This window comes from Lentibacter sp., assembly GCF_029254145.1.
Taxonomy (GTDB): domain Bacteria; phylum Pseudomonadota; class Alphaproteobacteria; order Rhodobacterales; family Rhodobacteraceae; genus Lentibacter.
In genome coordinates, this window is the sequence record NZ_JAQWYD010000082.1 from 1 (window position 1) to 56,737 (window position 56,737).

General features: G+C 56.1%; 52 protein-coding genes, 1 pseudogene and 1 riboswitch (1 of these 54 cut by a window edge). Of the genes and pseudogenes, 32 read left to right on the plus strand and 21 right to left on the minus strand.

The features are described 5' to 3' along the window. The 5 genes from rpsT to gyrB form a co-directional block, all read left to right on the plus strand. A partial coding sequence (gene rpsT / locus P8O11_RS09420; protein WP_300293848.1) for a 30S ribosomal protein S20 occupies window positions 1–254 on the plus strand: 254 nt, incomplete at its 5' end. A gap of 421 nt (window positions 255–675) precedes the next feature. Beyond that, entirely contained in the window at window positions 676–2,049 is a 1,374-nt protein-coding gene (gene dnaA / locus P8O11_RS09425) for a chromosomal replication initiator protein DnaA (protein WP_300293849.1), read from the plus strand. A 121-nt stretch (window positions 2,050–2,170) separates the two neighbouring features. Then, window positions 2,171–3,289 (plus strand): DNA polymerase III subunit beta, encoded by a 1,119-nt coding sequence (gene dnaN, locus P8O11_RS09430; protein ID WP_300293850.1) that lies wholly within the window; start codon window positions 2,171–2,173, stop codon window positions 3,287–3,289. A 21-nt stretch (window positions 3,290–3,310) separates the two neighbouring features. Beyond that, entirely contained in the window at window positions 3,311–4,414 is a 1,104-nt protein-coding gene (gene recF, locus P8O11_RS09435) for a DNA replication/repair protein RecF (protein WP_300293851.1), read from the plus strand. 466 nt (window positions 4,415–4,880) lie between these two features. Next, window positions 4,881–7,298 (plus strand): DNA topoisomerase (ATP-hydrolyzing) subunit B, encoded by a 2,418-nt coding sequence (gene gyrB / locus P8O11_RS09440; RefSeq protein ID WP_300293852.1) that lies wholly within the window; start codon window positions 4,881–4,883, stop codon window positions 7,296–7,298. A 61-nt stretch (window positions 7,299–7,359) separates the two neighbouring features. Here gyrB and P8O11_RS09445 read toward each other — a convergent pair whose 3' ends face one another. Continuing rightward, window positions 7,360–7,698, minus strand: a complete 339-nt coding sequence (locus P8O11_RS09445) for a DUF2794 domain-containing protein (RefSeq protein WP_089886845.1) — start codon at window positions 7,696–7,698, stop codon at window positions 7,360–7,362. Between the two features lie 312 nt (window positions 7,699–8,010). Next, the gene (tgt, locus tag P8O11_RS09450; protein WP_300293853.1) at window positions 8,011–9,141 is read right to left on the minus strand and encodes a tRNA guanosine(34) transglycosylase Tgt; all 1,131 of its coding nucleotides are present in this window, start codon (window positions 9,139–9,141) and stop codon (window positions 8,011–8,013) included. Window positions 9,142–9,304: 163 nt separating this feature from the next. On the opposite strand from tgt, the gene rimK reads away from it, so the two are divergent. Together rimK and P8O11_RS09460 are read left to right on the plus strand one after the other, a co-directional pair. Continuing rightward, window positions 9,305–10,711, plus strand: a complete 1,407-nt coding sequence (rimK, locus tag P8O11_RS09455; RefSeq protein WP_300293854.1) for a 30S ribosomal protein S6--L-glutamate ligase — start codon at window positions 9,305–9,307, stop codon at window positions 10,709–10,711. An 89-nt stretch (window positions 10,712–10,800) separates the two neighbouring features. After that, entirely contained in the window at window positions 10,801–11,241 is a 441-nt protein-coding gene (locus P8O11_RS09460; RefSeq protein ID WP_300293855.1) for a cytochrome c, read from the plus strand. Here the strand turns inward: P8O11_RS09460 and P8O11_RS09465 are convergent, their stop codons facing one another. Continuing rightward, window positions 11,242–11,553, minus strand: coding sequence for an I78 family peptidase inhibitor (locus P8O11_RS09465; protein ID WP_300293856.1), 312 nt, complete (start codon window positions 11,551–11,553; stop codon window positions 11,242–11,244). 144 nt (window positions 11,554–11,697) lie between these two features. Between P8O11_RS09465 and P8O11_RS09470 the strand changes: the two genes are divergently transcribed. Both P8O11_RS09470 and P8O11_RS09475 read left to right on the plus strand, forming a co-directional pair. Beyond that, on the plus strand, window positions 11,698–12,831 hold the full coding sequence (locus P8O11_RS09470) for an S-(hydroxymethyl)glutathione dehydrogenase/class III alcohol dehydrogenase (protein ID WP_300293857.1): 1,134 nt from the start codon (window positions 11,698–11,700) through the stop codon (window positions 12,829–12,831). A 213-nt stretch (window positions 12,832–13,044) separates the two neighbouring features. After that, a complete protein-coding gene (locus P8O11_RS09475; protein WP_143037395.1) occupies window positions 13,045–13,248 on the plus strand; it encodes a hypothetical protein in 204 nt (67 codons plus the stop codon). Window positions 13,249–13,410: 162 nt separating this feature from the next. Here P8O11_RS09475 and P8O11_RS09480 read toward each other — a convergent pair whose 3' ends face one another. Next, a complete protein-coding gene (locus P8O11_RS09480; RefSeq protein ID WP_300293858.1) occupies window positions 13,411–14,658 on the minus strand; it encodes a Hint domain-containing protein in 1,248 nt (415 codons plus the stop codon). A 374-nt stretch (window positions 14,659–15,032) separates the two neighbouring features. On the opposite strand from P8O11_RS09480, the gene P8O11_RS09485 reads away from it, so the two are divergent. Beyond that, window positions 15,033–15,302 (plus strand): hypothetical protein, encoded by a 270-nt coding sequence (locus P8O11_RS09485; protein WP_300293859.1) that lies wholly within the window; start codon window positions 15,033–15,035, stop codon window positions 15,300–15,302. 8 nt (window positions 15,303–15,310) lie between these two features. Next, entirely contained in the window at window positions 15,311–15,955 is a 645-nt protein-coding gene (locus P8O11_RS09490) for a DUF1523 family protein (RefSeq protein WP_300293860.1), read from the plus strand. Between the two features lie 10 nt (window positions 15,956–15,965). Here P8O11_RS09490 and P8O11_RS09495 read toward each other — a convergent pair whose 3' ends face one another. Both P8O11_RS09495 and P8O11_RS09500 read right to left on the minus strand, forming a co-directional pair. Then, on the minus strand, window positions 15,966–16,715 hold the full coding sequence (locus P8O11_RS09495) for a sulfite exporter TauE/SafE family protein (RefSeq protein WP_300293861.1): 750 nt from the start codon (window positions 16,713–16,715) through the stop codon (window positions 15,966–15,968). After that, complete coding sequence (locus P8O11_RS09500; protein WP_300293862.1) at window positions 16,712–17,845, minus strand: citrate/2-methylcitrate synthase; 1,134 nt, start codon at window positions 17,843–17,845, stop codon at window positions 16,712–16,714. Before P8O11_RS09500 ends, P8O11_RS09495 begins: the two co-directional genes overlap by 4 nt. A 36-nt stretch (window positions 17,846–17,881) precedes the next feature. Between P8O11_RS09500 and P8O11_RS09505 the strand changes: the two genes are divergently transcribed. After that, on the plus strand, window positions 17,882–18,733 hold the full coding sequence (locus P8O11_RS09505) for a phosphate acyltransferase (RefSeq protein WP_300293863.1): 852 nt from the start codon (window positions 17,882–17,884) through the stop codon (window positions 18,731–18,733). 1 nt (window position 18,734) lies between these two features. Here the strand turns inward: P8O11_RS09505 and P8O11_RS09510 are convergent, their stop codons facing one another. From P8O11_RS09510 to P8O11_RS09530, 5 genes are all read right to left on the minus strand, one after another. Then, complete coding sequence (locus P8O11_RS09510) at window positions 18,735–19,799, minus strand: acetate kinase (RefSeq protein ID WP_300293864.1); 1,065 nt, start codon at window positions 19,797–19,799, stop codon at window positions 18,735–18,737. Further along, window positions 19,800–20,747, minus strand: a complete 948-nt coding sequence (locus P8O11_RS09515) for a phosphate acyltransferase (RefSeq protein WP_300293865.1) — start codon at window positions 20,745–20,747, stop codon at window positions 19,800–19,802. 76 nt (window positions 20,748–20,823) lie between these two features. Continuing rightward, entirely contained in the window at window positions 20,824–22,599 is a 1,776-nt protein-coding gene (gene xsc, locus P8O11_RS09520; protein WP_300293866.1) for a sulfoacetaldehyde acetyltransferase, read from the minus strand. 122 nt (window positions 22,600–22,721) lie between these two features. Continuing rightward, window positions 22,722–24,185, minus strand: a complete 1,464-nt coding sequence (locus P8O11_RS09525; RefSeq protein ID WP_300293867.1) for a PLP-dependent aminotransferase family protein — start codon at window positions 24,183–24,185, stop codon at window positions 22,722–22,724. 60 nt (window positions 24,186–24,245) lie between these two features. After that, window positions 24,246–25,166, minus strand: coding sequence for a threonine/serine dehydratase (locus P8O11_RS09530; protein ID WP_300293868.1), 921 nt, complete (start codon window positions 25,164–25,166; stop codon window positions 24,246–24,248). Between the two features lie 78 nt (window positions 25,167–25,244). Between P8O11_RS09530 and P8O11_RS09535 the strand changes: the two genes are divergently transcribed. Then, complete coding sequence (locus P8O11_RS09535) at window positions 25,245–26,087, plus strand: TIGR00730 family Rossman fold protein (protein ID WP_300293869.1); 843 nt, start codon at window positions 25,245–25,247, stop codon at window positions 26,085–26,087. Between the two features lie 46 nt (window positions 26,088–26,133). Here P8O11_RS09535 and P8O11_RS09540 read toward each other — a convergent pair whose 3' ends face one another. Continuing rightward, window positions 26,134–26,580 (minus strand): 6,7-dimethyl-8-ribityllumazine synthase, encoded by a 447-nt coding sequence (locus tag P8O11_RS09540; protein WP_300293870.1) that lies wholly within the window; start codon window positions 26,578–26,580, stop codon window positions 26,134–26,136. Window positions 26,581–26,660: 80 nt separating this feature from the next. Next, a riboswitch (FMN riboswitch) is annotated at window positions 26,661–26,825 on the minus strand. Window positions 26,826–26,885: 60 nt separating this feature from the next. Continuing rightward, window positions 26,886–27,884 carry an asparaginase gene (locus P8O11_RS09545; protein WP_300293871.1) on the minus strand — a complete coding sequence of 333 codons (999 nt, stop codon included), beginning with the start codon at window positions 27,882–27,884 and terminating at the stop codon, window positions 26,886–26,888. A gap of 190 nt (window positions 27,885–28,074) precedes the next feature. Here P8O11_RS09545 and P8O11_RS09550 point away from each other — a divergent pair, with 190 nt between their 5' ends. Continuing rightward, entirely contained in the window at window positions 28,075–28,581 is a 507-nt protein-coding gene (locus tag P8O11_RS09550; RefSeq protein WP_300293919.1) for an invasion associated locus B family protein, read from the plus strand. 54 nt (window positions 28,582–28,635) lie between these two features. Here the strand turns inward: P8O11_RS09550 and P8O11_RS09555 are convergent, their stop codons facing one another. The 4 genes from P8O11_RS09555 to P8O11_RS09570 all read right to left on the minus strand — a co-directional run bounded on the left by P8O11_RS09555 (window position 28,636) and on the right by P8O11_RS09570 (window position 33,163). After that, window positions 28,636–29,877, minus strand: coding sequence for a glycerate kinase (locus tag P8O11_RS09555; protein WP_300293872.1), 1,242 nt, complete (start codon window positions 29,875–29,877; stop codon window positions 28,636–28,638). A gap of 89 nt (window positions 29,878–29,966) precedes the next feature. Further along, complete coding sequence (locus P8O11_RS09560; protein WP_300293873.1) at window positions 29,967–31,235, minus strand: ABC transporter permease; 1,269 nt, start codon at window positions 31,233–31,235, stop codon at window positions 29,967–29,969. Continuing rightward, window positions 31,232–32,041, minus strand: a complete 810-nt coding sequence (locus P8O11_RS09565; RefSeq protein ID WP_089886888.1) for an ABC transporter ATP-binding protein — start codon at window positions 32,039–32,041, stop codon at window positions 31,232–31,234. The genes P8O11_RS09560 and P8O11_RS09565 overlap by 4 nt, the downstream gene beginning before the upstream one ends. A 123-nt stretch (window positions 32,042–32,164) precedes the next feature. Beyond that, window positions 32,165–33,163 (minus strand): ABC transporter substrate-binding protein, encoded by a 999-nt coding sequence (locus P8O11_RS09570; protein WP_300293874.1) that lies wholly within the window; start codon window positions 33,161–33,163, stop codon window positions 32,165–32,167. Between the two features lie 400 nt (window positions 33,164–33,563). Between P8O11_RS09570 and P8O11_RS09575 the strand changes: the two genes are divergently transcribed. Both P8O11_RS09575 and P8O11_RS09580 read left to right on the plus strand, forming a co-directional pair. Next, on the plus strand, window positions 33,564–34,952 hold the full coding sequence (locus tag P8O11_RS09575; protein ID WP_300293875.1) for an aminotransferase class III-fold pyridoxal phosphate-dependent enzyme: 1,389 nt from the start codon (window positions 33,564–33,566) through the stop codon (window positions 34,950–34,952). After that, on the plus strand, window positions 34,945–35,634 hold the full coding sequence (locus tag P8O11_RS09580) for a GNAT family protein (RefSeq protein ID WP_300293876.1): 690 nt from the start codon (window positions 34,945–34,947) through the stop codon (window positions 35,632–35,634). Before P8O11_RS09575 ends, P8O11_RS09580 begins: the two co-directional genes overlap by 8 nt. A gap of 103 nt (window positions 35,635–35,737) precedes the next feature. On the opposite strand, the gene ilvD is transcribed toward P8O11_RS09580, so the two are convergent. After that, a complete protein-coding gene (ilvD, locus tag P8O11_RS09585) occupies window positions 35,738–37,567 on the minus strand; it encodes a dihydroxy-acid dehydratase (RefSeq protein WP_300293877.1) in 1,830 nt (609 codons plus the stop codon). A gap of 276 nt (window positions 37,568–37,843) precedes the next feature. On the opposite strand from ilvD, the gene dapD reads away from it, so the two are divergent. Next, window positions 37,844–38,671: a 2,3,4,5-tetrahydropyridine-2,6-dicarboxylate N-succinyltransferase gene (gene dapD / locus P8O11_RS09590; protein ID WP_300293878.1), complete on the plus strand. Its 828-nt coding sequence runs from the start codon at window positions 37,844–37,846 to the stop codon at window positions 38,669–38,671. Between the two features lie 352 nt (window positions 38,672–39,023). Here dapD and P8O11_RS09595 read toward each other — a convergent pair whose 3' ends face one another. Then, a complete protein-coding gene (locus P8O11_RS09595) occupies window positions 39,024–40,043 on the minus strand; it encodes a transporter substrate-binding domain-containing protein (RefSeq protein WP_300293879.1) in 1,020 nt (339 codons plus the stop codon). 220 nt (window positions 40,044–40,263) lie between these two features. On the opposite strand from P8O11_RS09595, the gene P8O11_RS09600 reads away from it, so the two are divergent. Further along, the gene (locus P8O11_RS09600; protein WP_089886899.1) at window positions 40,264–40,647 is read left to right on the plus strand and encodes a hypothetical protein; all 384 of its coding nucleotides are present in this window, start codon (window positions 40,264–40,266) and stop codon (window positions 40,645–40,647) included. Window position 40,648: 1 nt separating this feature from the next. Continuing rightward, window positions 40,649–41,665: a glyceraldehyde 3-phosphate dehydrogenase NAD-binding domain-containing protein gene (locus P8O11_RS09605; protein WP_300293880.1), complete on the plus strand. Its 1,017-nt coding sequence runs from the start codon at window positions 40,649–40,651 to the stop codon at window positions 41,663–41,665. Here the strand turns inward: P8O11_RS09605 and P8O11_RS09610 are convergent. Beyond that, a complete protein-coding gene (locus P8O11_RS09610) occupies window positions 41,662–42,090 on the minus strand; it encodes a cytochrome c (protein WP_300293882.1) in 429 nt (142 codons plus the stop codon). The two genes, P8O11_RS09605 and P8O11_RS09610, sit on opposite strands and share 4 nt — an antisense overlap. 77 nt (window positions 42,091–42,167) lie before the next feature. On the opposite strand from P8O11_RS09610, the gene cueR reads away from it, so the two are divergent. Further along, window positions 42,168–42,551, plus strand: a complete 384-nt coding sequence (cueR, locus tag P8O11_RS09615) for a Cu(I)-responsive transcriptional regulator (protein ID WP_300293883.1) — start codon at window positions 42,168–42,170, stop codon at window positions 42,549–42,551. On the opposite strand, the gene P8O11_RS09620 is transcribed toward cueR, so the two are convergent. Beyond that, entirely contained in the window at window positions 42,548–43,453 is a 906-nt protein-coding gene (locus P8O11_RS09620) for a LysR family transcriptional regulator (protein ID WP_300293884.1), read from the minus strand. The two genes, cueR and P8O11_RS09620, sit on opposite strands and share 4 nt — an antisense overlap. Window positions 43,454–43,603: 150 nt before the next feature. Between P8O11_RS09620 and xdhA the strand changes: the two genes are divergently transcribed. The 12 genes and pseudogenes from xdhA to P8O11_RS09680 all read left to right on the plus strand — a co-directional run. Beyond that, entirely contained in the window at window positions 43,604–45,064 is a 1,461-nt protein-coding gene (gene xdhA / locus P8O11_RS09625; RefSeq protein ID WP_300293885.1) for a xanthine dehydrogenase small subunit, read from the plus strand. After that, complete coding sequence (gene xdhB / locus P8O11_RS09630) at window positions 45,065–47,359, plus strand: xanthine dehydrogenase molybdopterin binding subunit (protein WP_300293886.1); 2,295 nt, start codon at window positions 45,065–45,067, stop codon at window positions 47,357–47,359. Beyond that, entirely contained in the window at window positions 47,356–48,156 is an 801-nt protein-coding gene (gene xdhC / locus P8O11_RS09635) for a xanthine dehydrogenase accessory protein XdhC (RefSeq protein ID WP_300293887.1), read from the plus strand. Before xdhB ends, xdhC begins: the two co-directional genes overlap by 4 nt. After that, a complete protein-coding gene (gene guaD, locus P8O11_RS09640; protein ID WP_300293888.1) occupies window positions 48,149–49,444 on the plus strand; it encodes a guanine deaminase in 1,296 nt (431 codons plus the stop codon). The genes xdhC and guaD overlap by 8 nt, the downstream gene beginning before the upstream one ends. Window positions 49,445–49,447: 3 nt before the next feature. Continuing rightward, complete coding sequence (locus P8O11_RS09645; RefSeq protein WP_300293890.1) at window positions 49,448–50,224, plus strand: TIM barrel protein; 777 nt, start codon at window positions 49,448–49,450, stop codon at window positions 50,222–50,224. Next, window positions 50,199–51,905 carry an adenine deaminase gene (ade, locus tag P8O11_RS09650; protein WP_300293891.1) on the plus strand — a complete coding sequence of 569 codons (1,707 nt, stop codon included), beginning with the start codon at window positions 50,199–50,201 and terminating at the stop codon, window positions 51,903–51,905. Before P8O11_RS09645 ends, ade begins: the two co-directional genes overlap by 26 nt. Before the next feature lie 110 nt (window positions 51,906–52,015). Further along, window positions 52,016–52,360 (plus strand): ATP-dependent Clp protease adapter ClpS, encoded by a 345-nt coding sequence (gene clpS / locus P8O11_RS09655; RefSeq protein WP_300293892.1) that lies wholly within the window; start codon window positions 52,016–52,018, stop codon window positions 52,358–52,360. 31 nt (window positions 52,361–52,391) lie between these two features. After that, window positions 52,392–53,384 (plus strand): class I SAM-dependent methyltransferase, encoded by a 993-nt coding sequence (locus tag P8O11_RS09660; protein ID WP_367186866.1) that lies wholly within the window; start codon window positions 52,392–52,394, stop codon window positions 53,382–53,384. Window positions 53,385–53,441: 57 nt separating this feature from the next. Next, the gene (locus P8O11_RS09665; RefSeq protein ID WP_300293893.1) at window positions 53,442–54,245 is read left to right on the plus strand and encodes an SDR family NAD(P)-dependent oxidoreductase; all 804 of its coding nucleotides are present in this window, start codon (window positions 53,442–53,444) and stop codon (window positions 54,243–54,245) included. 29 nt (window positions 54,246–54,274) lie between these two features. Beyond that, window positions 54,275–55,153 (plus strand): oxygen-dependent coproporphyrinogen oxidase, encoded by an 879-nt coding sequence (gene hemF / locus P8O11_RS09670; protein WP_300293894.1) that lies wholly within the window; start codon window positions 54,275–54,277, stop codon window positions 55,151–55,153. Beyond that, window positions 55,150–55,902, plus strand: a complete 753-nt coding sequence (locus tag P8O11_RS09675) for an SDR family NAD(P)-dependent oxidoreductase (protein ID WP_300293895.1) — start codon at window positions 55,150–55,152, stop codon at window positions 55,900–55,902. Before hemF ends, P8O11_RS09675 begins: the two co-directional genes overlap by 4 nt. 186 nt (window positions 55,903–56,088) lie before the next feature. Then, window positions 56,089–56,737: pseudogene (locus P8O11_RS09680) on the plus strand (cytochrome-c peroxidase); it runs 376 nt beyond the window's last position.

A 56,737-nucleotide genomic window follows, 5' to 3' on the forward strand; every position in this document is an offset into this window, starting at 1 on the left:
CGCCCCAAGCAAAAAAACGCGCCCGTCAGAACGAAGCACGCTTCGCTGTGAACAAAGCGCGCCGTTCACGGATCCGCACATACCTTCGCAAAGTTGAAGAAGCGATTGCTTCTGGTGACAAAGAAGCGGCAGCTGCTGCTCTTCGTGCAGCACAACCTGAGCTGATGCGCGGCGTTACAAAAGGCGTTTTTCATAAGAACACAGCATCGCGCAAAATGTCACGCCTGACATCACGCGTCAAAGCGCTCGCTTAAATTTAAGCGCTCTTTTTATGCTAAAACGGCGCTCCTTCTGGGGTGCCGTTTTTCGTTTTTCCTAATGTTTTCAGTTCGACGAAAAAGCTTGTGAGATTCTTTTTCACTGAATCGAGAGTCAAGAGTGAAGATAAGTTGCTAGGCCGCCCAGCATGTTGCTAATTTCGATCCAGCGATTCACCTCGCTTTGGGGGGACAGACCGAATTTCCGTCTTGGTATGGGAGCCAAGAATTTAAACTCCGGTCATATGTCCAAAGGTAAAAATGGCGCCTTGAACTCGGACCAGCTTCAGCTGGAGCTTAGAGTATTGGCTGCATTTTAGGTGAACGCTCGTTCAGGAGTCCTGCTGCAGGGGCCCGAATGATATTTTATTTGTAGATGCGCGCTAGATTTTAGTGCTTGGGACGAAACGGGACAAATATGACTGATGAACAGTGGGGCATGTTGCAAGGCAACCTTTTGAAAGCCGTTGGCAAAAATAACTATTCAAGCTGGATTGAGCCGCTTGATTTTGATGATGTCCGCGATGGCGTTGCCACGTTCAATGTTCCCACGACCTTCCTCGGAAACTACGTTAAACAAAACTTTGGCGACCAGATCCTGTATCAGATGATGGGTATGGGATTAAACGTGTCTCGTGTGCACTTTACTGTTCCTGTTGGCCAATCGCCTGCTGTGTCCAATCCGGCAGAAGGCGCCGCGGCTGCAGAAGGCGCTTTTGTTGAAGCGACCCCTCAAAAGCGCGAGGCTCCTTTTGCTGCCGCGCCACTGGATTCAAAATTTACGTTCGCAAACTTTGTCGTGGGCAAGCCCAACGAGCTCGCCCACGCGGCAGCGAAGCGCGTAGCTGAAGGTGGTCCAGTGACGTTTAACCCCCTGTTTCTGTATGGTGGTGTTGGGCTTGGTAAAACGCACTTGATGCATGCGATTGCATGGGAGCTTCAAACCTCCCGACCTGATCTAAATGTGGTCTATCTGTCTGCTGAGCAATTCATGTATCGCTTTGTACAGGCACTGCGCGACCGTAAAATGATGGACTTCAAAGAGCTGTTTCGCTCGGTTGATGTGCTTATGGTTGATGACGTGCAGTTCATCGCGGGCAAAGACAGTACCCAGGAAGAGTTTTTCCATACGTTCAACGCGTTGGTCGACCAACGTAAGCAGATCATTATTTCTGCAGATCGCGCTCCTGGAGAAATCAAGGATCTCGAAGAGCGGATAAAAAGCCGTTTGCAGTGTGGTCTTGTGGTGGATTTGCACCCGACCGATTACGAACTGCGGCTTGGTATCCTCCAGTCAAAAGTAGAAGTGCAGCAAGCGCAATACCCCGAACTGTCTCTTGACGCGGGTGTACTTGAGTTCCTTGCACATCGTATCAGTACAAATGTGCGCGTTCTTGAGGGGGCGCTGACACGGTTGTTTGCGTTTGCCTCTCTTGTTGGCCGACCTATCACTCTCGAGTTGGTGCAAGATTGCTTGGCGGACGTACTGCGGAATTCTGAGCGCAAGATTTCGGTTGAAGAGATTCAACGTAAAGTTTCCGAGCACTACAATATACGCTTGAGCGATATGATCGGGCCTAAGCGCGTGCGCACTTATGCGCGCCCTCGCCAAGTTGCCATGTATTTGTGCAAACAGCTGACAAGCCGCTCACTTCCCGAGATTGGCCGCTGTTTTGGGGGCCGCGATCATACGACCATAATGTATGGGGTGCGCAAGATTGAGGATATGCGTGCTCAGGATGGGCAGCTTGCAGAAGACATCGAGATTCTGCGCCGCATATTGGAAGCTTAAGCAAGAGCAGTGGCCTAGGTGCTTGACGCCTTTGGCTTTCCAGTGGACAACACAAGAAAGAACTTGTGTTGACTGGGGGATGGGCTAATTTGTTCGTCCCGCCAGCACAGAGGAGCTAGGGATGAAGTTTAGCATAGAGCGCGCCGCACTTTTGAAAGCTGTGGCACAAGCACAGTCGGTCGTAGAGCGCCGCAATACGATCCCTATTCTGGCGAATGTGCTGATTGAGGCGCAAGACAGTGATGTACGCTTCCGCGCCACAGACCTCGATATAGAAGTGGTCGATCGCGCCGATGCACAAGTTGAGCGGGCGGGAGCGACAACTGTGTCAGCCGTACTTCTCCATGAGATTGTTCGGAAATTGCCCGATGGATCGCTTGTGACGCTCACGGACGATGGCGCCAAGGGTCGTCTCACAGTTGAGGCGGGCCGGTCTAATTTCTCTTTGGCAACATTGCCTAAAGAAGATTTCCCTGTGATGGCAACATCGGAATACAGCTCGAACTTTTCTGCGCCGGCAGTCGTGCTGCGTCGGCTTTTTGACAAGTCCAAATTTGCGATTTCCACTGAGGAAACACGCTATTATCTCAACGGCGTGTATATGCACATCTCAGATTCTGATGGTGGCAAGGTATTGCGCTGCGTGGCAACAGACGGCCACCGTCTTGCACGTATTGATGCAGAGCTGCCTTCTGGTGCAGCGGAGATGCCTGGTGTGATTGTGCCGCGTAAGACGGTTGGTGAGTTGCGCAAGCTTCTGGACGATGACGAGGCCAAAATCGCTGTATCTGTCAGTGAAACAAAGATCCGCTTTGCAACGCCAGATATTACGCTGACATCAAAAGTTATTGATGGGACATTCCCAGATTACACGCGCGTGATCCCACAGGGTAATACCCGCAAGCTTGAAGTGGATGCTGCCGAGTTTGCCAAGGCTGTTGATCGTGTGGCCACAGTTTCATCAGAGCGCTCGCGCGCTGTGAAGCTTACGCTTGCTGAAGACAAGTTGATTTTGTCGGTAAACGCGCCTGACAGTGGTGCCGCCGAAGAAGAGCTGGCTGTGGCCTATGGCGACGAGCACCTCGAAATTGGCTTTAACGCCAAGTATTTGCTCGAAATTGCAAATCAGGTAGATCGTGAAAACGCGGTATTTTTGTTTAACTCTTCGGGTGATCCAACTTTGATGCGCGAAGGCAATGATACATCGGCTGTCTATGTCGTGATGCCAATGCGCGTTTGAGTTGTGGCGGGGTAAGCACTCATGGCTTCGCTTGCCCTGACCAAACTTAAGCTCTCACATTTCCGCTCTCATAAGGCTGCGCAGCTTGAAATAGATGCGCGGCCTTTGGCTATTTTTGGGGCCAACGGGGCTGGAAAAACCAATATCCTTGAAGCCGTTTCCCTTTTTTCTCCAGGGAGAGGCATGCGGCGTGCCTCAGCTAGAGATATGGCAAAGCGGCCCGAGGATATAGGCTGGAAGCTTTCTGGGCTTATAGAGCAGGATGGCCGAACCTTTGAAGTCGAAACCAGCTCTGAAGACGGGGCGGCGCGGTCTGTCCGAATTGATGATAAGGCCGCTGCTCAGACAGCACTTGGGCGGATCGCACGAGTTGTGTGGCTGATCCCGTCTATGGACCGGCTTTGGATAGAGGGAGCAGACGGACGCCGCCGTTTCCTTGACCGTATGAGCATGAGTTTTTTCCCTGATCATTCAGATCTATCGCTTGAATTCGAAAAGGCCATGCGTGAGCGAAACAGGCTGTTGAAGGCTGAGGTCCGTGATACGCACTGGTATGCGGCTCTTGAGGCGAAGATGGCAAAGAGTGGTGCGGGCATTCACGCCAATAGGGTTGCGACGCTCGAACGCCTTAGAGCCGCACAAGACGGCGCAGAGACGGCCTTTCCTTCAGCGGATCTTGAGTTGGTTCAGAGCGAAGGCGCCATGCCTGGAACGGTCGCTGATCTTGAGGAAGCTTTGAGCGAAAGCCGCTTTCGGGACATGGCCGCTGGCCGTGCTTTGGTTGGGCCGCATCGCTCTGATCTATATGGTGTTTTTGCAGCCAAGGGTGTGCCTGCAAAGGACTGTTCGACGGGAGAACAAAAAGCGCTTTTGATTTCTCTTATTCTAGCAAACGCCCGCGCGCTCAAGGCGGATGTAGGGGCACCTCCTATCGTTCTTTTGGACGAGGTCGCGGCGCATCTTGATGCGAACCGACGGGCCGCGTTGTATGATGAAATCTGCGCTTTGGGAGCGCAGGCCTGGATGACTGGCACAGGACCAGAGCTTTTTACTGAGTTGGGTGACCGAGCTCAGCATATCGAAGTGAAGGACGCTGACGGAAGCTCAAGGCTGGTTGCGTGCTGAGCGCTTTTTCTGACTAATTTTGTAGGCCCATTGACCACAAATGACGAGAAGTCCAATGGCGAAGACAGGCTCGAAGAGATAAGCGACATATGCGTAGTGCCCTTGGCCCAGCAAGAAGGCAAAGACAGCAACGTTCGCTGCACAGAGGAGTAACCCTTCTAGTGGCGACCAAAGGACATCATCGGCTGGCCTCTTGGGCTTGAAGGAGGAGGTATCTGGGGCGTGCGTTGTTTTGGTGCGCTGTTTTTTCATACCCTTACCGTCGCAAGAGACTGCGTCAAAGAGCGGAAAATACTATGACCAAATTACGGCTTTTGGAGCTGATTTGCCCCAAGCTATCGGTACTTTAGCCCGCTTTGTGCTGTTCTGATCTAAGTGGCCATGATGGCTCAAAATATAGCGGTTGCGCGTGACATTCCCCACCATAAACAGTATAAAATGACAAAATCGCAAAGGAAGCGTGTAAATGTCAGAGAACGAGCAGAAACCCGAAGAGTATGGCGCCGATTCCATCAAGGTTCTCAAGGGGTTGGAGGCCGTCCGTAAGCGCCCTGGGATGTATATCGGTGACACCGATGATGGCTCAGGTCTGCACCATATGGTCTATGAGGTGGTTGATAATGGCATCGACGAAGCGCTGGCTGGTCATGCGGACTATGTGAACGTCAAAATCCATGCGGATTCGTCGGTTTCCGTGCGAGATAACGGTCGTGGCGTTCCTGTTGGCATTCACGAGGAAGAGGGCGTTTCGGCGGCGGAAGTCATCATGACCCAGCTCCATGCGGGCGGTAAGTTTGACAGCAACTCCTATAAGGTTTCAGGCGGCCTTCACGGTGTAGGCGTTTCGGTTGTGAATGCACTCTCGGTCTGGCTTGAGTTGCGCGTTTGGCGTGATGGCAAAGAGCATTACGCGAAGTTTTCGCATGGCGACACTGTTGAGCACTTACGTGTTGTTGGTGATGCCAATGGCGAGACCGGCACGGAAGTGCGCTTTCTTGCGTCTACTGAAACGTTTTCAAATCTTGATTTTGAATTTGCAGTTTTGGAAAAACGCTTGCGCGAACTGGCGTTTCTAAACAGTGGTGTGCGTATTATCTTGGAAGACGAGCGTCCTGCTGAGTCACTCAAGACAGAGCTCTACTATGACGGCGGCGTAAAAGAATTCGTTAAGTACCTTGACCGCTCAAAGAGTTCGGTCATGGAAGAGCCGATCTACATCATGGGTGAAAAGGACGATATCGTCGTCGAGGTCGGCATGTGGTGGAATGATAGCTACCACGAGAACGTTCTTCCTTTCACAAACAACATTCCGCAGCGCGACGGCGGCACGCATATGGCGGGCTTCAGGGGCGCGCTGACGCGGACGATCAACAACTATGCCCAATCATCGGGTATAGCTAAGAAAGAAAAAATTAACTTTACGGGCGATGATGCGCGCGAGGGGCTGACTTGTGTGCTTTCCGTCAAGGTTCCCGATCCCAAATTCTCAAGTCAGACCAAAGATAAATTGGTGAGCTCTGAAGTGCGCCCAGTTGTCGAAAGTCTGGTGGGCGACAAACTTGCCGAATGGTTTGAAGAAAACCCTCAACAAGCCAAAACAATTGTTGGCAAGATTGTTGAAGCAGCTCATGCCCGTGAGGCGGCGCGCAAGGCGCGAGAATTGACGCGGCGCAAGACGGCAATGGACGTGAATTTCCTCGCTGGAAAACTCAAGGATTGCTCGGAGAAAGACCCAAGCAAAACAGAGCTTTTCATCGTGGAAGGGGACTCCGCTGGCGGTTCTGCCCAAACTGGGCGCGACCGTGGCACACAAGCTATTTTGCCGCTTAAAGGCAAGATTCTCAACGTGGAGCGCGCGCGCTTTGACCGCATGCTTGGAAGCCAAGAGATTGGTAACCTTGTGATGGCGCTTGGAACGGGGATTGGACGCGATGAATTCAATATTGAAAAGTTGCGCTATCACAAGATCGTTTTGATGACGGATGCGGACGTGGACGGCGCGCATATTCGTACGCTTTTGTTGACGTTCTTCTATCGTCAGATGCCTGAGTTGATCGAGGGCGGGTATCTCTACATTGCCCAGCCGCCGCTTTACAAAGTGGCGCGTGGGAAGTCTGAAGTCTACCTCAAGGACCAGAATGCGCTTGATGATTACCTCGTGCAGCAAGGTGTTGACGGGGCAGTCTTGAAGCTAGGTGACGGGGCCGAAATGGCCGGTCAGGATCTGATCCGTGTTGTAGATGAAGCGCGCCAGCTGCGGCGTGTTTTGGATGCGTTTCCAACGCATTACCCACGTCATATCCTTGAGCAAGCTGCGATTGCGGGGGCATTTATTCCCGGTGCAATTGAAGGCGATTTGCAGGGTGTGGCCGATATGGTTGCGAAGCGACTGGACCTTATTGCGTTGGAATATGAGAAGGGTTGGCACGGTCGTATCACGCAGGATCATGGCATCCGACTGGCGCGTATTTTGCGTGGTGTCGAAGAAGTCCGCACGTTGGATGGGCCGATGCTGCGCTCTGGAGAGGCACGGCGCACGGGCACGCTGACCCAGAGCTTACAAGAGGTCTACGGCAAGCCTGCGAAGCTTGAGCGCAAGGATCGAACCCAGATGATTTATGGGCCTTTGGACCTTCTGAAAGCGATCCTTGAAGAGGGCGAACGCGGGCTGTCCCTACAGCGTTACAAAGGCCTTGGCGAGATGAACCCGAGCCAACTTTGGGAAACGACTTTGGACCCTGATGCGCGCACGTTCTTGCAAGTGAAAGTCGAGGATATGGCAGAAGCGGATGACCTGTTTACCAAGCTGATGGGAGATGTTGTGGAGCCGCGCCGCGAGTTTATCCAGCAGAATGCTCTAAGCGTCGAAAACCTAGACTTTTAAGCAGTTTAGGTAAAGATAGAGGCCCGAATTCCGAGTGGAATTCGGGCCTTTTTTATACGCCTCAGTCGCTGACAGCGCGGATGAGTTTGCGCTCCAGAACGCGCAGGACTGCTTTGAGATCATGGCCGCGTTTGAGCACCTGACCGTTGAGTCCAATGACTGAATATTGTCCCTGTTTGAGCCGCAGTTTGGGGTGCTTTTCGATGCGGTAAAGTGGGTTTTCGGCTGTCCGACGAAAGACCGAAAACACGGCGTAATCCTTGAGGCAGGAGATACCATAATCGCGCCATTCGCCTGCCGCCACCATGCGGCCATAGAGGCCGAGGATAAGCGAGAGCTCGGTACGGTGAAAGGCGACTTGCGAGCCGATTGGAAAGGGCGTGTGGGATGCCATGTTCATGCCACTAGCGTGGCCGCGTTTTTCGCGTGAATCAAGCCCTGCTTTGAAAAGGTTAATGGGGGTGATTCTAGGGGGGTGAAAAGCGTGCACAATGCGTGCACAACCCGTGCACCGGCAAAACGGGATTTCGGGGTGTTAATGTGGCGTGCGGTGCGCTGGCTTTCTGAACCAAGGGTTAAGGTCTCTAAAGACAGGTTAACGGGGCCCGTTGATGCGGGGTGTGTTTCGAAGTGCGCTGCGCGCCCTTCGACCCGCTGGGGGGCAGCCCCCAGACCCCCGAGATATTTTAGGAAAGGGGAAGCAGAGGGTAGATTAGAGGGGGTCGATGTCGCCTTGGGCGCGGGTGCTGTGAAAGTCTCGCTCGAATTTGGTGAAGCGATCTTCAGCGATCGCCGCACGCATCCCTGCCATGAGGTCTTGGTAGTAATGGAGATTGTGCCATGTGAGCAGCATCGAGGAGATGATTTCCTGAGAGCGGAAGACATGGTGCAGATAGGCGCGGCTGTAATTCTTGCACGCGGGGCAACCGCAGTTTTCGTCGAGCGGGCGCGGGTCGTCCTGATGGCGGGCGTTTTTGATGTTGAGCACGCCGAGACGGGTGAAGACCTGACCGGTACGGCCCGAGCGGGAGGGGAGGACGCAGTCCATCATATCGATACCGCGCGCGACAGCGCCGACGATATCATCGGGTTTGCCGACGCCCATCAGGTAGCGTGGTTTGTCTGTGGGGAGTTGGTCTGGCGTGAACTCGAGGGTGTTGAACATGGCCTCCTGACCTTCACCGACTGCGAGGCCACCTACAGCGTAGCCTTCAAAGCCTATGTCCTGAAGGGCCTCAGCGGATTGGGCGCGCAGGTCTTCCTCGAGGCCGCCTTGCTGGATGCCGAACAGGGCGTAACCGGGACGCTCACCAAAAGCTGTGCGTGAGCGCTTGGCCCAGCGCATGGACAGCTCCATGGATTTGGCAATGTCATCTCTTGTTGCGGGCAATGCGGGGCACTCGTCAAAGCACATGACAATGTCAGATCCGAGAAGGCGCTGGATTTCCATACTGCGCTCGGGGCTGAGCATGTGCTTGGAGCCGTCGATGTGGCTTTTGAACGCCACGCCTTCTTCCGTAAGCTTGCGCAGGTCTGCAAGCGACATGACCTGAAAGCCCCCCGAGTCTGTGAGAATCGGGCGGTCCCAATTCATGAATTTATGCAAACCGCCCAGAGCGGCGATGCGTTCGGCGGTGGGGCGCAGCATAAGATGATAGGTGTTGCCAAGGAGGATGTCGGCACCTGTGGCGCGCACGCTTTCGGGCATCATCGCTTTGACTGTTGCGGCAGTCCCGACTGGCATAAATGCTGGCGTGCGGATATCGCCCCGCGGTGTGCTGATTGTTCCAGTGCGGGCTTTGCCCGAAGTGGCGGCGAGGGAGAAGGAGAATTCTTGTGTCATAGTTTTGTGTCTTGGCGGAAATAGAGCTGATTGCCAAGAGAGAAGCCGATGACGTTAGGGGCTAGCCCTGTGAGAAAAACTATGCGAAATGCCGCGAGTTGGTCTGAGAGCCTTATTGCTATAGGCTCGGCATCAGCCGTTTTCAAACATTGGATTGCAGCGCATGAGTCTTGATAAGAGTAGTTCTATTTTGTCGTTCGGATGGGAAGAGTGGGTGGCTTTACCCCAGCTCGGCTTGCCGGCGATTCAGGCTAAAGTAGATACAGGGGCGAAAACCTCGGCACTTCATGCCTATGATATTGAAGTGTTCGGTGCTTCATCCAAGCCCAAGGTGCGTTTTATGGTGCACCCGGTTCCGGGACGTGAAGACATTGTGTTTGCCTGTTCTGCCGAGATCAAGGATCGTCGCGAAGTGACCTCCTCCAATGGGGAGAGTGAGAACCGCTATGTTATCGAGACAAACCTGCTGGTGAACGGTCACCGTTGGCCCATTGAGATTACGCTGAGCAACCGTGCAACCATGAGCAACCGTATGTTGCTTGGGCGGCAGGCGCTTAAGGACCATATCAGTATCGTAGCGACGGAGCGGTTTCTGCAGCCTGAGCTGAGCTATGATGTGTATCACAGCAAGCGGGTGCGCGAGACAGCTCCAGAACGGGCGCTGCGCGTGGCTGTTTTGAGCCGTGAGGATAATTATTCGACTCGCCGTCTTGTGGAAGAGGGTGAGAAGCGGGGGCATGTTGTCGAAGTGATCGACACAACGCGTTGTTATATGGCGCTGAATGCGCTTGCGCCTGAGGTGCATTATGACGGCAAGCGGCTGGCCCGCTATGATGCAGTTATCCCACGGATCGGAGCCTCTATCACCTCATATGGTACGGCTGTTGTGCGCCAGTTTGAAACTATCGGGACATTTTGTGTGAACTCTTCACAGGGGATTACGGCAAGCCGCGATAAGCTTCATGCGCATCAGCTTATGGCGCGACATAAGATCGGGATGCCGAACACGGCTTTTGCCGCGAGTCCGAAGGACACCAACTCGATTGTCGGGCTTGTGGGGACCGCGCCTCTGATTGTGAAACTTTTGGAGAGCACGCAGGGCAAGGGCGTTGTCTTGGCGGAAACCAAGAAGGCGGCTGAGTCGGTTATTGATGCGTTTCGCGGGCTGAAAGCGAATTTTCTTGTTCAGAACTTTGTGAAAGAAGCTGCGGGTGAGGATATCCGTTGTTTTGTGATTGGTGGTAAGGTTGTGGCCTCGATGCGGCGCACGGGTGCGGAGGGTGACTTTCGCTCCAATTTGCACAGGGGTGGCACTGCGGAGGCTGTGAAAATCAGCAAGGCAGAACGCGATGTGGTGCTAAAGGCGACAAAGGCTTTTGGACTTCATATGGCGGGTGTTGATCTTTTGCGCGCGAGTGACGGTCCGAAGGTTCTTGAGGTGAATTCCTCACCAGGGCTAGAAGGGATCGAAGGCGCGAGCGGCAAGAATATTGCTGGGACGCTTTATGAGATGATCGAGGCGCGGGTGCGGCCTGCGCCAGTGCGCAAACGCGGGAAAGCGAAGGCGTGAAAGTGCGCCTTTCTTGCGCTTCACATTAGCGTGTCTTGATCGGTTTGGCGTTCCGTGGCGTAATATAAGCAACCAACAGGAGAGTACTGATGAAAAGATTTTTTGTGACACTGGCGCTCAGCGCAACGATCGCGGGCACGGGCTTTGCCATGACCGAAGGTGTGGAAAACGAGGCCGTGAAGGCGCGGATGATGCTGATGGATGGCGTTAAGATTGCCACGGGCACTTTGGGCGCGATGGCCAAGGGCGAGATGGCGTTTGACGTCGACAAGGCGGGCGAGGCGCGGCAGGCGCTGATTGATCACGCTGCCAAAATACCTGCGGCGTTTGAGGCGCAAGAAATGGACCCTAAATCAACTGCGCTTCCTGCGATCTGGGCAAACTGGGCTGATTTTGAGATGAAGGCACAGGCGATGGGCGCTGCAGCCGAAGAGCTTGATACAAGTGATCTTGGCTGGGTTCAGGCAGGCATGGGCGACCTTGGTGGCACATGTGCAGCCTGCCACAAGGCCTATCGCATCAAGAAGTGATCAGCCGCAGCTAAATCCAGTGATCCGGTCTGAGGCATCGATTTTAACATTGAGGCGCTCGGGCTGGTAATCTGTGGTGACTGCAGTTTTGGGGCCAACGATGCGTACGGGACGCTGTGCGGTATCAAATTCGACCTCGGCCACCCGCATCCCAGCCATGAAGGTCAGATCGCCAGCCCCGCATGTGTCGGCGAGGGCGGCACGCGTGGTTGCTGGGATGAGTGGATCTTTTTGTTCAAGCATGCCGTTCATTTGGCAGGCTGTCAAAAGAGTGGTTGCAGCAAGTGCCGCGGTGATACGTGAAACATACATTATTAAAACTCCCCAATCTCTAAGGATTGGTAGCAAGACGCAGGCTTGGATATCAGGGGAATATGAGTGCCCTGTTTCCCCCTAAGTCTTGCAAGTCTGTGCTGTTTGCCGCAGGCTTTGGACGAGATATTTGGGAGACACATCATGCGAACACGTGCAGCCGTCGCGCTTGCAGCAGGCAAGCCACTTGAGATTATGGAAGTCGAACTTGAGGGCCCCAAGAGGGGCGAAGTCCTCATCGAGATCAAGGCCACAGGCGTGTGCCACACCGATGAGTTTACCCGCTCGGGTGACGACCCCGAGGGGCTCTTTCCCAGTATTCTTGGCCATGAGGGCGCGGGCATCGTTCTTGAAGTCGGCGAGGGCGTCACAACGCTTGTGCCTGGCGATCATGTGATCCCGCTCTATACGCCTGAGTGCCGTGAATGCCATGCGTGTCTCTCTGGAAAGACGAACCTCTGTACTGCCATTCGTGGGACGCAGGGCCAAGGGCTGATGCCGGATGGAACCACGCGTTTCAAGATGCTCGATGGGACGCCGATCTTCCACTATATGGGCTGTTCGACCTTTGCCAATCATACTGTCATGCCCGAAATTGCACTTGCCAAGGTGCGCAAGGACGCACCGTTTGAGAGTATCTGCTACATTGGCTGTGGCGTGACCACAGGTATCGGTGCGGTGATCAACACAGCGGGTGTCGAGATCGGGTCGACTGCGGCTGTTTTTGGTCTTGGCGGCATTGGTCTCAACGTGATCCAGGGGCTGCGTATGGCGGGGGCTGACAAGATCATTGGGGTTGATCTCAATGACGACAAGGAAGCCATGGCACGCAAATTCGGTATGACTGATTTTGTGAATCCGTCAAAACTTGAGGGTCAGACGGTGACCGAGGCGATTGTTGAATTGACCAAAACCGAGAAAGACGCTTTCGGCGGTGTGGACTATTCCTTTGATGCTACAGGCAACGTGAAAGTTATGCGGGATGCGCTGGAATGCTCCCACCGTGGTTGGGGCGTTTCGGTGATCATCGGCGTTGCGCCTGCTGGGGCCGAGATCAGCACACGACCGTTTCAGCTTGTGACAGGCCGCGTCTGGAAAGGGACAGCCTTTGGCGGGGCAAAGGGACGTACCGATGTGCCCAAAATTGTCGATTGGTATATGGATGGCAAAGTGGAGATCGACGAGATGATCACTCACAAAATGCCACTTGAAGAGATCAACAAAGCCTTTGATCTCATGCACTCAGGCGAGAGCATCCGAAGCGTGGTTGTATACTAACTATACAGCTCTGCTGCTTTCCAAAGGTCAGACGCCTGAGCGCCTTATGGAGACTGGCAAGGCATGGATCGACTGTCTGCAGCACCAAAGGGTGCTGCAGATTGTTTTAGTCAACAAGCTGGAAGCGGATAGGATGCGGCGGTTTGAAAAGAGTGTCGAAAAGCATGACAAAACCGCTTACGCAGGATGAGCCAACACGGGAGACGCCAAGGTATGATTAGAAAAGCAGTGGTATTCACCATCGGGATTTGTGTGGCTTTCGCCGTAATCCTTAGCCTTGGCGATCTTATTGGCTTTGAAGCTTGGGCGCGGTTCGATGCGCTGGGCCTATCGGCTGTGCCTGTGGGAATCGGTCTTCTGATCTTCTCGGCTGTTGGTGGAGTGGCCTATCTTTTGGACAAGAAGAAAGACGAATAGTCCGATAGCTGAACATGTTCTGCGTATGGATGAGATCGTCTTGTATTGGCTTAGACGCTGAGCGACATGGGCCACCCAGCGGCGATAAGCGGTGTTTGGAGCATGTGCTGGTTAGCGAAAAGCTATCTCCAGATGGCGCGCGGGCTAGAGCCCCGAAGCATCTTACGCAAAGACCGCCTTCGCGTTTTTCAGATGCCGCGCCACGAGTGCAGTTTGAAGCTTGCCCGATGGGATGTGCGCGGCGGAAGTGGCTTTGTAGTCAAAGCGGGCGAGATTGGGGAACAGTTGCATCAGCTCGGCGCGGGCCTTGGCGGGAACGGATTTAAGCGCTTCGGGGCCTGTGAAGAGGCTCTCTGACGCGGCGCCTTCGGCAAAGATGATCTCGTGTTGATCAAACAGGATGTGGAAATACTCGACGTCTTCCACGCTTTCATCAACGTAGATGCCAGGCAAAGCTGTGAGCTTGATGGCGGATACGAGAGCGTCGCGGGCGCCAAACATGCGCTCGGCAACGCGGGAGCGCAAGAGCATACGATGCTGACGCGAAACCAAGAGATCACGCGTGGGTAAGCCATTGCCAAGGGCGCCTGCTGTGATGCGCACGGGGCGCAGCGTTGGATTTTCTTTCAGGTCGGAAGCGCTGATCTTGGAGGCGCTGATCCAGCGGATACGCTCTATGCGACCATCGTGGATTTGGACCGCGCTGCCGATCCGGAGGTCTTCGATGGCGCGCTGACCGAGGAGGGTTTCGATCATCGTTCCTGCGGCAAAGCACATCACCGTTTGCTGTGTATTGGTAAAGAGCGTGAAGATATCGGCGGGGCTGATTGCGGGGTTGTTTTGGCCTGTATAGTAATCGATTGGCATTGTGGAATAGAACACGTTGCCTGAGCCGACGGGGTAGGTGAAGGCGACAATGTGGGTCGGGTCGCTGGTTGTGAGCAAGGCTGTTGCGCCAGGTGGGAGCGAAGAAAGCTCGACATAGCCGTGGTTTGAGTAGTTGCCACCATCAAATGTGCTGTCATCAATCACGCCGTTTGCGCCATTGGTGAAGGACGTGGGGGCGCCTGCGGCGACGTTAACATCTGTTCCGCTGGCAAAGTTGCGTACCGCTGTGATTGTTGAGCCTGTTCCTGGTAGGATTGTTTGGGCATTGGTCACGGCGCGGTCAAAAATAATGAGGTTCATGCCGCTGTTGACCGCAGCAGAAATGGCTCCGAGGTTGGCCATATACTCTGCACCGAAGCTACTGTTGGACGGGTTAACCACATAGAGGCTGTCCAGTGAGGCCAGCTGCGTCGCATTGGGAATGGTCACGTTCACGGCGGTGTCGCCGTTGTTCGTGATCTCATCGACCTGCGACGCTTGGCCTTGGCCTGCCGTCATTGAATAGTAGCCAACCGTGCCCATTTCTCTCGCTCCTCATCGCGCGAGGCCAAATTGACGGAGCGGAAAGGCGTTTATTGGACCCATTTTAGAAACAGTTGAGTTAAATTTAGGGCAATATTGTGTGCATCTTTTGCGACAGTCCGTGGCTTGAGCGCAGTTTTGTTTCCTTATTGAGCCCAATTTTTTCGTTGATGCGTATGGGGCTGCCCGGATTGTATCGCCAGTGGAAAACGGGCAGACTGGGCTGAGGATGAGTGCCTGTGAAGGGTATATTTGAGCGCTGTGAAAGCGGTTTGAGGATAAGCTGAGAGCTCATTTCAGCCGAGCTGTGCGAAACACCAATGAAGAAGTGCGCGTTTTGAGGTGATTTATCCCGAAACGCTTTAGGAGGTAGGATGCAGTTTGTTAGGTTTGCGGTTGTCGGGTTTGTTCTGCTGACAGTTATTTATGTCCTTATCTCGATTTACTCGCGGTCTGTCAGGCGGGAACGTCTTGAAGATGACTGGGTTGAGCTTGACGAAGAGGCGCGGGCTGGCCAGAGCCGTGACGACTTTGTCGATGCTGGTATGGCAGCGTATCAGAGTGGCTTCAGGCGGAAGTTGATCTTGCTGGTTTATGTGATACCCACCATTGCGGTGGTGACGCTGATTTATGTGATCAATTGAGAGGGCGTATGATGCGTAATGTGAGACGAATTTTTCGAGTGGTCTTGTTCGTGATTGCTGGGCTCTATCTGCATTATACGTTGCCGCAGCATGATGTGGCGAAAGTGACAGGCATCTCGGACCGTCTGGAACGTCTGTCGAGCTTTCAGCAGATCTTTTACAATCAGGTGGATCTGGGCTCAGCGGAAGGCGATATGCGCGACCTGCGGCTGATCAATACTGTAAAGGTTGATACTTGGTTTTTGGGGCTGTGGCGCGGTGGTGAGCGTGTGATGGTTTATCGCAACGAGGACACGGGCGTTTATCCGCCCTACTTCAAATTTGATAGCTCGGACCTTGAAGCCGAAGCTTCGGCACTGGCAGGTAAGGAGCAGTGGGTGTCGATCACGCATTATGGCTGGCGTATGCGTTTCTTGTCTATCTATCCCAATGCGATTTCGATCAAGCCTGTGAGTGGGCCTGAGTACCGCCCGTTTCCTTGGTTTAATCTCTTCTTCTTTGCCTTCTTGATTGTTGGCTTTTTCTTTGTGCGTGCGATGTTGCGACAGTTTGTGGAGCGCACTGTGGATCCGACGATGGACGCTCTGGAAGACGGCTATGATATGCGCAAGAGCCGCGTTCAGAAGTGGCTTGATAGCTGGCGCAGCAAGTAGGGCTGGCGCTCTATAGCAGCGTTTTGAGAAGGCCAAAAACGGCGAGGCCAATCAGCAACGTCAGGCAGAAGGGGCGATAGTGACGCTCATATTCGGGCTTGAAGAAGGCGCGCCCCAGCAGGACTCCTGCGAGCATTGGCGGAGCGAAGGCGGCGAAGCGAGTGAGTGCCAAGGGCGTGATCATTCCGTACAGGAGCTGCCACAGGAACGTCAGCGCGCCCCCTATAAAGATGATTACGATCAGGGTTCCGCGCATGTTTTTGGGCGGCATTTGCAGCGCAAGTGTGTAGAGTGCAATCACGAGGCCACCGATACTGGCGAGGCCTGTGACGAAGCCTGAGAAGATTCCTGTGATGAACGTTGGCACTGGGGATGTTGTGAGGGGCAGGCGGACGCGCGCGAGCTGTAGCAGCGCGAGAGTGACGATCAGGCACAGGGCGATGATCTTTGAGAGTTCGGGATCAATCGTTGTGGTGAGATAGAGGCCTGAGGGCACGCCTATAAGCGCCCCTGACTGCAACGTGATGGCCATGCGTTTGTTGGCCTCGGAAAAGCCGCCGCGCATCAGCAGGGCGGCAGAGGCGAGCTCGAGCATGGTGCAAATAGGGATCAGTTCCACTGGGGGAATTGTACTGGCCAGCGCTGCCATTGTGAGCGCAGAGAGCGCAAAGCCCGCAAACCCGCGCACGACGCCTGCGACGAAAACGGCGGCAAGTGCGAAGGCCAGTTGGGCGCTTGTTAGGTCTAGAAGTTCTGTCACCTGTCACTCATGTCTACATAATCGCGCAGTTCGGGGCCGTTGTAGAGTGTGAGCGGGCGAATGAGAATATTGCCGCGCTGTTGCTCTATGCATTGAATAACCCACCCGGGCATGCGGCCTATCGCGAAAATAGGCACGTAGAGGTCCATCGGGATGCCGTGAAGTTGGTATATGACGCCTGAATAAAAGTCGACATTCACATTTAGGCCGTGACGCGAATAGGGCTTCATAGCCTCGACCACACCTTGCAGAATTTCGTACCAAACTGGAGCGCCCATTTCTTCGCCGAGCTTGCGAACGCCCTCGCGCATGTGGCGCGCGCGGGGGTCCTCGGCGCAGTAGACGCGGTGGCCAAATCCTGTGACGGCTTCGCGGGCGGCACGTTTGGCTTTGACGTAGGCGGCGGCCTTGTCTGGCGCGCCGATTTCTTGCACCATTTTCATCACATCTTCAGCAGCGCCGCCGTGGGCGGGGCCAGCGAGTGTGGCGAGGGCTGTGACCATGGCGCCGTGCAGGTTGGCCTCGGTTCCTACGGTCACGCGGGCGGCAAAGGCCGACGCGTTTGCGCCGTGTTCAGCGTGGAGGATGAAGTCCACATCTGCGAGGCGTGCGGCATCCTCAGACGGGCGTTCTCCTTTGAGCATATAGAGCCAGTTGGCGGCGTGGCTGAGTGAGGGGTCTGCGGGCACAGGCGCGCGGCCATTTCGGATATGTTCATGCGCCGCGATGATCATTGGGACTTGAGCGGTCAGGCGTATGCCGTTTTCGATAAAGGCGCCTTCACCCACGTTTTGACTCTGTGGTTCAAGCGCTGCGAGGGCTGAGACAGCTGTGCGCAAGACATCCATCGGGTGACCTGTCTTGGTGCTTTCGATGATGTCGTAGATTGCAGGTGGGAGGCTACGTGCGGTTTTGAGACGGGCGTCAAAATCGGCCAGCTCGATTGTACTGGGAAGCTCGCCGAAGATGAGCAGGTAGCAGACTTCTTCAAAGGTGGAGCGCGTGGCGAGATCGTGGATCGAGTAGCCGCGATAGGACAGTTCGCCTTTGGCACCGTCGATGTGAGACACGCCTGAACGTTCGAAGTAGATGCCTTTGAGGCCGCGGTTTATCTTGACGTCTGTGCTCATTGCTGGCTCCTTTGAGGAAAGTATACAGAGGCATACATGGAATTTTTGAAAAAAATTTATGGCGTGGCGCGGGAAAGGCCTAAACGAGTTGTTTTTCCGGAGGCGGATGAGCCGCGAATTGCCGAGGCGATGGCGCGGCTTGGGGCGGAGGGAATTTGTGAGCCGCTCGCTTTGGGTGATGTTACGGAAGCGCAGGTGCAGGCGCTTGTCATGGCGCGGGGCATGAAAGAAGTGATGGCGCGGCGTTTGCTCAAGAAGCCGCTATACCGTGCGGCAGCCATGGTGGCCGCAGGCGAGGCGGACGCCATGGTTGCGGGGGCCGACAGCCCGACACGGCGGGTGATTGAGGCGGCGGCGATGGCCATTGGACCAGCTGAGGGCGTGACTTTGCCCTCGTCTTTCTTTGTGATGCTGTTTCCTGACGGGCGTGAGATGATCTTCGCAGATTGTGCTTTGAACCTTGAGCCAAGTGCTGAGGAACTGGCGGATATTGCGCGCGCCTCACACGCGAGCGCCAAGGCGCTTTTGGGGCATTCTGAGGTTGCTATGCTGTCGTTTTCGACTGGCACGAGCGGCGCAGGGGAAAGTGTGGAGCGGGTGCGCACGGCGGCGGAACTTGCGGGGTTTGTTGGGCCTGTCCAGGGCGACGCAGCTTTAAACCCAAAGGTTGCTACCAAGAAGGGTATGGGGGCGGGGAATGCGAATGTGTTGATTTTCCCAAGTTTGGACGCGGGCAATATTGCGTATAAACTTGCGCAGGAGCTTGCGGGCGCACAAGCGCTTGGGCCGATCTTGCAGGGCTTTGCAAAGCCTGTCGGAGATCTGAGCCGTGGTGCGACCGTTGAAGATATTGTTGCCGTGAGCGCTATTGTTGTGGCGCAGGCGTAGCTCATGTCGCTTGGAGGAGGGAGGTCGCGTCGATCGCGATCTGACGCTCCTCATCGGCGGGGATAATATGAACGGGGAGGTCGCCGAGCCACGCAAGCTTTGCCATGATGCGTTCTCGGATGGGCGCGGAGTTTTCGCCGATGCCGCCCGTGAAGGCGATGGCGTCGACACCTTCAAGGGCCGCGATGAGACCGCCTGCTTGGTGCACCACAGAATAGACGAAATGCTCTACCGCGAATGCGGCGTCTGCTGAGGGGTCGGAGAGGAGCGCGCGCATGTCTGCTGTTATGCCCGAAAGGCCAAGCAGGCCGCTCTGTTTGTTGAGAAGCTCTGTAGCCGCGTCAAAGCCGAGCTCCTGCGCAATGCGTAGCACGGCCATGCCATCAATATCGCCTGTGCGGGTGGCCATTGTCGGGCCAGAGAGCGGCGAATAGCCCATTGACGTCGCGATGGAGCGCCCATCCTTGATCGCGCAGAGGCTGACGCCTGCGCCAAGATGCAGCGCGAGGAGGCGGTGGGGCAGTTTGTCGCCGAACTGTCGGACCATGCCTGCGTAACTGAGACCATGAAAACCATAGCGACGTATGCCTGCATCACGCTGTGCGCGCGGGAGGGCGTAGGCGGTGGCAACATCGGGTTGGGCGGCGTGAAAAGCGGTGTCAAAGCTTGCGAACTGGGCCAGATTTGGCAGTTTGGCGGTCACGGCAGCTATGCCTGCTAGGGCGGGGGGATTGTGCAGAGGCGCAAGAGGGACCATCGCCTTGATCTGTGCCAATGCTTCGGGTGTGATACGCATTGGTGCGGTGAGGCGGCGGCCGCCATGCACGACGCGGTGCGCAGCGCCCGTGATGTCTGACAGGGCAATGCCCCGCGCCCTGAGGCCCTTGAGCAGACAGTCGAGCGCTTCCCCGTGATTGCTTGTAGTTACATCCGTTTTGGTCTCGCCCAGTGCCATGCGACCTTGGCCGCCGACACCTGAGACATTGCCATCGACGACCAAATCAAGCGCCGCATTGAAGACCGCGAGTTTGAGCGAGGAAGAGCCTGTGTTGAGAACAAGGAGCATCTAGAGAGCTTTCTTTACCTGATGGGCCGAGATGGCGCCGAGGGCCGCGGAGGCAAGACGCGCGGCGGCTTCTTGAGAGCGGGATGTGAGCAGGATCGGAACACGCGCGCCGACGACAAGCCCGCCCGCGCAGCAGCCCATGCCAAGCACCATAAACTTGAAGAGGGCGTTTCCAGTCGTGATGTTGGGGGTGATGATGATGTCTGCATCACCAGCGACCGTGCTTTTGTAGCCTTTGATCTCGGCGGCCTGCTTGGACAAGATGAGGTCCATCGCGATGGGGCCAGCGACATCGGCTTGGGGCTGGTTTGCTTTTGCCCATTCGGCAATGCTTGCGCTTTCCATTGTGTTGGTGATGGAGGGCGTCGCGTCTTCTGAGGGGGCCAGAAGCGCGGCTTTTGGGCGGGTGATCCCAAGTGTCTGTGCGAGTGCAACGGCATGGGCGAGGCAGGCTTGGCGTGTCTCGATGCTAGGGTCTACGTTGAGCGCCGCATCGGTCAGAAGCAGGGGGCGATCGCTGTGGGGCGTGGTGATATGGAAAAGGTGGGTGCAGCGGGTATTCTTGTCGCGAAGGCCTGCTTTTGTGGGCAGGAGGCTTTTGAGAAAAGTCGAGGTATGGACCTGCCCTTTCATTATGGCGTCTACCTCACCTTCGCGGGCGAGTTCGGCGGCCTTTTCGCTGGCTTGGGCATGGGGCGCGTGGACAATCCGCAGATTGGAGATGTCATATTCGATCGCTGCGGCGGCAGCACGTATCTTTGCTGTGTCGCCTATTAAGATTGGCTCTGCGAGGCCAGCTTCAGCCGCTTCGCGAATGCCGAGAAGTGGTGTGACAGCGCCCGCATTGACCAGAGCGACGCGGGGTGTCGGCAGGTTCCGCGCTTGTGTGAGAAGGCGCTGGGGCGCGGTTGGCAAGGTTGTAGAGAGGAAGGGATATGGCGCTGTCATGGGTTTTCTTTCTTGTGATGTGCTCGCCGCCAGTATGGGGCGAGCACATCACAAACCTGTGGCAGTTGCCACCGCATTAGGCCTTCTGAGGCACCATATCCGCGGCAGAAATACCTGCAACGGCGACTGGTTTTTTCATAGCGTCGCGGCGGAAGGGCTCGCCGAGCTCTTGGTTGATCATCGCTTCAATCAGGGTTGTGATACCATTTTTCTGATCTGCACAGGCTTGGGCGAGCGCGGCTGTCAGCTCGTCCATTGTCCGCGCGACAACACCTTTGAGGCCACAGGCTGTGGCGATGCCGGCATAGCTCACTTGAGTGTCCAGTTCTGTGCCGACAAAGTTGTCGTCAAACCAGAGTGTCGAGTTTCTCTTTTCTGCGCCCCACTGGTAGTTGCGGAAGACAACTTGCGTTACCGCAGGCCACTCGCCACGGCCAATGGCTGTAAGCTCGTTCACCGCGATGCCGAAAGCGCCATCGCCTGAAAAGCCGACGACAGGCACATCGGGGCAGCCAATTTTGGCGCCGACGACTGCGGGGAGGCCGTAGCCGCAGGGACCGAAGAGACCAGGCGCGAGATACTTGCGACCCTCGTTGAAGCTTGGGTATGCGTTGCCGATCGCGCAGTTGTTGCCGATATCGGAGCTGATGATAGCATCTGCTGGCAGGGCAGACTGAATTGCACGCCAAGCCATGCGGGGGCTCATCCAGTCAGGCTTGTCAGAGCGTGCGCGCTTGTTCCAGTCGGTACCTTCGTCGTCGTCTTCGTGATCCATGCTGGAGAGCTGCTGCGCCCAGCGGGATTTGGTCTCGGCTATGCGGGCTTTGCGCGCGTCGCGGCCTTCGTCGCCTGCTGTCCCTGAGAGCTGGCCGAGGATGCCATCTGCAACCATGGCCGCGTCACCGACGATGCCCACTGTGACTTTCTTTGTGAGGCCAATGCGGTCGGGGTTAATATCGACCTGAATGATTTTGGCGTTAGCGGGCCAGTATTCCATCCCGTAGCCCGGCAGGGTGGAGAACGGGTTGAGGCGGGTGCCAAGGCAGAGGACCACATCGGCCTCTTTGATCAGCTCCATGCCTGCTTTGGAGCCGTTGTAGCCCAAAGGGCCGGCGAAGAGCGGGTGGCTGCCAGGGAAAGCGTCATTGTGCTGATAGCCAACACATACAGGCGCATCGAGGCGCTCGGCGAGAGCTTGGCTGGCTGCGATACCACCTGCGGATAGGACGACGCCTGCGCCGTTGAGGATCACTGGGTTCTTGGCGGTGCTGAGGAGCGCGGCGGCTTCTGCAACAGAGTTTGTACCGCCTGGTGAGCGCTCAAATTCGATTGGATCTGCGATTTCCACGTCAATCACTTGTGTCCAGAAGTCACGTGGAATGTTGAGCTGGGCGGGGCCCGAGAGGCGCTTGGCCTGCGCTATCACACGTGTGAGCACTTCGACGACGCGGGAGGCATCGCGGACTTCTTCTTGATAGGCGACCATATCTTCAAAGAGTTTCATCTGCTCGACTTCTTGAAAACCACCTTGGCCAATGGTCTTGTTGGCGGCCTGAGGCGTGACGAGGAGAAGGGGGGTATGGTTCCAGTAGGCTGTTTTGACAGCGGTGACGAAGTTTGTGATGCCAGGGCCGTTTTGGGCAATCATCATCGACATTTTGCCGGTGGCGCGGGTGTAGCCGTCGCTCATCATGCCAGCCGAGCCTTCATGGGCGCAGTCCCAGAATGTGATGCCTGCTTTTGGGAAGAGATCGGAGATCGGCATCATGGCCGAGCCAATAATACCAAAGGCGTGTTCGATACCGTGGCGCTGGAGGACCTTTACGAAGGCTTCTTCTGTCGTCATTTTCATTTGCGTTTTCTCCGAAAGGATCGCGGGATTGAGCGAGAATCAGACAGCGGAAGCGGCCTGATGATTGAGATTGAAATTACGGGTGTGGGAGCCATCGGGTTAGGGCCAGCCTTGGGGCGCGCTTAGGGCCAGTTTCGCAATGCCTCGCCGATGATGCGGACGCCTTCTGGGATTTTGGAGGCGGGGATCGAGCTATAGCCCAAGCGATAGTAATTTTGCGGCGCGCTGCCGCTTTCGAAGAATGGCGCGCCTGGTTCGATCAGGACGGAGCGTGTCTGGAGTTGCGCGGCAAGCTCTGTTGTGTTCACGCCTTCGGGGGCGCGCATCCAGAAGGCAGATCCGCCTGTGCCGCTTTGACCTGCCAGTTCCAGGCCATGCAGGTCCATGGCTTCGCTCATGACGCTGCGTCGCTCAGACAAAACGCCTGACATACGGCGGATCAGGGCGTCGTAATGGCCGAGGCGGAGGAAGTAGGCGGCAGTGCGCTGGATGTGCCCTGGAACATGGCGCAGGACAGAAGCGCGCAGGGCGCGGGCCTCGCGGATAAACGGGCGCGAGCCGACGAGATAGCCCAAACGCAGGCCGGGAAAAAGCGATTTGGAGAAGCTGCCCACATAGACGACACGGCCATCGCCATCGAGCGATTTTAATGCAGGTGACGGCGCGCCCGCAAAGGACATTTCAAATTCATAGTCGTCCTCGACGATCACGGCATTGATCTCACGAGCCTTGTTCAGAAGCGCGCTGCGGCGGGCGAGAGGCATGGTTGCTGTGGTTGGGCACTGGTGGCTTGGGGTGGCGAAGATAACATCTGTTTCGGGCGGAATATCTTGATGAATGAGGCCTTCACCGTCAACGCCTACAGGGGCGAGGTGACAGCGGGACTGATTGAGGATCGTGCGCAGAGAAGGGTAGCAGGGCTCTTCAAAAGCTGCTGTACGACGCTGGGTGAGCAGGACTTGTGTGGCCAGCCAGAGCGCATTTTGTGCGCCCATCGTGACGAGGATTTCTTCTGGTTCCGCAAGGATGCCTCGGCGCGGTAGGGTGTGACGGGCTATGAACTCGATCAGCTCGGGATCGTCCTGATCATAGTAGTCCGATGTCAGGGGCTCGAAGTCTTTTTGGCCTAAAGCCTGAAGGGCGCAGAGCCGCCAGTTGGCGTGATCAAAGAGTGTTGGATCGGTCTGACCGTAGATGAAAGGGTAGCGAAAGCGTGCCCAGTCACGTGGCTTTGTGTGAGGCGTGCCGCCCGAAAAGCGTTGGCCGATGGCACGAGACCAGTCGAGCGCCTCTTCGGCCTCCGGACGGGGCGGGAAGCTGAGCGGTTCGGGGGCATTGTCGGATACAAAATAGCCTGATCTGCCCTTGGAGCTGAGGTAGTCATTGGCCAGAAGCTCTGTGTAGGCCAGCGTGACCGTTATGCGCGAGACGCGCAAATGCTGTGCCAGTTTGCGCGTCGAGGGGAGCTTCTCACCCTGACGCAAACGGCCCGAGAGGATACCCTCTGCGACCATCTGTTGAATCTGGGCTTGCAGCGTGCCTTGCGCGTCTGGATTAAGAAAGAAGGTTTCTACCGAAATGGCCATGCGAGGTAGCTTAGGCTGGACTGAAGTGCTTGGCAATCTGGACTTACATCAACTGCATATTTAGGCGAGAGGGTCGGGGGCGATGTTTGCGCCACAGAGCAGCACTGCGACTCGCTCGCTTTTGGCAGGCGTATAGGCTCCGCTCGTGAGCGCAGCGAGGGCGGCTGCGCCCGCTGGCTCGACCAGCAGGCGGCGCTCCTGCCAGAGCGCTTTTTGTGCGGCGGTGATGGCTTCATCAGTGACAAGCACGCTTTCGCAGCTGTGCTCTGTCGCGAGATCATAGCAGATTTGGCCAATTTTTCGTGCGCCGAGTGCGTTGGCTGCGACGCCCGAGACCTGCACATCACAGGGCATACCCGTGGCCAGCGCCGCATTGAGGGCACAAGAGGTGACAGGTTCGACTGCCACTACTTTGCGCGCGCCTGCAAGCCAGCCAAGCGCTCCGCCGATCAAGCCGCCGCCGCCGACAGCTATGAGCACCGTGTCAGCTTGAAGACCTTGTTCGTCCCACTCGGCGAGGCAGGTGCCTTGGCCTGCGACAGTTGCAGGCGCATCATAAGCGTGAATTTGCATCGCACCTGATGCGGCCTCATACTCGGCAGCGGCGTCTGCGGCGTTGGCGTATTCACCCTTGACCACAGTAAGCTGCGCGCCAGTTCGCTCGATGAGCGCGATTTTTGAAGGCCCTGCCATTTCGGGCACAAAGATATGTGCGCTGTGGCCGAGCTTTTGTGCGGCGAAGGCCACGGCTGCGCCGTGATTTCCACCAGATGCTGCAACGATGCCCGCTTGTGGAACGGGGCCAGAGAGAAGGGTATTAAATGCACCGCGTGCTTTGAATGTACCAGTGTGCTGGAGCTGTTCGAGCTTCATTTCGATGCTGTATGATAGACCGAAACCTTCGGTGAGCATGACAGGCGTGCGCTGAACATAGGGCGCGATGCGCGTAGCGGCGGCGCTGATTTGGGCTTTCCATGACATTGATCACGTCTCCGTAACTGGCCTTTAAGGCGCGGAGCCTATAGGTCTTGGGCATAGGTGCAAGTAGGGAATGAGTATATGAATGAAGAGCGCATGAGCCCGTTTCGGGACGCCCACACAGACCGAGACACAGCCGAACAGATTTCCGACACGCCACAGACCCGCGCGCCAGCATATAGGCTGGCGTTTGCGGATGAGGATTTTATGTGTCGTGACGAGCTGCGCCCTGTGCGGCTGCAGCTTGAACTTCTCAAACCAGAGATGATTTTGAATGAGAAGGGCATTGAAAGCACGATCGTTTTGTTCGGTGGCGCGCGGATTCCCGAGCCAGACAAGAAGGGCTCTGCACGAACCAAAACGCTTGCGGACCTCAGCCGCTTTTATGACGAGGCGCGCACATTTGCGCGGCTGATGACGGCAAAGTCGATGGAAAGCTACGGGCGCGAAAATGTGATCGTGACGGGCGGTGGACCGGGGGTCATGGAAGCGGGGAACCGTGGCGCTGTGGACGCTGGAGGCCACTCTATCGGGCTCAATATCGTGCTGCCGCATGAACAAGCGCCAAATGAATATGTCACGCCGGGGCTTTGCTTTAACTTCCATTATTTTGCCATTCGCAAGATGCATTTCCTGATGCGTGCAAATGCGGTTTGTGTGTTTCCGGGGGGCTTTGGTACGCTCGATGAGATGTTTGAAAGCCTCACGCTTATTCAGACAGGTCGGATGAAGCGAATTCCGTTTCTGCTCTTTGGGCGCGATTTCTGGCAGAGCATATTAAACTGGGACGCGCTCGCAGAGGCGGGGACGATCTCGCCAGAGGATTTGGATCTGTTCCGATTTGTGGATACGGCAGAAGAGGCTATGAAAATCATCGAAAATTGGGCGCCTGCGAGTGCGCGCGAGGATATTCCGGGGCGCTAAACCTTTTGAGAGAAGGGCCGCTGTTTGTGCGACCCTTCTCGGGCACTCAAGCTGTGAGGCTTTCGCGGGTCTTGCTGATCATCAGCGCGGCTTGTGCAGCTTCGCGGCCTTTTTGTACAAAGTGCTCGGCATAAATTGCGATGTGGTGATCGGTGTCTTGAAACTGATGCGGCGTGAGTGAAACGCTGAGAATGGGCACGCCCGTGTCAAGGCCCACACGCATAAGACCATCAACGACAGCCTGCGCAACGAAATCGTGGCGGTAAATTCCGCCGTCGACGACAAGCGCTGCAGCGGCAATGGCGACGTAGCTTCCCGTGGTGGCGAGGTCGCGGGCCATGAGCGGCATTTCGAACGCGCCTGGAACATCAAAGACATCAACGCGCTCTGGCGGGATGATCTGTGTGAAACCATCAAGTGCGCGATTCACTATATCTGCGTGCCAGCCTGCCTTGATGAAGGCGTAGCGGGGCACTGTCTGTTGAGGTGTCATGTGTTTCTCCTTTTGACTTCAGACACGTGCCCAGAGCTAAAAAGGGACAACACAGCTCTGCGGGCAAACCCACATCACTCTGCTGCTCTCTCCCATCCGGACTATGACCGTCGGCTCTGGAATTGCACCAGATCTGCTGACCCAAGTGCCTTGCGAACAAGGCACGAAGCGCTCGCGGGCTTACCTTTGACTTTCATCGCGGGCTTACCGCCGGTGGGGAATTACACCCCGCCCTGAGAACGCCGCGAACGTGGCATAGATTGAGAGGGGTGAAAAGGATATTTGAAGTAAAAGGTGTGGGCAGGTTATTGAAACGCCAAGCCTGCCCTGATCTCACCTGTGTGTTGCCCTGCGAAGTTGAGGATCGGGGCGTTCAGGCGCTTCAATGTCGCTGGGTGATTTGGCTCTAGTACACCTAAGCGCACGAGTATGGCCGCGATGGCGCATTCGGCGCCGCGTATGGAGCCGTCAACGATCTTGAGTGCGACGCCGATTTTCTTTTCGGGAACAATTGCTATGAAGAAAGCTTCTGCGCCCGTTTTGAGAGTTACGCGGCCATGCATTGCATGCATGAGTTCTGTGCAGGCGCGACCATTGCCTGCGACCAGTTCCGGGTAGGTGCGCATCGCGTCGCGGAGGCGGGCGGCGGCTTTTTGACGGGTGTTGCCACCATCGGTTGCGCTGGCGAAAAATGCCATGGCACGGGCGATGCCGTGAAGGCTGGCGGCGTAGTTGGGCGCAGAGCAGCCATCTATGCCATATCCAGGGCTTGTTTCTTCGGTGAGATCTTCGAAAGCGGCGAGGCAGGCTTTTTGCACAGCGTGGGACGGGTCGACATAGATCGGGTCTTTGCTGCCAAGATGTTGGCTGAGGGTAAGGAAACCTGCGTGTTTTCCCGAGCAGTTATTGTGATAGCGGCAGGGTGAGCTATCGGTTTTGTGCATCAATATGAGGTCGGCCTCGTCACGGGGCGTTTGTGGGCCGCAGTTGAGATCGTCATCGGAAAGGCCCAGGTCTTTGAGCCAGCTTTGGACGCGGTCTGTGTGCATGGGCGCGCCTTGGTGGGACGCGCAGGAAAGCGCGAGCTGTTCGCCTGTGAGGCCAAAGGCATCGGCGGCGCCGCTTTCAACAAGGGGCATAGCTTGGAGCATCTTCGAAGAAGAGCGCGGCAGCACGATTGCGGAGGGATCGCCCCAGCTTTCAATGATCTCGCCGCCTTCGCCGCAAACGACAGCATGGCCCATGTGAATGCTTTCCAAGAAAGGTCCACGCCAAATTTCGGCCATTGATACAGGTGCGTTCATGTCATTCTCCCAAAAACGTGTGCAAGTTTCCGCCAATTCCTCTTTCGTGTGTGGCAGTTTTCAGGCTAATGTAGCAATGTCGAGTGGAAATCGGCCCGATTTAAAAATTGGCAAAAGCCGCGGGTCAAACGGAATTGAGGCAACGGACAGCTGGAGGCTGGACAATATGGTATTACGATTTGCGCAAACTATGGCTTGTGCCGCATGTTTTTTTGCTGGGACAACAGGCGTTTATGCTCAAGAAACAAGCACCAACCAGGTTGCAACAAAAACGGCTTGGGCTGTGTTTGAAGATGCGAACCCTAAAGAGTGTTGGGCGGTCAGTTCGCCCAAGGAGACGGTAAATTCAAAAGACGGGCGCGTGGTTGCTGTGCGCCGTGGAGATATCCTTTTGATGACGTTTTTCCGCCCTGCAGCCAATGTGACGGGTCAGCTGGCCTTTACGGGCGGGTATCCTTTTGCGTCTGGTTCGACTGTGAACCTTGCAATTGATGGCGCGAGTTTTGAGCTATTCACCGATGGGGAATGGGCTTGGGCGGCGTCTGCTGCGGATGATGCGAAGATTGTCACGGCACTGAAGCGTGGAACAAACGCGATTTTGTCGGCCCGTTCGGGACGTGGCACACTGACCAAAGACACGTTCTCGCTGTCGGGCTTTACCGCGGCAGTGGAAGATGCGGAGAAGCGCTGCAACTAAGGTTGTCAAGAACGAGAGTTCTAAAGCGCTGGGCGAAGGCTCGGCGCTTTTTCTTTAGGGCCAGCCTATCAGTATTGCGCGGAAGTCGTTGACGTTGGTCCCTGTGGGGCCTGTGAGGAAAAGCGCATCTGCAGCGGCGAAGGCTGTGTAAGCGTTGTTCTGAGCGAGGGCTTCTGACGGCTCTACCTCGGCCGCGCGAATGGCCTCGGTGGTTTGACCTGTGGCGAAAGCGCCTGCGTTGTCTTCAGAGCCGTCTATGCCGTCTGTGTCAGCCGCCAGCGCATTGATCCCTTCCGTGCCTTCGATGCCAAGGGCAAAAGCGAGGAGGTATTCAGTGTTTCGCCCTCCACGGCCTTTATTTTTGAGTGTTACGGTCGTTTCGCCACCTGAAAGGATGAGACGGGGGCCTTGCGCGGCAACCGCAAGGTGCGCGTGTTCTGCGCCGAGGGTGCTGGCTTCGCCCTCAAGGTCATCGCCGAGAATATCGACGAGCCAGCCCTTAGCTTTTGCAATATCTGCGGCGGCAGCGAGAGACCGAGCGGCAGAGGCGATTACGTGGACTTCGTTTTTGAGAAAAGCGGGGGCTGTGGGCGCGGGCGGTGCGGGGGCTGTGGCGAGATAGTCGGCAAGCCTTGGCGGCAGCGCAATGTTGTAGCGTGCCACGGCAGCGAGGGCTTCTTTGCGGCCTGAGGCGCATGGGACTGTGGGGCCTGAGGCAACTTGGGCAGGATCATCGCCAGGCACATCTGAGACGATGAGCGAGACGACAGGTGCAGCTGTATTGGCGATGAGCCGACCGCCTTTGACACGGCTGAACATTTTGCGGATCGCGTTCATGGCGCCGATGGGTGCGCCGGAGGCGAGAAGCGTTTGATTCAGCGCTTGTTCGTCTTCCAATGTGAGACCATCAGCGGGCGCAGCGAGCAGGGAAGAACCACCGCCGCAGACAAGGGCAATAACGAGATCGTCGGTGGTGAGGTGCGTGAGTTCGGTGAGAAGTGCCTCTGTTGCTGTGAGGCCTGCCGCGTCGGGGACGGGGTGTGAGGCCTCGAGTACCTTTATGTGTTGGGTTTCAGCACCAAAGCCGTAGCGGGTCACAACTGTTCCTGTCAGCGGAGCGTCCCAGAGCTGTTCCAGTGCAGCCGCCATTTGGGCAGCCCCTTTGCCTGCCCCAATCACCACGGTGCGGCCTTTGGGTGGCGCTGGTAGGTGAGTGGCGAGGGCCTCAAGCGGATCAGCCGCCTTGATGGCGGCCTCGAAGAGGGAGGTCAGCAGACTTCGCGCGCGTGTATCCATCGGCGCAGATTAGCGAGGCGCGCGGGAGTATCAATGGAATATCTTGGGTGGGGCCGCGCGCAATGCTGGCACGCGGCCTCATATTGCCTTTAGGAGCGGCCTTTCCATGGCACGAGTGTCTTCTCTGCAATACGCATGAGGATATCGATGCCATAGCCGATGATCCCGATCAGGATGATCCCCATGATTACGATATCAGTCAGCTGGAAGCGGGATGCGACCATGATCATCATACCTGCGCCTTTCTCTGCGGCGACAAGTTCTGCGGCGACGACTGTGCCCCAGCAGACGCCCATTGCGACCCGTGCACCTGTGAAGATTTCGGGCAAGCTGTTGGGGACGATCACATGGCGCATGAGCTGGAATTTGGATGCGCCAAGGGAGTAGGCTGCATGTACTTTGGTGATATTGACGCCTGACACGCCTGCGCGTGCTGCGATGGCCATGATCCAGAGCGCTGCAAGGAAGAGCAGAATGATCTTGCCGACCTCTCCGATGCCTGCCCAGATGATGACCAGTGGAATGAGTGCGAGCGGAGGCACGGGGCGCATGAATTCGACTATCGGATCAAACCACCCGCGGAACCAGTTGGACAGGCCCATAGCGTAGCCCAGAGGGATGCCCACAATTGCGCCGAGCAGAAAGCCGACGATAACGCGGAAGAGCGAGTAGCCTAAATGTTCCCAAAGGTTGAAGCCTTGGTAGCCTTCTGTCGAGATTTCCATGAACCGCGAGACGACTTTTTCGGGCGGTGGAAGCCAAATCGGCTCCATTTGCATGCCGCCGGACGGTATGATCTGGATTGCGCCTTTGTCTGTGAGTGAGACGCTGCCTTCGGCAAAGGAAACGCTCTGGCCGATTGTGATGGGCTGGCCGTCGATGGCAACAACCTTTGCGCCGTCGCGGCGTTTGGCATCATCGTTCTTGTCAAAGAGAACTGTTTTTGTGCGCCCAGCTGAGACAATCTCTGCATCGTTCTTGGCAAAGCCAGTACCTAATTCCACTTCTGGTGCAGCAGGGTCTTCACCAAACTTGTGGACGCGTAATGTGATCGTTGCGTCATCTGTGCTGCCATCGGGCGCTTCAAGTGTATAGGTCAGCTCGGTGTCGCCAATGAAGGGCGCAGGGGCGTGGATCGGGGCCCATTTGGACCCTGTGAAAGCGCCCCAGAGTAGAAAGATTGTGACCACTGAAATGACGCTGGCCCAGCGATCAGGACGCACGGCACTTTCGTCGCCGAAGGTCACTGTTTTGAGCGATGTGAAGTCAGCGCGAGTTTGCATCAAACGCTTGACGCCGAAGCGGACGAGGAAGAAGCCAGCGATGAAAATTGAAGTATAGAGGAGGAGAATAATCATGCGCTTGCCTCCGCAGCGTTACCCATGATCTCTTCTTCCATATCCCAGATCATGCTTAGGATTTCTTCGCGCTTTTCACCAAATTCAGGGTGCTTTTTGACTTCGCGCAGGTCTTGGCCAACGCCCATATCGGCGAATGGAAGGCGGTATTCTCGGTGAATGCGCCCGGGACGTGGCGCGAGGACAAGCAGGCGCTCGCCGAGAAGCAGTGCTTCTTCGACCGAGTGGGTGATCAGGATGATGGTTTTGCCAGTTTCTTTCCAGAGCTTGAGGACAAGTCCTTGCATCTTTTCGCGCGTCAGAGCGTCGAGGGCGCCCAAGGGTTCATCCATAAGGATCACATCGGGATCATTTGCGAGACAACGGGCGAGGGCGACACGCTGCTGCATCCCGCCCGAAAGTTCGAACACGGACTTTTCTTTAAAGTCGCGCAGGCCAACAATATCTAGCAAATGGTCAACGTTATCGCGCCATTCTGCTTCGCGTTGGCCTTTCATGCGGGGCCCGAAACTTACGTTTTCGCGCACGGACATCCACTCAAACAGCGCACCTTGCTGAAAGACCATGCCGCGCTCGGCATCGGGGCCTGTGATCAGATGATTGTTGAGCGTCATCGTGCCTTGTGTCGGGGCAAGAAATCCGGCGACGATGTTGAGAAGCGTTGTCTTGCCACAGCCAGAGGGGCCAAGGACGCTCATCAGTTCGCCTGTTTTGATTTCGAGGGAAATGTCTTTGAGTGCTTGAACATGGCTGCCGTTTGGCAAGTCAAAGCGCATGGAGATTTTATCGATGGAGAGAGTGGACATGCTCGCCTTTCGGGGCCTCAAGCCCCTGTTGTGTCGTCTTAGTCAGAACTTTGCCTTGAGTGTAAGGCTAGGAGAAAGCGAGAAGTGGCCCGCTGCGAACAAGACGCAGCGGGCCAGTTTGCTTTACATACCGCCTGCAGCCGCGAGGGGCCCTGTATTGACGGCGTTCTCATAAGTATCGAGTGCGGCGTCAATGCTTCCGGCTTCAAGGAAGACATCGGCGACGCCCTTCATGAACGTTGCGGCGTTGCCACCGAGCCATGCGCTGCTGAGCTGCTCTTCCACTGTCGGAAACTTGAAGGTTGCGATGGTTTCCATTGTGGCTTTTTCGTCCATGCCCGCGTCTTTTGCGATAGCTGGAAGCATGGCTGCGTGGTTGACTTCATCGGCCCACATTGCGTTTGCATCGGCTGTGACCTTGAGGAACTTGGCGACAAGGTCGCTGTTCTCGGCGACAAAACTTGCTGACGCTGACGTAACATCAAACACAAGAATGCCGAGATCTGTTTTTTCGTCACCTGTGAGCAGAACATTGCCGTGCTCAAGTGCGCGGCGCAGAGAGCCGCCCCAGCCACAGAACATATCAACCGCGCCCTGAGCGATGGCTGCGGAGCCTTCAGGGGGGTTCATGTTGACGACTTCCATGGAGCCGACATCAACGCCGAAGTGGCTCATTTGCTTGAGGAAGCCGTAGTGTGCGGCTGTTCCGAGCGGCACAGCTACTTTCTTGCCTGCCAGTTCTGCGGCGTTTGTCTTGTCGATTTCGAGCGCTTCAGCAACGACGCAGTTGTCATTGTCGGCATAGCTGACGGCTACGTCGAGGATCTGGAGATCCTGCCCGCCTGATGTTGCGACAACGAAGGGTGGAACGCCTTGGCTAACAGAGAGGTGCACATCGCCTGAGGCCATGGCCGCGCTCATCTCTGTTCCTGAACCGAAGGCACGCCAGTTGACCTTTACGCCCATGGCTTCGTCATAAGCGCCCATAACTTTGTGATGCTGGAACGGCATTGGCCATTCTTGGAAGTATGCGACTGTGATTTCGTCAAGCGCGGCGGCTTGGCTGCCTGCGAGCATCGCGGCTGCGGCCACGGCTGACATAAGGGTTGATTTAAGTTTCATGAGGTAGCTCCCGTTGTTGGTTTTACGCCAGACTAGGCGCAGCTCACCAGTTTGTCTGGCTTTTGAGCATTCTGCGGGGCGTGTGGCACGCACGCGCCTCGCTGTGTTAGCATCAGGGCGCAAATGGTGATTCCGATCAATGTCTAATTTGGGGAATAGGCTGCGTTTTTAGATTTTGTGAAAAGTGGATTTGGGGGTGTTGCGGCGGTTTTTGCTAGGAAATACTGGCGTTGGATGTTGATGGCGCTCGTATTTGAGTGTTATTTTGGTCTTATATGAGGAAACTGACTGGCCCTATCAGACTCGGGTAAATTAGCGCTTTGCTATCTGCTAGAATTTGATCAAAACTGCGCTGTGCGGAGCTATGCCTCGCGCACGATCCAAACGGAGGCTCCAGACCATGGACGGCAATCTTTCTGCAAATGACATCAGCCATATTGTTGACGCGGATCGCGCGCACGTCTGGCACCATCTGACTCAGCACAAGCCGTTTGAGACGGGTGAGCCGCGTATCATCATAGAAGGCAAGGGGATGCGCGTCTGGGACCAGAATGGCAAAGAGTATCTTGATGCCGTGTCTGGTGGGGTCTGGACAGTCAATGTTGGTTACGGACGCGAGAGCATCGCCAACGCTGTGCGCGACCAGCTTATAAAGCTGCCCTACTTTGCAGGATCTGCGGGCTCTGTTCCTGGTGCTTTGTTTGCTGAAAAACTGATCAGCAAGATGCCTGGCATGAGCCGCGTCTACCAGACGAATTCGGGGTCTGAGGCCAATGAGAAGGCCTTCAAGATGGTGCGCCAGATCAGCCACAAGCGATATGGTGGCAAGAAATATAAAATCCTCTATCGTGAACGCGACTATCATGGCTCAACTTTGGCCACGATGTCCGCAGGCGGACAAGACGAGCGCAATGCCCAATACGGACCGTTTGCGCCTGGGTTTGTGCGGGTTCCTCATTGCATGGAGTATCGTGCGCAGTGGGACCTGACGGGCGAAGCCTATGCAGCGGCCTCTGTAAAAGCGATTGAAGAAGTTATCCTCTCTGAGGGTGCGGATACCATCGGCGCACTTTGCCTTGAACCAGTGACGGCCGGTGGCGGGGTTATTCCTGCGCCTGAAGGCTACTGGCCGCTGATTGGCGAACTTTGCCGCAAGTATGATATCTTGCTGCACATTGACGAAGTTGTTTGCGGCGTCGGGCGCACGGGGACAGAGTGGTTCGGCTATCAGCATTATGGTGTGGAGCCTGATTTTGTGACCATGGCCAAGGGCGTGGCCTCTGGCTATGCCGCGATTGCTTGCTGTGTGACGAATGAACGTGTTTTTGAGATGTTCAAAGATGACACGACTGATCCGCTCAACTATTTCCGCGATATTTCGACATTCGGAGGCTGCACTGCGGGCCCTGCGGCAGCGCTGGAGTGTTTCCGTATCATCGAAGATGAAAACCTCTTGGAGAACACCACTAAGATGGGCGCGCGCATGGTTGCCAACCTCTGGGAGCTTGCTGAGCACCACAAAGTCATCGGTGATGTGCGCGGGCTAGGGCTTTTCTGCGGCGCCGAGCTTGTGAGCGACCGTGCCACCAAAGAGCCGATGGACGAAAAACTTGTGGCGCAGGTCGTGGCGGAGTGCGGTGCGATGGGTGTGATCATCGGGGCGACCAATCGCTCGATCCCAGGCTTTAACAACACGCTTTGTTTCTCGCCTGCGCTGATCAGCACGGAAGACGACATTGACCAGATTTGTGAGACTGTCGGCAAGGCGCTAGGCAAGGTCTTTGGCTGATATTATGAATGAGATGGGCCAGCCTATCGGCTGGCCTGTTGGAACCGATCTGCCAAGGCCCAGGCCTGAAAAGGTAAGGCTTGAGGGGGGGTTTTGTTCTTTGGTTCCGCTTGATACCGAGGCGCATGGCAAAGAGCTTTGGGAAGCGTTTTCTGCGGATACGACAGGGAAAAACTGGACGTATTTGCCGATCGCGCCGATTGAGGCCGAGGCTGACCTTGGTGTCTTTTTACGCGCAGCTGAGGCGAGCGAAGACCCACTTTATTTTACGGTTTTGAACGCAGAAGGCCGCGCCGTCGGCCATGCGACATATCTCAGGATCGACCCTGCGAATGGCGTGATTGAAGTTGGTTACATTCATTTTTCACCACTGATGCAGCGCACGCCCATGAGCACAGAGGCGATGTATCTGATGATGGCCTATGTCTTTGAGACACTGGGTTACAGGCGCTATGAGTGGAAATGTGATGCTTTGAACGCACCATCGCTTGCGGCGGCGAAGCGACTTGGATTTACGTTTGAAGGGGTGTTTCGGCAGGCTGTTGTCTACAAGGGGCGCAGCCGTGATACGGCTTGGCTTTCGGTTTTGGACAGCGAGTGGCCCGCCTTGAAAGCGCGTTTTGAGCGCTGGTTGGAGCCTGCGAATTTTGACGCGCAGGGGCGGCAGCGGACGGCCTTGTAGGGTCGAATTTTCGCTTCGCGAAAATCCGATCCATTGAGGGGGGGGCTAGCCCCCCTCAAACTCCCCCCAGGATATTTTTAAAAAGAAGAAGCAGGGTTTTGTTTTAGAGTTGGCGCACTGCGCCTTTGGCGGCACTTGTTGTGAGGGCAGCGTAGGCTTTGAGCGCTGTTGTGACCTTGCGTTTGCGTGGCGCGGCGGGTTGCCAGCCTTTGGCATCTTGGGCAGTTCGGCGTGTGGCGAGTGTTGCATCGTCGACCGCGAGGTTGATTGTCCGATTAGGGATGTCGATTTCGATGAGATCACCCTGCTCGACGAGGCCGATGAGGCCGCCTTCGGCCGCTTCTGGAGAGACGTGGCCAATGGAGAGGCCCGACGTGCCGCCCGAGAAGCGACCATCTGTCAGAAGCGCGCAAGCTGCGCCGAGGCCTTTTGATTTGAGGTAGCTTGTCGGGTAGAGCATTTCTTGCATGCCGGGGCCGCCGCGAGGGCCTTCGTAGCGGATGATCACCACATCACCTGATTTGACCTTGCCTGTGAGAATGTCGCTGACAGCTTGATCCTGACTTTCGCAGACGTAGGCGGGGCCAGAGAACTTGAGAATGCTGTCGTCAACACCTGCTGTTTTGACGATGCAGCCTTCTTCGGCGAGGTTGCCGAAGAGGACGGCGAGGCCGCCATCCTGACTGAAGGCGTGTTCTTTGGTGCGGATGACGCCTGTTTTGCGGTCCAGATCAAGCTCTGGATAGCGGCGGCTTTGCGAGAAGGCGACTTGTGTTGGCACACCACCCGGAGCTGCCCGGTAGAACTGGTGCACGGATTCGTCTGTGCTTTGGGCGACGTCGTATTTGGCGAGGGCGTCTGCCATCGTTGGCGAGTGCACAGTGGGCAAATCGCGGTGGATGAGCCCTGCGCGGTCAAGCTCGCCCAAGATGGCCATGATGCCGCCTGCGCGGTGGACGTCTTCCATATGCACATCGGATTTCGCGGGGGCGACTTTACAGAGGCAGGGGACATTGCGGCTGAGCCTGTCGATATCCTGCATGGTGAAATCGATTTCACCTTCGTAAGCGGCGGCGAGCAGGTGTAGCACGGTGTTTGTCGAGCCGCCCATCGAGATGTCGAGGGTCATTGCATTTTCAAATGCTTTGAAGCTGGCAATGTTGCGCGGCAGGACGGAGTGATCATTGCCCTCGTAGAAGCGCTTGCAGAGGTCGACCACGCGGTGACCCGCTTCGCGGAAGAGCGCTTCACGATCGGCGTGGGTTGCCAGCACGGAGCCATTGCCCGGAAGCGAGAGGCCGAGGGCTTCTGTGAGGCAGTTCATTGAATTGGCTGTGAACATGCCTGAGCAGGAGCCACATGTTGGGCAGGCGGAGCGCTCGATGGCATCGACTTGTTCGTCAGACATATTTTCATCTGCGGCGGCGACCATGGCATCAACCAGATCAATTGCTTTTTCTTCGCCGTCCCAGACAACCTTGCCTGCTTCCATGGGACCGCCAGACACAAAGACACAGGGTATATTGAGGCGCATGGCGGCCATCAGCATTCCTGGCGTGATCTTATCGCAGTTGGAGATACAGACCATTGCATCGGCGCAGTGGGCGTTGACCATATATTCGGTGCTGTCGGCAATGATCTCGCGGCTCGGAAGCGAGTAGAGCATGCCATCGTGGCCCATAGCGATACCGTCATCGACGGCGATTGTGTTAAATTCCTTTGCGACACCGCCTGCTTTTTCGACTTCGCGGGCGACGAGCTGACCCAAGTCTTTGAGGTGCACGTGACCAGGAACGAACTGCGTGAAGGAGTTGACGATGGCAACGATGGGCTTGCCGAAATCGTCGTCTTTCATGCCTGTGGCGCGCCAGAGGCCGCGGGCTCCTGCCATGTTGCGGCCGTGGGTGCTGGTGCGTGAACGTAGAACTGGCATGAGAGACTCCTGAATTGATCTGGAGAGGCAATGTGCATATGGGCGCGTGGAAGGCAAGAGAGAGGTGGTTTGTCCGTGGTGTGCGTTGCTGCGGGCGGAGGTGAAAAGAGGGCGCAATCGTTGTGAACTTGAAGAGAGTGCCATGCGCAGGCAAATGCGACCAAAGCCAGTTTCGAGTCTGGACAGCAATGTGTTGTGGCGAAGCGATTGCGCGAAAGGAAGAAGGCCGCTAAAGGGGAGGCTGGTTTTTTGAACACGCGATTTGGGGAGACAGATATGTCAAACGCACAGCTTGAAGCAGCGATTGAAGCGGCATGGGACGCGCGAGACGCGATCACGCCAGACACAACAGGCGAGGCCCGCGAGGCGATTGAAGATACGCTCAATGCGCTCGACAGCGGCAAGCTGCGCGTTGCGGAGAAGCAGGCGGACAATAGCTGGCATGTAAACCAATGGGCTAAGAAAGCAGTTCTTTTGGGCTTCCGTATCAAGGATATGGAAATTCAGGAAGGCGGCCCGCAGGCTGGTGGCTGGTGGGACAAGGTCGACAGCAAGTTTGCCGGCTGGAAGGCGGATGACTGGAAGACAGCGGGCTTTCGCGCCGTTCCGAACTGTGTTGTGCGCAAGTCGGCCTACATCGCGCCTGGCGTTGTTTTGATGCCTTCGTTCGTCAACATCGGCGCCTATGTCGACAGTGGCACGATGGTTGATACATGGGCGACTGTCGGGTCTTGCGCGCAGATCGGCAAGAACGTGCACCTGAGTGGCGGCGTTGGCATTGGCGGCGTTTTGGAGCCGATGCAGGCTGGCCCGACGATTATTGAAGACAACTGCTTTATCGGGGCGCGCTCGGAAGTTGTAGAAGGTTGCATTGTGCGCGAGGGCTCTGTGCTTGGGATGGGTGTTTTTATCGGCCAGTCGACCAAGATTGTCGACCGTGAGACAGGCGAAGTGATGTATGGCGAAGTGCCTTCTGGCTCTGTTGTTGTTGCGGGCTCGATGCCGAGCAGGAACGGTGTGAACCTTTACTGCGCTGTGATTGTGAAGCGAGTGGATGAGCGCACGCGCTCCAAGACCTCGATCAACGAGCTTTTGCGGGACTAAGCTTTTCCGAGAAAAAAGTTAGAGCGCGGCGACGGAAGTTGCCGCGTTTTGCGTTTGTGTCCTGAGTGAAGGGAGAAACGCGATGAGAAAGACGCTCGTATTGATTGCTATGATCGGTTTGGGTCTTTGGCTACAGGCGCAGGGAATGGCTTGAGGCGCCCGCCCAAGAAAGCCCGAAAAAGTTTAGCGTGTGGCGAGTTATAGCTCCCTGACAGCGCAACCGCTGATGTTTGACTTTGTGTCAAGCAATGTGGCGATGTGAGCCCCATGTTTTGCTTCGTGTTGGCAGGCCTTGCGTGTGTCTGTTGTGCGCCTGGTGGCGCGACTGGTGGCTTTCTTTCGAGCAGGGTGCTCAGATGCCAAAGTATTTGCGTTGGAGTTCATCTGTTGTGCCATTTTCACGCAGAGTGAGGAGGGCGCGGTTGATGTCTTCTGTTAGCGGACTGCCTGTTGGAAGAGCGATACCGTAATTTTCGCGCTTGAAGACGCTCTCAACAAGACGACCGCTCTCTATGCTGCGAGATCGCAGATACCACGCTAGGATCGGTCCATCAAAAATCACAGCGTCGATCTCTCCGTTTTCGAAGTCGGCGAGCATGTCTGCGAATTTGGTGTATGGCGTGAAGGCAATACCGCGGGCGGCGAGGAAAGCCTCGCCTGTGGAACCGGCTGTTGTGGCGACGGCGTGGCCTTCTATGTCATTGATGCTATCGACGTTTTCGGAAATGGCTGCGACGGTCATGGCGGCAGTGATTTTTGCCACGAAAATCGAGACCACGAAGAGAGATGAAACAACAAGCATCACTCCGAAGAACCGGCCGACGCGGGTTTGTGGCAAGCGTTCTTCAAAACCGCCATTCACAACCAGATTGAGCGCCCACCAGAACGAGGGAAAGAGTGCTTCTTTGAAAGGGCGTTGGAAATAGGGCTGATGTTTGCGCTCAAAGACCCACATCAGCATGCCAATGCTAAAGAGCACCCCGAAGGCGGAGAGCAAGAAGAAGGCGATATCACGGGTCACAATAACGCTAAAGAGGCTTGCGCTGTGCTCTCCTTCAGGAAGCATGATCTGAAGGCCGCTTTCGAAAATCGGTTGGCTAAAGTCCATAACTTGCTCGCGAGCGGCCGTGATCGAGATATTGGCAATGGCTCCATCGGAGCGGCCTTCTTCAACAGAGCTCAACATTTCACCAAAGGTTTCAACAGGTTGAAACTTAATTGGCCGGCCCAGCTCTTTGGCGATGGCGCGCATCAAATCAATCGAAAACCCGCTGCGCTCGCCGATGGCATCCATGGAAAACGGCGGCCGCTCGACTGTAGTAAACGTGAACGGAGCGTTTTGCGCCATGGCTGCAAGTGATGAAAGCAGCATGGCGGCTCCAAAGCACAAGCAGTGAATTGCGTGTTTCATAGTCAGATTACCCCAGTTAGCTAATTTTTTCAGCGTGAGGTGCGGGGGTCAAGCCCTAACCCGTTTTCTTCCTTAATATTAAGGGGTCAAGAGGGGCATAAGTGTAACGGTTTCAGGCTTCGGGTTGACTTGCGCGGCACAGTTCGCCAAGCCTCGGGGTGAAAAGATATGGAGGCTGAAAATGGCCGATAAGACAGCCGATAAATCCAAAGAGAAGAAGCCAAAGAAGCCACAACAGGTGTATACTTTGTTGGTCGAGATTGGCCGCAAGGAGGGCGACGGCTTGCCCAAGGGTGCGACGGGTGCTGCGCTAGTGATCTACGCGAGTGGCGTGGATGAGGAAGAGGCCGTGCGTGAAACTGTGGCGATATTGAAGCAAGCGGATACGGCGCCTCTGGATGTAACAGGCTATGGCACGTTGGAAGAGCGCTTGGAGCTTGGCCACGACATCCCGGAGGAAGAACGCGAGCTTATGGCGCGGGCTTTGGCGGAGAACTCGGTGATCGTAGCGCAGATGGAGCCCTATTTTGAGGGTCAGGGCTACAAAAGCGAAAGTGAGCACTAAGATGAGCGACCGAGTCATCAGGATTGCGATCAACGGGTTTGGGCGCATCGGTCGCTCGATCCTGCGCATGCTGCATGGCGCGGGGCATGGCGTGCGGGCGGGTACCTTTGAGGTTGTGCTGATCAACGATATCGCACCGCTTGAGAGCTGTGCCTATCTTTTTGCTTATGACAGTATTTTCGGTCCGTTTCCGGGAACGGTAGGCCATGAAGAGCGGTGTCTTGATGTGGACGGTGTGCGCTACCCGTTTCACGCGGAGGCCGATATTCGTGCGCTAGATCTAAGCGGCGTTGATGTATTGCTCGAATGCACAGGTGCTGCAGGCAATCGTGCGGTTGCCGAACGAGGGCTTGAGGCTGGCGCAAAGGCTGTGCTGATTTCAGGGCCCTCGGAGGCTGCTGATATAACCATCGTGTTGGGCGCGAATGAGGCCGAGATCGGCGCGCATAAGATTATTTCTAACGCCAGCTGCACGACCAATGCTCTGGCGCCGTTGCTTCGCCTTTTGGATGAAGGCTGGGGTGTTGAGAGCGGGCATATGACCACCGTGCATTGCTATACAGGGTCGCAGCCGACAATCGACAAGCCGCGAGGTGATCTGGTGCGCTCACGTGCGGCAGCGCTTTCGATGGTTCCGACAACGACCAGTGCTGCGCGACTGATTGACGATGTCTTGCCCAATCTTTCGGGACGGATTGAAGCGCGTGCGGTGCGTGTTCCGACGGCGAGTGTTTCTGCAATTGATTTGGCTTTGCAGGTTGCACGCCCCGCCACTGCGGCAGATGTGAACGCAGCCTTGGTTGAGGTGGCGGACCACAGTCCTTTGTTTGGGTATATCACGGATCCCCTTGTCTCGACTGACCTGCGGGGGCGGCCTGAAAGTATCATCATGTCCGGACGTGAAACGAGCGTCTCTGTGGGGGGGCTGCTGCGCGTTTTTGGCTGGTATGATAACGAATGGGGCTTTTCTGCGCGGATGCTCGACATGGCCGCCTTGATGGCGCACCGGGGGCGCTAGAAGATCCCGTTGGCGCGCTGCAGCTCGCGAATATAGGTGATGATCGTGGCGACTTCGGCGCGGGTTATCCCCTCGACGGGTGGCATGTTCCCAAAGCGCCAGTGATGTGCCTGAACGCCCATGGCGGCGGCGTAGTGAAAGCTTTCGTCGCCGTGATGGCTCGGCTCGTAAATCTTGTGAATGAGCGGCGGGGCGGCGTTAACATTACCCGCCGCATTTGCACCATGGCAGGCGGCGCATTTGGCTTCAAAGGCGGCTTTGCCGAGCTGGGCCTTGGAAGTCAGCGTTGCGGGAAGCGTAACCTTGACCATCGCTGTTTCGGCGGAAGGCAGGGCAGGCGCTTCGGGTGCTGGCTTCATGGCGGTGTAGCTGACAGCGGCCCCGACCGTAGCCAGAGCCATGAGAACGATAGGTTTTTTATGCATGAGACCGCTCCTTTTGACTCATTGTCGAACAATGTGTAGGGCTTCCCCCGACTGGAAGGTCAAGCGGGAGTTTTGCCATGAACATTTCTGGGGCTGCAAAGGCTGCGGGGTTGCCTGTGAAGACGGTGCGATACTATGCGGACATCGGGCTCGTGCAGCCTGCGGCGCGCACGGCGGCGGGGTATCGCGACTATGACGACGCGGCAATGCGCAAGCTTTCTTTTGTTGGCCGCGCGCGAGGCTTTGGCTTTTCAATTGCGCAGTGCCGAGAGCTTTTAGGCCTGTATCAAGACGAACACCGAAGCAGCGCCGAAGTGAAGCAGATTGCCAGTGCGAGACTCGAAGATATTCGGGCCAAGCAGCGCGAGCTTCAAGCGCTTCACGACGAGCTCGAGCATTTGGTGGGTGCTTGTTGTGGAGACGAAAGGCCAGACTGCCCAATCATTGATTATCTGAGTTAGGACATCGCGCGAAGCTGCGGCTTGAGCGCTTCGGCGACATAGTCGATGAAGAGGCGCACTTTGGGGTCTTGTAGCTTGCGGTGGGGGTATAGGCAGAGGAAGCTTGTCGGCATGGGTGGTGTCTGGGGCAGAACTTCGACAAGAGCACCAGATCCAAGATGCATTGCGACTTCAAAACGTGGTTTATTGGCGATGCCGTAGCCTGCGAGAGCCCAATCGGTCAGGATGTCGGAGCTATCGGCATCAAAACGGCCCAGCACATTGAGTTTGAGCGGGCCATCGGAGGTGTTCAATGTCCAGAAGTATTCGGGCGAGCGCGGGTATCGTAGGAGAAGGCAGTTATGGTTCATAAGTGCTTGGGGGCTGTCGGGTGTGCCGTGCTTGGCCAGATAGTCGGGTGTTGCGACGAGGGAGCGGGGTACGTCGGCCAACTTACGTTGTTTGAAGGTGCTGTCAGGCGGATTGCCGAGCATGAAGGCGATGTCGAGACGGTCTTCCAACAGGTCGATCTTGCGATCTGACAGGCGCAGCTGAATTTGCACATCGGGATGACTGTCTGCGAAAGCGGGCACGAGCGGGGCAAGCAGGCGCTGACCAAGACCGAGTGGTGAAGATACACGCAAAGCACCCCGAGGTTGGCCTGAAAAGCCCGCAAGAGCGGCCTCTGCATCATCCAGCGTGTCAATGACGCGGCGGGCATGGTCGTAGAAAAGCTGGCCGGCTTCTGTGGTGCGCAGTTTGCGCGTTGTTCGATCAAACAGGCGGACACCAAGGCGCTTTTCGAGCTCTTTGATACGATTGGACGCGACGGCGGGGGTCAGGCGCATGTCACGGCCTCCCGATGTGATGGATCCAAGCTCGACCACACGGCAAAAAACCTTGATACACTCTACATAGGGCATGATGTCCTCCCTTTGATGTGGACAGTATGGCGCAGTTTGCAAATGATTATTTTATAATATTTGTTGAAAGTGTCTAGCAGTGAGCGCTGCTTTCGTTGAAAGTTAAACGGGCGTAAACTCGGCGCAAGAAGTCTTAGGAAAGGTCACTCCATGGCGCTGCCGCGACACGAGATCAGATTTTTGTTGAATGGTGAGGATGTGCGGCTTGACGCTGTTGGCGCGCAAGAGACTTTGCTTGATTTTTTGAGAATTACGAAGCGGCTTACTGGAACGAAAGAGGGCTGCGCCGAGGGCGATTGCGGTGCTTGCACCGTGCTTGTGGGGCGGCTTACGGGCGTGGGATTGCGTTATGAAACTGTGAACGCCTGTATTCGTTTTTTGGCAAGTCTCGATGGCTGTCATGTGGTTACGATCGAGCATTTGCGTGGCGCTGGCGGTGGTTTGCATCCTGTTCAGCAGGCGATGGTCGATGCTCATGGAAGCCAGTGTGGCTTTTGCACCCCTGGCATTGTGATGTCGCTTTATGCGCTCTGGATGGAAGCGCCTGAGCCGAGTGATGCGCAAATTGAGACAGCGCTGCAGGGCAATTTGTGCCGGTGCACGGGTTATGAGCCGATCTTTAAGGCTGCGCGCGCGGCCGCGGCTTTGGGTGACCCTTCTGCAGATCCGCTGGCAGTCGAGCGGGCTGATGTTGCTTTTTGGCTGGAGGCTTTGAGAGACGGTCGGCGCGTGGATGTTTGCAAGGCTGACGATCGTGCGATTTTGCCGGCGAACCTTGCTGATTTGACTGAGATTTTAGCAGAGCATCCAGATGCGACGATTGTTGCGGGGGCGACGGATGTCGGGCTGTGGGTGACGAAGCTTTTGCGCCCTATTTCGCCAGCTGTATTCATAGGGCATTTGCCGGAGTTGCGTCAGATCAAACGTTCAGGCTCTGCCCTGAAACTTGGTGCTGGTGTGAGCTATAGCGAAGCAGAAGAGGCTCTGATGGCGGCCTTCCCGCATTTGGCGAATTATTGGCGGCGGATTGCAGGCTGGCAAGTGCGCAATATGGGAACGATTGGAGGAAACATTGCCAATGGATCGCCGATTGGAGATGTGCCGCCTGTGTTCATTGCACTTGGAGCAAAACTTCATTTGCGAAGCGCGATAGGCCGCCGGAAGCTACCGCTGGAAGAGTATTTCGTCGCTTATGGAAAGCAGGATTTGCGCGTGGGTGAGTTCGTTGAAGCTATAGAGCTGCCGCTTGGGCAAGCTGGCGTGTATCATGCTGCATACAAAGTTTCCAAACGGCGGGATGAAGATATTACGGCTGTTGCTGTCGGTATAGCTGTGGCGGTGCGTGAAGGCAGGATTGCGCAAGCGCGGATTGCTTTTGGCGGTATGGCCGCTACACCCAAGCGGGCGGAGGCGGCAGAGGCGGCACTTGTTGGGCAGCCGTTTGCCGTGGAGAGTTTTGAAGCGGCCGCGAGGGCTGTTGGGGATGATTTTCAGCCATTGAGTGACTGGCGCGCCACTGCCGAATACCGGAGCCTTGTGGCAGGAAACTTTTTGAGGCGCTTTTGGGCGGAGCAGGGCGCGGGCGAAGTCGCCAAGTTGGAGGGTATGTGAGTGGCTGAGTTCGGACATACTGGCACAGATGCCAAACACGACAGCGCGATAAAACAAGTGATGGGGCGAGCGGAATACACTGACGACATCCCCGAGCCTGTCGGCACGTTGCACGCTTATCTCGGCTGCTCACAGGTCGCGCATGGGGCCATCAAATCGCTTGACCTGAGCGCTGTCTTGGCTGTGCAAGGTGTGATTGGGGTGCTGACGGCTGCGGATATCCCGGGGGTGAATGATGTCTCTGCCGTTCATGCGGGAGATGAGCCAGTTTTCCCTGAAATGACTATCGAATTTTATGGTCAGCCCTTGTTTGCCGTGATCGCCGAGAGCCGCGATATTGCGCGGCGGGCGGCGGAGCGGGCGAAAGTGGATATTGATGTGCTGCCACATGTTCTTGGGCCGATAGACGCAATTGCAGCGGGCTATCCTGATGTGACAGCGCCATTGACGCTTGAGCGCGGCGATGTGGGCGAAGGCTTTGCCAAGGCGGCCAATCGTATCACGGGGCAGATGGCGATTGGCGGGCAGGACCACATGTATCTGGAGGGTCATATCTCTTTTGCGATGCCTGGCGAAGACGATGATGTGGTTATCTATGCTTCGACGCAGCACCCGACCGAGGCGCAGATGATTGTAGCGCAGGTTCTGGGCGTTTCCGCCAACTCTGTTGTCGTCAATGTGCGGCGTATGGGCGGGGGGTTTGGCGGCAAGGAAAGCCAGATGAACCTCTTTGCTGCCGTTGCGGCCATGGCGGCAAAAAAGTGGAACCGCCCCGTAAAGATCCGCCCTGATCGGGATCAGGATATGAGCTCGACAGGGAAGAGACACGACTTTGTGGCCGATTATGCTGTGGGTTTTGATGAAGACGGGCGCATCGAGGCTGTCGAGGGCCAGTGGGCGGCGCGCTGTGGCTTTGCGGCGGACCTTTCAGGGCCTGTGACAGACCGTGCTCTTTTCCATGCGGATAACGCTTATTTCTATCCGCATGTGCGGCTTAAATCGCGGCCCATGAAGACGAATACAGTATCTAATACGGCCTTCAGAGGGTTTGGTGGACCTCAGGGCGTGATTGTTGCGGAGCGCATGATTGAAGAGATTGCGTATGCACTGGGCAAGGACACGCTCGATATCCGCAAGACCAACTTCTATGAGGTGGGTGAGCGGGATGTGACGCCGTATCATCAGAAAGTGGAAGACAACATTCTTGAGCGGCTCATTGGCGAGCTTGAAGAAACATCAGAATATCGTAAGCGGCGTGAAGAGATCATCGCGTTTAATGCCAAAGGCGGAATCTTGAGACGCGGGATTGCTTTGACGCCTGTTAAGTTTGGCATCAGTTTTACTGCGACTTGGTACAATCAGGCGGGCGCCTTGCTACATGTCTATAAGGACGGCTCGCTCATGATTAACCATGGCGGTACGGAGATGGGCCAAGGGCTGAACACCAAGATTGCGCAGATCGTGGCGGAGGCTTTTGGTGTATCGCTTGAAGCTGTGAAGATCACCAAGACTACGACCGAGAAGGTCCCAAACAGCAGCGCTACGGCGGCGTCTTCGGGGACAGACCTCAACGGTATGGCGGCGCTGGATGCCTGTGAGCAGATCAAGGCGCGGCTGACAGACTATGCCCGCGAGAAATGGGGCGTGGGCGAAGTATGCTTCGAGGGTGGGAATGTTCTTCTTGGTGACAAGGTCTTTGGCTTTAAGGAGTTTATTGCGAGAGCCTATATGGACCGCGTGCAGCTCTCTGCTGCGGGTTTTTACAAGACGCCCGAAATCCATTGGGACAGGGCCACGGGCAAGGGGCAGCCTTTTTTCTACTTCGCCTATGGTGCGTCTTGTTCAGAAGTTGAGATTGATACGTTTACAGGCGAGTATCGTGTCACACGCGCAGATATTTTGCATGATGTGGGCCGCTCTCTCAACCCAGCGATTGACCGTGGGCAAGTGGAGGGCGCATTCATTCAAGGGATGGGCTGGCTGACCACTGAAGAGTTATGGTGGGATGACAAAGGTCAGCTCAGAACCCATGCGCCGAGCACCTACAAGATACCTCTGGCTTCTGACAAACCGCGGCATTTTGATGTGCGGCTGGCAGAGTGGAGCGAGAATCCCAAGCGTACGATCAAGCGGAGCAAGGCGGTGGGTGAGCCGCCATTTATGCTTGGAATTTCGGTGTTCGAGGCGATTGGTCATGCGGTGGCCTCTGTGGCTGATTACAAAGAATGCCCTAGGCTTGATGCCCCTGCCACGCCTGAGCGAGTATTGATGGCGATCGAGCGGCTCAAGCGATGAGTGGGCTGGCGAATTTTCTTGAGGTTGAAGGCGCTGTTGTCGAAGTGCGTATTGCCGAGGTGCGCGGGTCGTCGCCGCGTGAGTCAGGTGCGTTCATGCTTGTGCGCGGCACTCAGATTTGGGGCACTGTTGGCGGCGGTCAGCTTGAATATATGGCGATGGATGAAGCTCGGATGCTGGCTCGTTCTGGTGAGCGCTTTCGTGAAATGAACGTACCGCTTGGCCCTGAGATCGGCCAATGTTGTGGAGGGCGCGTGCGCCTTATGCTCAAGGAGCTAGACGATAAGGGCAAGGCTGAGATTATTGCTGAGGAGGCAAAGCGGCTGATGGGCTTGCCTGAGGTGTTGATCCTTGGTGCGGGGCATGTTGGCCGCGCGCTTGCTTATGCTTTCGCGCCGCTTCCCGTGCGTGCAAAGCTGATCGACAGCCGAGCAGAGGAGTTGGCCCGCGCGCCGAACGGGACGGAGAAAATTTGCACGCCGCTGCCAGAGGCCGAGCTGCGGAAGGCGGGTGCGGGTGCGGCCTATATTGTGGCCACGCATGAGCACAGTCTCGACTTTCTGCTCACACAAGAAGCACTGGCACGCACCGATGCGGCATATGTTGGAATGATCGGCTCCAAGACCAAGCGTGCAAAATTTGAAAGCTGGGCAGGGGGAGGCACGGGGGCCTTGATGTGTCCGATGGCGGAAGCGCACAAAGGAGACAGGCGGCCTGAAGTGATTGCTGCGTTTGTTGTGGCTGAGGTTATGATGGCTTTGACAAAAGTGCACTCAAAGGAACTGGCAGATGAGTGAAACGCTATTTCTTGGCCGCGTGCTGAGCTTTCACCGTCGCCCCGAGAGCGCGCATGATGAGGCGGCATTTAATTATCACGAGGCGGGGGCTGTGCACGTCAGGGACGGGCGTATTGTGGCTATGGGAGACGCGGATGATGTGCGCAAAAGCGTCCATGGCGCGCATGTTGTGGACCACCGACCGCATCTGATTTTGCCAGGCTTCATTGATATGCATCTCCATTTCCCGCAGGTGCAGGTTCTGGCGAGCTGGGGCAAAGATCTGCTTGATTGGCTCAACAAATATACGTTTGTGGAAGAGCAGCGCTTTGCGGATATGGCGCATTGCGAGGCAATGGCGACAGGATTTTATGACGGGCTCCTGAGAAACGGGACGACCACAGGCGTGGCCTATGGTTCGGTTCATGCCACAAGTGCTGAGGCGATGTTTGCGGAAGCCGAACGGCGCGGCATGCGCATGATCGGGGGTAAGGTGATGATGGACTGTCATGCGCCTGAGGCTTTGCTCGACACGGCGCAGACGGGCTATGACGAGAGCCTTGCCTTGATTGAACGATGGCACGGTAAGGGACGGCTGTCTTATGCGATTACGCCTCGATTTGCTCTGACATCCACCCCTGAGCAGCTAGAGGCAGCGGGGGCTTTGTGCGCCTTACACCCTGAGTGCTACATGCAGACCCATGTCAGCGAAAACCTGACAGAGATTGAACGGGCGCGCGAGCTTTACCCCGATGCGCCCGATTACCTGGGTATTTATGAGCGTTATGGGCTTTTGGGTGCGCGGGCGTTGCTTGGCCATGCGATCCATCTTGAGCCTCGCGAGATTGATGTGATTGCGGGGACGGGTGCGAAGCCTGTGTTTTGTCCAACATCAAATCTCTTTCTGGGCTCTGGTCTCTTTGATGATGCGGGGCTTCGTGCGCGTGGTATTCAGGGTGCAATCGCTACTGATATAGGCGGGGGCACGTCTTACTCGATGCTTCAGACGCTGAACGAGGGATATAAAGTTTTGCAGCTTCGTGGGCAGCAGATGCATCCTTATCAAGCATTTGACTGGATCACGCGCGGCAATGCCGAAGCGCTTGGGCTGGTGCAGGAAATTGGCACGCTAAAGGCAGGGAGCGTTGCCGATATGGTTGTGCTCGACGCGCGAGCAACACCTGAGATGGCTTTGCGCGCGGATCGCATCGAGACACTTGCGGAAGAGCTTTTCCTTTTGATGATCATGGGCGATGATCGCGCCGTTGCGCAAACCTATGTTGCCGGTGCAGCGCAGAAGGATGTTTGAGAGATGCCACGGTTTTCGGCTAATATTTCTATGATGTTTACCGAGCTTGCATTTGATGCTCGCTTTGAGGCGGCGCGAAATGCGGGCTTTGGGGCGGTAGAATTCATGTTTCCTTATGGCTATGTACCTGAGAGCCTTGCGTGGGCTCTTGAGGAATATGCGCTGGGACTATCTGTTTTTAATTTGCCACCTGGAGATTGGGGTGGATGCGAGCGTGGGCTGGCAGCTGTACGCGGACGCGAAGCCGAGTTTGCGGAAGGTCTCGATATGGCTGCGCGCTACGGACGCATTCTGCGTACGGATCGTGTGCATTGCATGGCAGGAATTGCTGAAGGGCGCGAAGCAGAGGTATGCTATATTGGGAACGTCCGCCGCGCAGCGGACAAGCTCGCGCGACAGGATTGCACTGTTCTGATCGAGCCGATTAATACGTTTGATATGCCTGGGTATTTCCTGAATCGCACTGATCAGGCGGTGGAGCTCTTGCATAAAATTGATCATGAGAATGTCGCCCTTCAGTGGGATATATATCATCACGAGCGGACACATGGTAATGCTCTGAGCGCTTTATCTGATGTATTGCCACACATGGCTCACGTTCAGATTGCGGGCGTGCCAGAGAGGCATGAACCGAAAGGGTTCGGGGCGTTATTTGCAGCGCTTGATGCGTCAGGTTATGCGGGATGGGTAGGCTGCGAATATCATCCCCGCGGTAAGACAATTGAAGGCCTTAGCTGGCTCGGAGAGGCACGAGATGCGGCAGGAGCGTCCAGAACTTGAAGCGTTGATTGCCGTGGCGCGGGGCGAGGTTCCCGCTGATACTTTGCTGCGCGGTGGTGAAGTTTTTGATGTGGTGACGGGCGCGCTGATTGCTGACGATGTGGCAATCTTTCAGGGGATCATTGCAGGGATTGGCGCGGACTATGAGGCCCGTGAAATCGTTGATGTGAGTGGGCTTACCCTTGTTCCTGGGTTCGTCGATACGCATCTGCATGTGGAAAGTTCTCTTGTGACACCGTTTGAGTTTGATCGTTGTGTTGGGCCTCGTGGCGTCACGACTGCGATCTGTGATCCGCATGAAATAGCAAATGTTATAGGGGTCGCGGGCCTCCAGTATTTTTTGGACGCCTCTGAGCGGGTCTTGATGGATTTGCGCGTGAACCTCAGTTCTTGTGTCCCATCAACAGAAATGGAAACCGCTGGGGCGCGGATTGAGGCGGAGGATCTTGCCCCGCTGATGAGCCACCCGCAAGTGAGCGGGCTGGCCGAGGTCATGAATTACCCCGGAGTGGTTCATCGTGACGCGGGGATTATGGCAAAGCTCAAGCTATTTGAGGGTCAGCATATCGACGGGCACGCGCCCTTGCTTTCGGGCCTCGACCTGAACGCTTATGTGAGCGCGGGTGTGCGTACGGAGCATGAGGCGACGAGCGCAGAAGAAGCCCGTGAGAAGCTACAGAAAGGGCTGCGGGTGCTCATTCGAGAAGGCTCTGTCAGCAAAGACTTGGAGGCGTTGGCGGAATTGCTCGACGATTTTACCTCTCCCTATATGTGTCTGTGTACCGATGATCGGAACCCGCTTGATATCGCGGAAGAAGGGCATCTTGACTATATGATCAGGCGTTTGCTTGAGCGTGGTTGTTCGGCGCGGGCGGTCTATCGGGCGGCGAGCTTGTCGGCGGCGGAGGCTTTTGGCCTGAAGGACCGTGGACAGATAGCGCCTGGAAAGCGCGCGGATATCGTTGCTGTTAAGGGCCTTGAGGCTTGTGATGTTCAGGCTGTCTGGGCGGGTGGAGTCCTGTTGACAGATCAGGCCTTTGCAATGCGAGAGGTGATTGAACCTGTTGGGCGAAATTCTGTGAAGGCGCCTAAAGTCATGGGCGAGGCGTTTCGCACCGCGGGGAATCGCGAGAGCACAAGTGTGATCGGGATTATCGAAGGCAAGATTATCACCGAGCATTTGCATGAGGACATTCCGATTGTTGACGGCGATAAACGGCCCGATGTGGCGCGTGATTTGGTCAAGATCGGTGTCATCGAGCGGCATGGAAAAAACGGCAACATAGCCACTGGCTTTGTGCGTGGATTTGGCCTCAAGCGCGGGGCGATAGCTTCGACGGTGTGCCACGACCATCACAACATTGCCGTTGTGGGTGTGGACTATGACGATATGGCGCTTGCCGCGAACCGATTGGGAGAGATTGAGGGCGGGTTTGTTGTTGTTGAAGCTGGACGTGTGCTTGCCGAGCTTCCCCTGCCTTTGGCGGGGCTGATGAGCCTCGAGAGCTATGAGGATGTTCATGAACAGCTTGTGCCGCTGCGGGCGGCGGCTGCGAGTCTTGATGTGAGCTTGCGCGAGCCGTTCTTGCAGCTGGCGTTTTTGGCGCTCCCTGTGATTCCGGCGCTGGAGATCACGGACCGTGGGCTTGTCGATGTTATGAAGTTTGAGATCATCGGGTGACTTGGCCGAGCAGCTTTTGCGCTTTGGTATGCAGAGAGTTTTTGGCAACCTCTTTTCACCACCCCTTGAGGCGTTATATAGAGCGGTGACTGCGGAGCAAAATGTCAGGCATGATGCAAGAACTTGCGATCATTAGAATGGGCGACGGGGACGACGATGGGGGGGACACCTCTGTTATCACCAAAGTGAAGCCCAAGACTAAGCGGCCACCTCTTTATAAGGTGATGCTGCTGAATGATGATTATACGCCAATGGAATTTGTTGTGCATGTTCTGGAGCGTTTTTTTGGTATGGATCATGCTCAGGCATTCGAGATTATGCTGACAGTTCATAAGCGAGGGCTTGCTGTTGTCGGTGTTTTCTCGCATGAGATCGCCGAAACGAAGGTGACACAGGTTATGGACCTTGCACGCCAGCACCAGCACCCGCTGCAATGCACGATGGAAAAGGAGTGAGGCGCGGCCTCGCCCTGAAGGGATTATTCTGATGATGGATACACGTTTGTCACTCGCGCTTGAGGCGGGGCATGTGGGCTTGCCGGCCGAAGGCGATATTGTTGTTTTGGGCGCTGCTGGCCAGAATCTTGAGGGTTTGCCGCAGGAACGTCTTTTGATTGTTTGCGATGACGCGTTGGCCGCCAGTGCCTATGAGGCGCAGGGCTATGCTCTGGCGACAGAGCTTCCCGATGTCGCCGCGGGCGTGGTCGTATTTGTGCCGCGTGGACGACTGGAGGGACGCGTTTTGTTTGCACGCGCTGCCAAGATGACAGGCGGTAGCTTTATTGTTGATGGTGTTAAGACCGATGGCGTTGACAGCCACTTCAAAGAACTACGCAAGCGCGGCACATGCAGCGCGGCCTATAGCAAGGCGCATGGTAAGATTTTTAGCTGTGAGCTTACGCAGGATGCAGCGCAAGACTGGCTTGAGGCTGGTGTTGGTGGCCAAAATGCGGACGGTTTCTTCACTGTTCCGGGCGTTTTTTCTGCTGAAAAGGCAGATGAGGGATCACGGCTTTTGGAGGCTGCCTTGCCCGAAAAGCTTGGTAAGGAAGTCGCCGATCTTGGCGCGGGTTGGGGCTATCTTTCACGCGCGATTTTGACGCGAGAGACTGTTGAGACTTTGCATATGGTTGAATCAAGCCATGCAGCACTTGGATGTGCGAGGGTAAACACTCCAGATTCACGTATTCAGTTTCACTGGGCGGATGCAACGCGTTGGCAGCCGCGAGCCTCGTTGGATAGCGTTGTGATGAACCCGCCGTTTCATACGGGACGTAAGGGTGTGCCTGAGTTGGGGCAGGCTTTTATTGCTTCAGCGGCGGCGGCTTTGAAAGGGGTCGGGCACCTCTATATGGTGGCCAATCGTCACCTGCCTTATGAGGAATCCCTGCGCGCGCGTTTTGGCTTTGTTGAAGAGCTTGAGGGCGGTAACAGTCGCTTCAAGATTTTGCATGCGGCCAAGCCGTCTCGTAAGCGCTAGGTTTTTGCGCTAACAGTTTCTCCAGTTTTAGAGAAGATTCGAACGAAGGAGCGAGAGATGTCGCTTTCGATAAGTGGAAAAACGGCGATTGTTACGGGGGCCGCGAATGGTGTTGGCCTCGCGATTGCGCGGCATTTTGTCGACAAGGGGGCAAACGTCATGTTTGCCGATATGGACGACGAAGCGCTGACAAAGGAAGTCGGTGTTCAAGAAGAAGGTAGCCCGATCCGTGCGTTTGCAGGCGATTTGCGTGAGAAGCTGACGCTGGCCAACTTGCTTTCAGCTACGATTGACGCCTTTGACCGCGTGGATATTTTGGTCAATGCATCGAGGCAGGTTGTTTCTTCTGACCCCCTGAACCCTGATGATGATGCTGTTCAAACGGCACTGGAACAGAACTTGATGGCGTCGTTGCGCCTCAGTCAGCTCATTGCCAAGCGGATGATCAAGCAAGCCCATGATGATGACAGTGATAGGCCTGCCGGTTCAATCATCAACCTTTCGTCTATTCTGGCGCGGCGAGCGCATCCGCAGCTTATGGCACTGTCGATCTCAAATGCGGCATTGGAACAGATGACACGCTCTCTGGCTGTGGCGCTTGCGCCTGATCGTATCAGAGTGAACGCCGTTGCGATGGGGTCTGTGATGAGCGCGAGTTTGCAGGAGCATTTGAAGGACAATCCTGATTTTCGCTCGGTTATTGAGAGCGGTACGCCGATGGGACGGATTGCGAGCCCCACCGAATTGGCGGAAGCTGTACAGTTTTTGGCCTCCGACGGGGCGAGTTTTATGACGGGGCAAGTGCTGACTGTTGATGGCGGTCGTACGCTGCTTGATCCTGTGGCCGCGCCTGCGCACTGATATGCCTAAAGGCCACGGAGGAGAATAACATGAGTGATATGCTAGACGAGAAAACCCGCGCAAGCGCGTGGTTCCGTGAGTTGCGCAACGAGATTGTGACGGCTTTTGAAGGGTTGGAAGACGCATTTGGCGGTGATGAGCCTGCGGGTCGCTTTGAGGTAAGCGAAACTACGCGCCAGTCTGATGATGGCTCTGATGCGGGCGGTGGCTTGATGAGTGTGATGCGCGGAGGCCGCGTGTTTGAGAAGGTTGGTGTAAATATTTCAACAGTCTATGGCACGCTCGGCAGCCGTGCTCAGGCGGCGATGGCCGCGCGCAAGGGTCTTGCGGGTATGGCGGAAGATCCGCGTTTCTGGGCTGCGGGGATCAGCCTTGTGGCGCATATGCAGAACCCGCATAGCCCCGCAGTTCACATGAATACGCGCATGTTCTGGACCCCGCATGGCTGGTGGTTTGGTGGCGGATCAGACCTGAACCCCTGTATCGAATATGCCGAGGACACGGCGCATTTTCATGCTGTGCAAAAAGAACATTGCGACAAGCATGGAAGCGAGCATTATCCGCGGCTCAAGGCGTGGGCGGACGAGTATTTTTATATCCCGCACCGCAACCGCGCACGGGGCGTGGGTGGCATTTTCCTTGATGATCATAACACGGGCGATTGGGCCAAGGACTTTGCCTTCATTCAGGATGTTGGCCGCGCGTTTCTGCCTGCCTTTGTGCCGTTGACGGAAAAGCGCATGAGCCAGCTTTGGGGCGCGGCGGAAAAAGACAAGCAACTGGTGCACCGCGGGCTCTACGCCGAGTATAACCTTGTCTATGACCGTGGAACGAAGTTTGGCCTTGAAACAGGGCATGATGCGAATGCCGTTTTGATGAGCCTGCCGCCGATGGCGAAGTGGGTATGAGCCGCAAAACAGCGCTTGTCACCGGTGCGGCGCGCGGTATCGGTCTGGCGACGACCAAGCTTTTTCTGGCCGAGGGCTGGCAAGTTGCGATGGTTGATCGCGACTGTGAGGAACTGGCGCAGGCGTCTGACGGGCTTGAGAACGTCAAGACGATCTGCCGCGACGTTTCGCAGGCTGGTGACGTTGAGGCGATCATCACGGAGGTCATCGACTGGTCAGGCGAGCTCGACGCATTGGTGAATAACGCGGGTGTGGCCGACTTTGGGCCGATTGACGAGACAGACTTTGCCCGCTGGCGCACGGTCATGGAGACCAACCTTGATGGCGTGTTTCTCATGTCTCAGGCGGCGGCTCCGCTCTTGCAAAAGGCGCGTGGTGCGGTTGTGAATATTGCCTCGATCAGCGGTCTGCGCGCTTCGACCCTTCGAGTGGCTTACGGCACATCAAAGGCAGGTGTCATGCACCTGTCGCAGCAGCAGGCGGCTGAGTGGGGGGAGCATGGTGTGAGGGTGAATTGCATTTGCCCTGGGCCTGTGCGCACCAAGCTTGCAATGGCCGTGCACACTCAGGATATCATTGATGCCTATCATGACGCGATCCCGCTGGGCCGCTATGGCAGCGAGGAAGAGATCGGCAATGTCATCACCTTCCTGTGCTCGGAAAAGGCGAGCTATGTCACAGGACAGGTGATTTCTGTGGACGGGGGCTTCCAGAGCACGGGGATCGGCTTGCCAAGCTTGCGCGGCTAGGATCAAGAGCCGTTGCAGGCTGTTACGCAACTGTCGCAAAACGGTGTTTTTCGCAGTCATGCAGCTTAGAATTGATCTAAGTCATACTTCGCCATGGGGGCTGTCTTTAGACTGAGGGTATTCGGATTCGTGTAAATTCTGAAACCATATGGCTTTAGGAGGCCACCGATGAAACCATTTCACCTGATGACCGCAACTGCATTGAGCCTGTCCCTCGCGGGCGCCACGACAGCAAACGAGCTGCGCAACGAAGCGCTGGAGCTTTTCGCGCCGCGCCTTCCACGATCCCTGCATTGAATGCGAACCCTGTCACGCCCGAGAAGATTGATCTTGGGAAAGCGCTCTTCTTTGATCCGCGCATGTCAGCGTCTGGTGTTTTCTACTGCAACTCTTGCCACAACCTCGCCACCGGCGGAGACGACAATATGCCAACCTCTATTGGCCACGGCTGGCAGAAAGGCCCGCGTAACTCGCCCACCGTGTTGAACTCTGTCTTCAACGAAGCCCAGTTCTGGGATGGGCGCGCGCCAGACCTAGCCGCGCAGGCCAAGGGGCCGGTTCAAGCGGGAGTGGAGATGGCCAATACGCCTGATAACGTGGTCGCGACGCTCAACTCTATGCCGCAATATGTGGAGTGGTTTGAGGCGTCTTTCCCTGAAGAGGCGGAGCCTGTGAGCTTTGACAACTTCGCCAAGGCAATCGAGGCTTATGAGGCGACGCTGATCACGCCTGCGCCCTTTGACGCTTGGCTCAATGGAGGTGACGCGGCTTTGGGCGAGATGGAAACGGCAGGCCTTAGTCTGTTCATCGACAAGGGCTGTGCATCCTGCCATAG

Coding starts and splice junctions, on each gene's coding strand:
- dnaA (WP_300293849.1), top strand. CDS start 676: ATGACTGATGAACAGTGGGGCATGTTGCAAGGCAACCTTTTGAAAGCC.
- dnaN (WP_300293850.1), top strand. CDS start 2,171: ATGAAGTTTAGCATAGAGCGCGCCGCACTTTTGAAAGCTGTGGCACAA.
- recF (WP_300293851.1), top strand. CDS start 3,311: ATGGCTTCGCTTGCCCTGACCAAACTTAAGCTCTCACATTTCCGCTCT.
- gyrB (WP_300293852.1), top strand. CDS start 4,881: ATGTCAGAGAACGAGCAGAAACCCGAAGAGTATGGCGCCGATTCCATC.
- P8O11_RS09445 (WP_089886845.1), bottom strand. CDS start 7,698: ATGAACATGGCATCCCACACGCCCTTTCCAATCGGCTCGCAAGTCGCC.
- tgt (WP_300293853.1), bottom strand. CDS start 9,141: ATGACACAAGAATTCTCCTTCTCCCTCGCCGCCACTTCGGGCAAAGCC.
- rimK (WP_300293854.1), top strand. CDS start 9,305: ATGAGTCTTGATAAGAGTAGTTCTATTTTGTCGTTCGGATGGGAAGAG.
- P8O11_RS09460 (WP_300293855.1), top strand. CDS start 10,801: ATGAAAAGATTTTTTGTGACACTGGCGCTCAGCGCAACGATCGCGGGC.
- P8O11_RS09465 (WP_300293856.1), bottom strand. CDS start 11,553: ATGTATGTTTCACGTATCACCGCGGCACTTGCTGCAACCACTCTTTTG.
- P8O11_RS09470 (WP_300293857.1), top strand. CDS start 11,698: ATGCGAACACGTGCAGCCGTCGCGCTTGCAGCAGGCAAGCCACTTGAG.
- P8O11_RS09475 (WP_143037395.1), top strand. CDS start 13,045: ATGATTAGAAAAGCAGTGGTATTCACCATCGGGATTTGTGTGGCTTTC.
- P8O11_RS09480 (WP_300293858.1), bottom strand. CDS start 14,658: ATGGGCACGGTTGGCTACTATTCAATGACGGCAGGCCAAGGCCAAGCG.
- P8O11_RS09485 (WP_300293859.1), top strand. CDS start 15,033: ATGCAGTTTGTTAGGTTTGCGGTTGTCGGGTTTGTTCTGCTGACAGTT.
- P8O11_RS09490 (WP_300293860.1), top strand. CDS start 15,311: ATGATGCGTAATGTGAGACGAATTTTTCGAGTGGTCTTGTTCGTGATT.
- P8O11_RS09500 (WP_300293862.1), bottom strand. CDS start 17,845: ATGAGCACAGACGTCAAGATAAACCGCGGCCTCAAAGGCATCTACTTC.
- P8O11_RS09505 (WP_300293863.1), top strand. CDS start 17,882: ATGGAATTTTTGAAAAAAATTTATGGCGTGGCGCGGGAAAGGCCTAAA.
- P8O11_RS09510 (WP_300293864.1), bottom strand. CDS start 19,799: ATGCTCCTTGTTCTCAACACAGGCTCTTCCTCGCTCAAACTCGCGGTC.
- P8O11_RS09515 (WP_300293865.1), bottom strand. CDS start 20,747: ATGACAGCGCCATATCCCTTCCTCTCTACAACCTTGCCAACCGCGCCC.
- xsc (WP_300293866.1), bottom strand. CDS start 22,599: ATGAAAATGACGACAGAAGAAGCCTTCGTAAAGGTCCTCCAGCGCCAC.
- P8O11_RS09525 (WP_300293867.1), bottom strand. CDS start 24,185: ATGGCCATTTCGGTAGAAACCTTCTTTCTTAATCCAGACGCGCAAGGC.
- P8O11_RS09530 (WP_300293868.1), bottom strand. CDS start 25,166: ATGTCATGGAAAGCCCAAATCAGCGCCGCCGCTACGCGCATCGCGCCC.
- P8O11_RS09535 (WP_300293869.1), top strand. CDS start 25,245: ATGAATGAAGAGCGCATGAGCCCGTTTCGGGACGCCCACACAGACCGA.
- P8O11_RS09540 (WP_300293870.1), bottom strand. CDS start 26,580: ATGACACCTCAACAGACAGTGCCCCGCTACGCCTTCATCAAGGCAGGC.
- P8O11_RS09545 (WP_300293871.1), bottom strand. CDS start 27,884: ATGAACGCACCTGTATCAATGGCCGAAATTTGGCGTGGACCTTTCTTG.
- P8O11_RS09550 (WP_300293919.1), top strand. CDS start 28,075: ATGGCTTGTGCCGCATGTTTTTTTGCTGGGACAACAGGCGTTTATGCT.
- P8O11_RS09555 (WP_300293872.1), bottom strand. CDS start 29,877: ATGGATACACGCGCGCGAAGTCTGCTGACCTCCCTCTTCGAGGCCGCC.
- P8O11_RS09560 (WP_300293873.1), bottom strand. CDS start 31,235: ATGATTATTCTCCTCCTCTATACTTCAATTTTCATCGCTGGCTTCTTC.
- P8O11_RS09565 (WP_089886888.1), bottom strand. CDS start 32,041: ATGTCCACTCTCTCCATCGATAAAATCTCCATGCGCTTTGACTTGCCA.
- P8O11_RS09570 (WP_300293874.1), bottom strand. CDS start 33,163: ATGAAACTTAAATCAACCCTTATGTCAGCCGTGGCCGCAGCCGCGATG.
- P8O11_RS09575 (WP_300293875.1), top strand. CDS start 33,564: ATGGACGGCAATCTTTCTGCAAATGACATCAGCCATATTGTTGACGCG.
- ilvD (WP_300293877.1), bottom strand. CDS start 37,567: ATGCCAGTTCTACGTTCACGCACCAGCACCCACGGCCGCAACATGGCA.
- dapD (WP_300293878.1), top strand. CDS start 37,844: ATGTCAAACGCACAGCTTGAAGCAGCGATTGAAGCGGCATGGGACGCG.
- P8O11_RS09595 (WP_300293879.1), bottom strand. CDS start 40,043: ATGCTGCTTTCATCACTTGCAGCCATGGCGCAAAACGCTCCGTTCACG.
- P8O11_RS09600 (WP_089886899.1), top strand. CDS start 40,264: ATGGCCGATAAGACAGCCGATAAATCCAAAGAGAAGAAGCCAAAGAAG.
- P8O11_RS09605 (WP_300293880.1), top strand. CDS start 40,649: ATGAGCGACCGAGTCATCAGGATTGCGATCAACGGGTTTGGGCGCATC.
- P8O11_RS09610 (WP_300293882.1), bottom strand. CDS start 42,090: ATGCATAAAAAACCTATCGTTCTCATGGCTCTGGCTACGGTCGGGGCC.
- cueR (WP_300293883.1), top strand. CDS start 42,168: ATGAACATTTCTGGGGCTGCAAAGGCTGCGGGGTTGCCTGTGAAGACG.
- P8O11_RS09620 (WP_300293884.1), bottom strand. CDS start 43,453: ATGCCCTATGTAGAGTGTATCAAGGTTTTTTGCCGTGTGGTCGAGCTT.
- xdhA (WP_300293885.1), top strand. CDS start 43,604: ATGGCGCTGCCGCGACACGAGATCAGATTTTTGTTGAATGGTGAGGAT.
- xdhC (WP_300293887.1), top strand. CDS start 47,356: ATGAGTGGGCTGGCGAATTTTCTTGAGGTTGAAGGCGCTGTTGTCGAA.
- guaD (WP_300293888.1), top strand. CDS start 48,149: ATGAGTGAAACGCTATTTCTTGGCCGCGTGCTGAGCTTTCACCGTCGC.
- P8O11_RS09645 (WP_300293890.1), top strand. CDS start 49,448: ATGCCACGGTTTTCGGCTAATATTTCTATGATGTTTACCGAGCTTGCA.
- ade (WP_300293891.1), top strand. CDS start 50,199: ATGCGGCAGGAGCGTCCAGAACTTGAAGCGTTGATTGCCGTGGCGCGG.
- clpS (WP_300293892.1), top strand. CDS start 52,016: ATGATGCAAGAACTTGCGATCATTAGAATGGGCGACGGGGACGACGAT.
- P8O11_RS09660 (WP_367186866.1), top strand. CDS start 52,392: ATGATGGATACACGTTTGTCACTCGCGCTTGAGGCGGGGCATGTGGGC.
- P8O11_RS09665 (WP_300293893.1), top strand. CDS start 53,442: ATGTCGCTTTCGATAAGTGGAAAAACGGCGATTGTTACGGGGGCCGCG.
- hemF (WP_300293894.1), top strand. CDS start 54,275: ATGAGTGATATGCTAGACGAGAAAACCCGCGCAAGCGCGTGGTTCCGT.
- P8O11_RS09675 (WP_300293895.1), top strand. CDS start 55,150: ATGAGCCGCAAAACAGCGCTTGTCACCGGTGCGGCGCGCGGTATCGGT.